This is a genomic window from Glycomyces algeriensis (assembly GCF_027622855.1).
GTDB lineage: Bacteria > Actinomycetota > Actinomycetes > Mycobacteriales > Micromonosporaceae > Glycomyces > Glycomyces algeriensis.
The window spans coordinates 103,092-157,733 of sequence record NZ_JAPZVR010000003.1 but is presented as its reverse complement, the minus strand read 5'-3'; the positions used below and the strand labels follow the sequence as shown (position 1 = coordinate 157,733).

Annotated in this window: 52 protein-coding genes and 1 pseudogene (1 of these 53 cut by a window edge); 27 read left to right on the top strand and 26 right to left on the bottom strand. The window is 72.0% G+C overall.

Annotation, left to right across the window (positions count from 1 at the left end):
• Positions 1–109, bottom strand: partial view of a nuclear transport factor 2 family protein gene (locus O2L52_RS06980; protein WP_270114633.1) — the beginning only. The gene continues 290 nt to the left of window position 1, outside the view; 109 of the gene's 399 nt are visible here — the first part of the coding sequence; it begins with the start codon at positions 107–109; the stop codon falls past the left edge of the window.
• A 122-nt stretch (positions 110–231) separates the two neighbouring features.
• On the opposite strand from O2L52_RS06980, the gene O2L52_RS06975 reads away from it, so the two are divergent.
• The gene (locus O2L52_RS06975) at positions 232–597 is read left to right on the top strand and encodes a winged helix-turn-helix transcriptional regulator (RefSeq protein WP_270114632.1); all 366 of its coding nucleotides are present in this window, start codon (positions 232–234) and stop codon (positions 595–597) included.
• On the opposite strand, the gene O2L52_RS06970 is transcribed toward O2L52_RS06975, so the two are convergent.
• Together O2L52_RS06970 and O2L52_RS06965 are read right to left on the bottom strand one after the other, a co-directional pair.
• Positions 582–989, bottom strand: coding sequence for a hypothetical protein (locus O2L52_RS06970; RefSeq protein WP_270114631.1), 408 nt, complete (start codon positions 987–989; stop codon positions 582–584). The genes O2L52_RS06975 and O2L52_RS06970 overlap by 16 nt on opposite strands.
• Complete coding sequence (locus O2L52_RS06965; RefSeq protein ID WP_270114630.1) at positions 986–1,402, bottom strand: hypothetical protein; 417 nt, start codon at positions 1,400–1,402, stop codon at positions 986–988. The genes O2L52_RS06970 and O2L52_RS06965 overlap by 4 nt, the downstream gene beginning before the upstream one ends.
• Positions 1,403–1,658: 256 nt before the next feature.
• Between O2L52_RS06965 and O2L52_RS06960 the strand changes: the two genes are divergently transcribed.
• A complete protein-coding gene (locus O2L52_RS06960; protein ID WP_270114629.1) occupies positions 1,659–2,027 on the top strand; it encodes a hypothetical protein in 369 nt (122 codons plus the stop codon).
• A 182-nt stretch (positions 2,028–2,209) separates the two neighbouring features.
• On the top strand, positions 2,210–3,025 hold the full coding sequence (locus O2L52_RS06955) for an NmrA family NAD(P)-binding protein (RefSeq protein ID WP_373897023.1): 816 nt from the start codon (positions 2,210–2,212) through the stop codon (positions 3,023–3,025).
• A 7-nt stretch (positions 3,026–3,032) separates the two neighbouring features.
• Here the strand turns inward: O2L52_RS06955 and O2L52_RS06950 are convergent, their stop codons facing one another.
• Positions 3,033–4,109 carry a GNAT family N-acetyltransferase gene (locus O2L52_RS06950; protein ID WP_270114628.1) on the bottom strand — a complete coding sequence of 359 codons (1,077 nt, stop codon included), beginning with the start codon at positions 4,107–4,109 and terminating at the stop codon, positions 3,033–3,035.
• Positions 4,110–4,140: 31 nt separating this feature from the next.
• Here O2L52_RS06950 and O2L52_RS06945 point away from each other — a divergent pair, with 31 nt between their 5' ends.
• Positions 4,141–4,611 carry a MarR family winged helix-turn-helix transcriptional regulator gene (locus O2L52_RS06945; RefSeq protein ID WP_270114627.1) on the top strand — a complete coding sequence of 157 codons (471 nt, stop codon included), beginning with the start codon at positions 4,141–4,143 and terminating at the stop codon, positions 4,609–4,611.
• Positions 4,612–4,725: 114 nt separating this feature from the next.
• On the opposite strand, the gene O2L52_RS06940 is transcribed toward O2L52_RS06945, so the two are convergent.
• Positions 4,726–5,709: a glycoside hydrolase family 11 protein gene (locus O2L52_RS06940; RefSeq protein WP_270114626.1), complete on the bottom strand. Its 984-nt coding sequence runs from the start codon at positions 5,707–5,709 to the stop codon at positions 4,726–4,728.
• Positions 5,710–5,782: 73 nt separating this feature from the next.
• Between O2L52_RS06940 and O2L52_RS06935 the strand changes: the two genes are divergently transcribed.
• Together O2L52_RS06935 and O2L52_RS06930 are read left to right on the top strand one after the other, a co-directional pair.
• Entirely contained in the window at positions 5,783–6,106 is a 324-nt protein-coding gene (locus tag O2L52_RS06935; RefSeq protein ID WP_270114625.1) for a hypothetical protein, read from the top strand.
• A 62-nt stretch (positions 6,107–6,168) separates the two neighbouring features.
• A complete protein-coding gene (locus O2L52_RS06930; protein WP_270114624.1) occupies positions 6,169–9,099 on the top strand; it encodes a glycoside hydrolase family 2 TIM barrel-domain containing protein in 2,931 nt (976 codons plus the stop codon).
• A 48-nt stretch (positions 9,100–9,147) separates the two neighbouring features.
• Here O2L52_RS06930 and O2L52_RS06925 read toward each other — a convergent pair whose 3' ends face one another.
• Together O2L52_RS06925 and O2L52_RS06920 are read right to left on the bottom strand one after the other, a co-directional pair.
• Positions 9,148–9,609, bottom strand: coding sequence for a hypothetical protein (locus O2L52_RS06925; RefSeq protein ID WP_270114623.1), 462 nt, complete (start codon positions 9,607–9,609; stop codon positions 9,148–9,150).
• 172 nt (positions 9,610–9,781) lie between these two features.
• Positions 9,782–10,339 carry a GNAT family N-acetyltransferase gene (locus tag O2L52_RS06920; protein WP_270114622.1) on the bottom strand — a complete coding sequence of 186 codons (558 nt, stop codon included), beginning with the start codon at positions 10,337–10,339 and terminating at the stop codon, positions 9,782–9,784.
• Between the two features lie 74 nt (positions 10,340–10,413).
• On the opposite strand from O2L52_RS06920, the gene O2L52_RS06915 reads away from it, so the two are divergent.
• The 3 genes from O2L52_RS06915 to O2L52_RS06905 are packed head-to-tail and all read left to right on the top strand — an operon-like array spanning position 10,414 to position 12,904.
• Complete coding sequence (locus tag O2L52_RS06915) at positions 10,414–11,106, top strand: DUF2306 domain-containing protein (RefSeq protein WP_270114621.1); 693 nt, start codon at positions 10,414–10,416, stop codon at positions 11,104–11,106.
• 5 nt (positions 11,107–11,111) lie between these two features.
• Positions 11,112–12,233, top strand: a complete 1,122-nt coding sequence (locus tag O2L52_RS06910; protein ID WP_270114620.1) for a sensor histidine kinase — start codon at positions 11,112–11,114, stop codon at positions 12,231–12,233.
• The gene (locus O2L52_RS06905) at positions 12,230–12,904 is read left to right on the top strand and encodes a response regulator (RefSeq protein WP_270114619.1); all 675 of its coding nucleotides are present in this window, start codon (positions 12,230–12,232) and stop codon (positions 12,902–12,904) included. The genes O2L52_RS06910 and O2L52_RS06905 overlap by 4 nt, the downstream gene beginning before the upstream one ends.
• Here the strand turns inward: O2L52_RS06905 and O2L52_RS06900 are convergent.
• Entirely contained in the window at positions 12,891–13,394 is a 504-nt protein-coding gene (locus tag O2L52_RS06900; RefSeq protein ID WP_270114617.1) for an ArsR/SmtB family transcription factor, read from the bottom strand. The genes O2L52_RS06905 and O2L52_RS06900 overlap by 14 nt on opposite strands.
• An 82-nt stretch (positions 13,395–13,476) precedes the next feature.
• Between O2L52_RS06900 and O2L52_RS06895 the strand changes: the two genes are divergently transcribed.
• Both O2L52_RS06895 and O2L52_RS06890 read left to right on the top strand, forming a co-directional pair.
• Positions 13,477–14,445 carry a S41 family peptidase gene (locus O2L52_RS06895; protein ID WP_270114616.1) on the top strand — a complete coding sequence of 323 codons (969 nt, stop codon included), beginning with the start codon at positions 13,477–13,479 and terminating at the stop codon, positions 14,443–14,445.
• Between the two features lie 42 nt (positions 14,446–14,487).
• Positions 14,488–15,483, top strand: a complete 996-nt coding sequence (locus tag O2L52_RS06890; protein WP_270114615.1) for an amidohydrolase family protein — start codon at positions 14,488–14,490, stop codon at positions 15,481–15,483.
• 3 nt (positions 15,484–15,486) lie between these two features.
• On the opposite strand, the gene O2L52_RS06885 is transcribed toward O2L52_RS06890, so the two are convergent.
• Complete coding sequence (locus tag O2L52_RS06885; protein ID WP_270114614.1) at positions 15,487–16,245, bottom strand: GNAT family N-acetyltransferase; 759 nt, start codon at positions 16,243–16,245, stop codon at positions 15,487–15,489.
• 99 nt (positions 16,246–16,344) lie between these two features.
• On the opposite strand from O2L52_RS06885, the pseudogene O2L52_RS25440 reads away from it, so the two are divergent.
• Positions 16,345–17,160, top strand: a pseudogene (locus O2L52_RS25440) (alpha/beta fold hydrolase); the annotation flags it as partial.
• Between the two features lie 158 nt (positions 17,161–17,318).
• Here O2L52_RS25440 and O2L52_RS25435 read toward each other — a convergent pair.
• The gene (locus tag O2L52_RS25435) at positions 17,319–18,224 is read right to left on the bottom strand and encodes a hypothetical protein (RefSeq protein WP_344473098.1); all 906 of its coding nucleotides are present in this window, start codon (positions 18,222–18,224) and stop codon (positions 17,319–17,321) included.
• Positions 18,221–19,222 carry an SPFH domain-containing protein gene (locus O2L52_RS06875; protein ID WP_270114612.1) on the bottom strand — a complete coding sequence of 334 codons (1,002 nt, stop codon included), beginning with the start codon at positions 19,220–19,222 and terminating at the stop codon, positions 18,221–18,223. The genes O2L52_RS25435 and O2L52_RS06875 overlap by 4 nt, the downstream gene beginning before the upstream one ends.
• 71 nt (positions 19,223–19,293) lie before the next feature.
• Between O2L52_RS06875 and O2L52_RS06870 the strand changes: the two genes are divergently transcribed.
• Together O2L52_RS06870 and O2L52_RS06865 are read left to right on the top strand one after the other, a co-directional pair.
• On the top strand, positions 19,294–19,974 hold the full coding sequence (locus O2L52_RS06870) for an NUDIX hydrolase (protein ID WP_270114611.1): 681 nt from the start codon (positions 19,294–19,296) through the stop codon (positions 19,972–19,974).
• Between the two features lie 44 nt (positions 19,975–20,018).
• Complete coding sequence (locus tag O2L52_RS06865) at positions 20,019–20,780, top strand: SIR2 family NAD-dependent protein deacylase (RefSeq protein ID WP_270114610.1); 762 nt, start codon at positions 20,019–20,021, stop codon at positions 20,778–20,780.
• Positions 20,781–20,783: 3 nt separating this feature from the next.
• Here O2L52_RS06865 and O2L52_RS06860 read toward each other — a convergent pair whose 3' ends face one another.
• From O2L52_RS06860 to O2L52_RS06835, 6 genes are all read right to left on the bottom strand, one after another.
• The gene (locus O2L52_RS06860) at positions 20,784–21,293 is read right to left on the bottom strand and encodes a mycothiol transferase (RefSeq protein ID WP_270114609.1); all 510 of its coding nucleotides are present in this window, start codon (positions 21,291–21,293) and stop codon (positions 20,784–20,786) included.
• 17 nt (positions 21,294–21,310) lie between these two features.
• Complete coding sequence (locus tag O2L52_RS06855) at positions 21,311–22,288, bottom strand: ADP-ribosylglycohydrolase family protein (protein WP_270114608.1); 978 nt, start codon at positions 22,286–22,288, stop codon at positions 21,311–21,313.
• Between the two features lie 51 nt (positions 22,289–22,339).
• A complete protein-coding gene (locus O2L52_RS06850; RefSeq protein ID WP_270114607.1) occupies positions 22,340–22,885 on the bottom strand; it encodes a hypothetical protein in 546 nt (181 codons plus the stop codon).
• Between the two features lie 4 nt (positions 22,886–22,889).
• Positions 22,890–23,783: an alpha/beta fold hydrolase gene (locus O2L52_RS06845; RefSeq protein ID WP_270114606.1), complete on the bottom strand. Its 894-nt coding sequence runs from the start codon at positions 23,781–23,783 to the stop codon at positions 22,890–22,892.
• Between the two features lie 19 nt (positions 23,784–23,802).
• Positions 23,803–24,372 (bottom strand): TetR/AcrR family transcriptional regulator, encoded by a 570-nt coding sequence (locus O2L52_RS06840; protein WP_270114605.1) that lies wholly within the window; start codon positions 24,370–24,372, stop codon positions 23,803–23,805.
• Between the two features lie 65 nt (positions 24,373–24,437).
• Complete coding sequence (locus tag O2L52_RS06835) at positions 24,438–25,847, bottom strand: aminotransferase-like domain-containing protein (protein WP_270114604.1); 1,410 nt, start codon at positions 25,845–25,847, stop codon at positions 24,438–24,440.
• Between O2L52_RS06835 and O2L52_RS06830 the strand changes: the two genes are divergently transcribed.
• Positions 25,846–26,880 carry a DMT family transporter gene (locus tag O2L52_RS06830; protein ID WP_344472716.1) on the top strand — a complete coding sequence of 345 codons (1,035 nt, stop codon included), beginning with the start codon at positions 25,846–25,848 and terminating at the stop codon, positions 26,878–26,880. The genes O2L52_RS06835 and O2L52_RS06830 overlap by 2 nt on opposite strands.
• A 188-nt stretch (positions 26,881–27,068) precedes the next feature.
• Here O2L52_RS06830 and O2L52_RS06825 read toward each other — a convergent pair whose 3' ends face one another.
• The 8 genes from O2L52_RS06825 to O2L52_RS06790 all read right to left on the bottom strand — a co-directional run bounded on the left by O2L52_RS06825 (position 27,069) and on the right by O2L52_RS06790 (position 39,485).
• Positions 27,069–28,499, bottom strand: a complete 1,431-nt coding sequence (locus tag O2L52_RS06825) for a dihydrolipoyl dehydrogenase family protein (RefSeq protein ID WP_270114602.1) — start codon at positions 28,497–28,499, stop codon at positions 27,069–27,071.
• Between the two features lie 146 nt (positions 28,500–28,645).
• Complete coding sequence (locus O2L52_RS06820; protein WP_270114601.1) at positions 28,646–30,211, bottom strand: ricin-type beta-trefoil lectin domain protein; 1,566 nt, start codon at positions 30,209–30,211, stop codon at positions 28,646–28,648.
• A gap of 104 nt (positions 30,212–30,315) precedes the next feature.
• On the bottom strand, positions 30,316–31,413 hold the full coding sequence (locus O2L52_RS06815; RefSeq protein ID WP_270114600.1) for a Gfo/Idh/MocA family protein: 1,098 nt from the start codon (positions 31,411–31,413) through the stop codon (positions 30,316–30,318).
• The gene (locus tag O2L52_RS06810) at positions 31,392–32,093 is read right to left on the bottom strand and encodes a ThuA domain-containing protein (protein WP_270114599.1); all 702 of its coding nucleotides are present in this window, start codon (positions 32,091–32,093) and stop codon (positions 31,392–31,394) included. Before O2L52_RS06810 ends, O2L52_RS06815 begins: the two co-directional genes overlap by 22 nt.
• 113 nt (positions 32,094–32,206) lie before the next feature.
• On the bottom strand, positions 32,207–33,205 hold the full coding sequence (locus O2L52_RS06805) for a glycosyltransferase family 2 protein (protein WP_270114598.1): 999 nt from the start codon (positions 33,203–33,205) through the stop codon (positions 32,207–32,209).
• A gap of 107 nt (positions 33,206–33,312) precedes the next feature.
• Positions 33,313–35,895 (bottom strand): family 78 glycoside hydrolase catalytic domain, encoded by a 2,583-nt coding sequence (locus O2L52_RS06800; RefSeq protein ID WP_270114597.1) that lies wholly within the window; start codon positions 35,893–35,895, stop codon positions 33,313–33,315.
• A gap of 79 nt (positions 35,896–35,974) precedes the next feature.
• On the bottom strand, positions 35,975–37,006 hold the full coding sequence (locus O2L52_RS06795) for a LacI family DNA-binding transcriptional regulator (RefSeq protein WP_270114596.1): 1,032 nt from the start codon (positions 37,004–37,006) through the stop codon (positions 35,975–35,977).
• Between the two features lie 340 nt (positions 37,007–37,346).
• Positions 37,347–39,485: an alpha-galactosidase gene (locus tag O2L52_RS06790; protein WP_373897067.1), complete on the bottom strand. Its 2,139-nt coding sequence runs from the start codon at positions 39,483–39,485 to the stop codon at positions 37,347–37,349.
• A 258-nt stretch (positions 39,486–39,743) separates the two neighbouring features.
• Here O2L52_RS06790 and O2L52_RS06785 point away from each other — a divergent pair, with 258 nt between their 5' ends.
• From O2L52_RS06785 to O2L52_RS06740, 10 genes are all read left to right on the top strand, one after another.
• A complete protein-coding gene (locus O2L52_RS06785) occupies positions 39,744–41,435 on the top strand; it encodes an ABC transporter substrate-binding protein (protein ID WP_270114594.1) in 1,692 nt (563 codons plus the stop codon).
• Between the two features lie 6 nt (positions 41,436–41,441).
• The gene (locus O2L52_RS06780) at positions 41,442–42,437 is read left to right on the top strand and encodes an ABC transporter permease (RefSeq protein ID WP_270114593.1); all 996 of its coding nucleotides are present in this window, start codon (positions 41,442–41,444) and stop codon (positions 42,435–42,437) included.
• Complete coding sequence (locus O2L52_RS06775) at positions 42,434–43,432, top strand: ABC transporter permease (RefSeq protein WP_270114592.1); 999 nt, start codon at positions 42,434–42,436, stop codon at positions 43,430–43,432. The genes O2L52_RS06780 and O2L52_RS06775 overlap by 4 nt, the downstream gene beginning before the upstream one ends.
• Positions 43,429–44,265, top strand: coding sequence for an ABC transporter ATP-binding protein (locus O2L52_RS06770; protein ID WP_270114591.1), 837 nt, complete (start codon positions 43,429–43,431; stop codon positions 44,263–44,265). The genes O2L52_RS06775 and O2L52_RS06770 overlap by 4 nt, the downstream gene beginning before the upstream one ends.
• Positions 44,262–45,161 carry an ATP-binding cassette domain-containing protein gene (locus tag O2L52_RS06765; protein ID WP_270114590.1) on the top strand — a complete coding sequence of 300 codons (900 nt, stop codon included), beginning with the start codon at positions 44,262–44,264 and terminating at the stop codon, positions 45,159–45,161. The genes O2L52_RS06770 and O2L52_RS06765 overlap by 4 nt, the downstream gene beginning before the upstream one ends.
• Complete coding sequence (locus O2L52_RS06760; protein ID WP_270114589.1) at positions 45,158–46,450, top strand: alpha/beta fold hydrolase; 1,293 nt, start codon at positions 45,158–45,160, stop codon at positions 46,448–46,450. The genes O2L52_RS06765 and O2L52_RS06760 overlap by 4 nt, the downstream gene beginning before the upstream one ends.
• On the top strand, positions 46,447–47,877 hold the full coding sequence (locus O2L52_RS06755) for an aminopeptidase P family protein (protein ID WP_270114588.1): 1,431 nt from the start codon (positions 46,447–46,449) through the stop codon (positions 47,875–47,877). Before O2L52_RS06760 ends, O2L52_RS06755 begins: the two co-directional genes overlap by 4 nt.
• The gene (locus tag O2L52_RS06750; protein WP_270114587.1) at positions 47,874–50,279 is read left to right on the top strand and encodes a glycoside hydrolase family 127 protein; all 2,406 of its coding nucleotides are present in this window, start codon (positions 47,874–47,876) and stop codon (positions 50,277–50,279) included. The genes O2L52_RS06755 and O2L52_RS06750 overlap by 4 nt, the downstream gene beginning before the upstream one ends.
• On the top strand, positions 50,276–50,950 hold the full coding sequence (locus tag O2L52_RS06745) for a GntR family transcriptional regulator (protein ID WP_270114586.1): 675 nt from the start codon (positions 50,276–50,278) through the stop codon (positions 50,948–50,950). Before O2L52_RS06750 ends, O2L52_RS06745 begins: the two co-directional genes overlap by 4 nt.
• A gap of 93 nt (positions 50,951–51,043) precedes the next feature.
• Entirely contained in the window at positions 51,044–51,778 is a 735-nt protein-coding gene (locus tag O2L52_RS06740; protein ID WP_270114585.1) for an SDR family oxidoreductase, read from the top strand.
• A gap of 33 nt (positions 51,779–51,811) precedes the next feature.
• Here the strand turns inward: O2L52_RS06740 and O2L52_RS06735 are convergent, their stop codons facing one another.
• A complete protein-coding gene (locus tag O2L52_RS06735) occupies positions 51,812–52,726 on the bottom strand; it encodes an RNA polymerase sigma-70 factor (protein ID WP_270114584.1) in 915 nt (304 codons plus the stop codon).
• A gap of 145 nt (positions 52,727–52,871) precedes the next feature.
• On the opposite strand from O2L52_RS06735, the gene O2L52_RS06730 reads away from it, so the two are divergent.
• Positions 52,872–53,966 carry a cellulose binding domain-containing protein gene (locus O2L52_RS06730; protein ID WP_270114583.1) on the top strand — a complete coding sequence of 365 codons (1,095 nt, stop codon included), beginning with the start codon at positions 52,872–52,874 and terminating at the stop codon, positions 53,964–53,966.
• A gap of 131 nt (positions 53,967–54,097) precedes the next feature.
• Entirely contained in the window at positions 54,098–54,502 is a 405-nt protein-coding gene (locus O2L52_RS06725; protein WP_270114582.1) for a DUF7144 family membrane protein, read from the top strand.
• Positions 54,503–54,642: the final 140 nt, after the last annotated feature.

Sequence of the window (54,642 nt, the reverse complement as noted above, 5' to 3'; positions counted from 1 at the left end):
GCTGGTGCCAGACGATGTCCTCGGCGAACAGCGCGGGCAGTGCGGTGGGCTCGTCGGAGGCCATGGCGTCGATGTACAGCTGGGCTACGTTCGCGGTGGACTCGGTCATCGTGTGCTCCCTGGATCGTGGTGGGCCGGCTCGTTCATCCTCACCGGCGTTGCCGCTTGACCCAGCTATACTCACTTTTTGTAACCAGTTACTTCAAGGTGACCAATGGGATCGGGTGCCGCATGTCACAGGAACCGGACTGGAATGTGCTCACGGCGACCTGCCCTTCGCGCACGTCCCTCGTCCGCATCGCCAACAAGTGGACGGCGATGATCGTCATCGTGCTCGGCCGGGGCCGCACCCGCTTCCGCGACCTGCGCGCCGCCGTCGAGGGCATCAGCGGCAAGGTCCTCACCGACACCCTGCGGGACCTCGAACGCGACGGACTGGTCTCGCGCCACGTCTACGCGGAGGTCCCGCCCCGCGTCGAGTACGAGCTCACCGACCTGGGCCGCACCCTGCACGGCCCGCTCCTGGCCCTCGGCGACTGGGCCGAGGCGCACATCGGCGAAGTCCTGGAGGCCCGCGACCGCTACGACACGCGCTGAGTCATCTCCCGGCGCTCCTTGCGGAGCAGGGCGCCGGTCTTGTACGCGAGGAAGATGAGGGCCAGGCCGTTGAGGGCGTGGAACAGGAACAGCGACTGGCCCCAGAGCGTCCCGGGCACGTTCACGATGGCCATGCCGTGCTGGAGCAGCACGAGGAATGTCCCCAGTGCGGTCAGCCATACGATCCGGGCTCCGGCCCGGGCCGCGAGGGCGATCAGGACCGCGGCCGCGTAGAGGTACAGCAGGGCGTTGCCGTTGCGGAAGTGCATCTCGAAGCCGTCGTCGATCGCGCCGCTGTAGCCGACGCCGAAACCGGCCAGGGCGAACTGGACGACCAGCAGCGCCAGCAGCAGCGTCATCCAGATCCGCAGGACCGTGGCGAAGGGGCTCATGCCGGGACTCCTTCCGCTTTTAGGGCGCGCTTGGCGTCGACCGCACGCTTGGCGCGGCGGGCGACGACCACTTGCAGAGTGAGGATGGCGAGGCCGTTGAGCGCGTGGAGGGCGATGCCGACGCCGCCGCCCACGCCTTCGGTGCCGAACCCGTACGCGAACGCGCCCTGCAGGAAGATCATGAAGGCCGACAACGCGGTCAGCAGCACGGTCTTCCATCCCGGCCTGGCGATGAGGGCGAAGACGACCGAGAGCATCAGCCAGAGGAACAGCATGCCGCCGTTGCCGGCGTGGGCGATGAACCGCATCACCCGCTCGCCGCCTCCCGAGACGGCGCCCCAGCCGGCGAGGCCGACCTGGAGCACGAGGAGGACGACGACGAACCGCGTCCACCCCAGGAAGAACAGCTTCAACGTGAACGCTCCTAACATCGGACCGCGGCGGGCCGCCGCATGCGGTGGAGTCTGCAGCCCGCCGCCGCACCCGGGCATCGGCCCCGGGTTGTCAATCGGGCTACACCGCGGGAGGTAGTGCCCCGGCTCCGCGTACCCCGTTGGGGCCGAACGCCAAGGGAACGGGGACCTCGTCCCGTGCGGGACTGGGCGACACGAGGTTTCCGATGGCCGCAAGAGGGAACCCCCGGAGGCCGACCCGTGGGAGGATCTGACCATGAAATCGCAGCAGGATTCGCAGAAGTCGAACGCCGAACCGGGAGTCGAGACCGACGCCCTGCGCCTGTCGGACATCGCCGGGCGCGACAGCGTCGAGTTCCCCGAGAACGAGCCCTACGACGACGAAGAGGCGCTGGTGACCGAGTCGGGCAGCCGGACCGGCCGGATCGTCATGATCCTCGCGGTGGCCGGCATCGCCGCGGTCGCCGTGGTCGGCGCCAAGATCGCCTACGACCGGCACAAGTCCGCCACCGGGTACCGCCGGGCCGTCGAGCACATCGAGGACGCCAGGGACGCCATCATGTCCGCGGCGGGCGAGCTTCCCGAGCGCAGCCGCGCCGTCCTCCACAAGGTCACGCACCGCTGAGCGAAGCGGCTCTGAGGCGCCGGGCCGCAACGTCCCGTCCTCTTGCGAGCGCCGCCGGCCGCTTCCGCGGTCCGGCGGCGCCGGCGTGCCCGGAACCCGAGCGCCCCAGCCGGAACCGAGGAGAAGGAGTGACCACGTGAGCATCGGAGTGATGACACCCGAAAGGCCACGTCGGCGCACACGTGCTGCGCCTGCTCGTCCAGGCCGGCGTCCGCCCGCGCGCGCTATTGCGCGACCCGGGCACCCTCGATCCCGGCATCGCCGCGCACGTCGACACCGCACCGCTCGACGCGTGGGACGCGGACTCCGTTGTGGACGCGACGACCGGTCTCGACGCCCTCTACTGGGTCAGCCCGACCGCCACGGACCGCGACCCGGTCGAAGCGCACGTGAACGCGGCTGGGAACCTCCGTGCCGCCGTCCAGGCCAACCGCATCCCGCGCGTGGTGTTCCAGTCCAGCGGCGGCGCGGAGAAGCGCCACGGCGTCGGTGAGATCGACGGCCTCGCCGCCACGGAGCTCGCCCTCGAAGCCAGCGGCGCCTCCGTCACGCACCTGCGCTGCGGCTACTTCTTCACCAACCTCTTCATGGACCTCGAGTCGATCAAGGACGGCACGCTGGCGACCGCGATGGACCTCGACCGGCCGCTGCCGTGGGTCGCGCCCGAGGACGTCGCCGCGGTCGCCGCGGTCCGCCTGCTCTCCCGGTCGTGGGCCGGGCGCAGCGTCCAAGGCGTGCACGGACCCGAGGACCTCACCTTCAGGCAGGTCGCCGGGATCCTGACCGAGGCCCTCGGCCATGCGGTGGAGCCCCGGCAGATCAGCGACGCCGAGCTCCGTTCGACGCTGGCCTCCTTCGGGATGCCGGCGGCGCAGGTCGACGCGATCGTGATGATGACCGTGGGGATCAGGGACGACTACACCCCCGAGAACCCCCGCACGATCGCGACCACCACGCCGACCGCCCTGCAGGGCTGGGCCGCAACGCATCTCCACTGATGGCGCCTCAACCGGCGAGGTCCGCCCGCTCCTTGGCGAGCGCGACCGTGCCGTCAGGGGCCTCGTCCGAGGACCGCGCATACCCTTCGCGCTCATAGAAGTCGATGTTCCGCCGGCTCTTCGCGCCGGTGAACAGCACGAAGCGGCGGCACTCCGGTCCGGCCGCGGCCTCGGCGGTCCGCAGCAGCCACCTGCCCAGGCCCCGCCCGCGCTGGTCGGGGGCGACGGCGAGCCGCCCGATGTCCCAGGCGTCACCCACTCGGCGGGTCCGCACGATGCCGAGCAGCCGCCCGTCGAGCCAGAGGCCCGTGGTGCTCCACTCGCCGAGCCAGGCGCGCACCTCCTCCACCGACTCGTGCAGCGCCGGAATGTCGATGGTGTCGTTGACGATCGCCTCCTCCACCCAGCAGCACCGCTGCAGCACGGTGACCTCCGCGGCGTCGTCGGGCGTGAGCGCCCGCGCGTACGACCCCGCCACCGGACCGGGCCGCGCGTCGGACCGGGCGGCTTCGCGCATGGGACGCAAGGCACTGGCGACCCGCGCGAGCTCGTCGAGCAGTCCGACGGCCGCCGCGTCGCGGGCCGGGTCCGGCCGCAGCGCCCCCGCCTCGACCGCCTCGCCGATGCGGAGGGCGACCGTGGCACCCAGCGGCATCATGCGCAGCGTGGTCACCACCTGCTTGGCGTGCTGCACCGCGCGGGTGCCCGCCGAGGTGTGGCCGTAGCTGACGAAGCCGATCGGCTTCCAGGCCCATTCGGCGCTCAGGTAGTCCAACGCGTTCTTCAAAGTCGCCGGCATGCCGTAGTTGTACTCGGGCGTGACCGCGATGAACCCGTCTGCGGCGTCGGCGATCGCACTCCACTTGCGAGTGTGCTCGTGCCGGTAGGCGCCCGAGGACGGGTGCTCCTCCTCGTCGAGGAACGGCAGGTCCAAGTCGCCCAGGGCGGCCGGCACCAGTTCGGCGCCGAGCTCGGCGGCCCGGTCGGCGACCGCGTCGAGGAGCCACCGGTTCACAACGGGGCCGAGCGCGCCGGGGCGGGTGCTGCACATGAGGACGAGGACGCGAAGTTTTTTCGTTGACATGGAAACGAAGTCTACGTGCTAGGTTGATTACATGTCAACGACTTTTTCGGCGGGGGACGTGCGCTGGCTCGAACCTGAGGAAGAGCGGGCCTGGCGGGCCTTCCGGCGGGTCATGGTCGCCGTCCGCCACGGCACCGCCCGCGACCTCGCCGCGATCGGGCTCTCCGAACCCGACTACGAGGTCCTGAGCACCCTGTCCGAGCGTCCCGGCCGCACCAGCACCCTGGGGGAGCAGGCCGACAAGATGGGCTGGTCCCGCAGCCGGCTCTCCCGCCATGCCAGCCGCATGGAGTCGCGCGGGCTCCTGCGCCGCGACCCCGACCCGGCCGACGGCAGGGGCTGCCTGCTCGTGCTCACCCCCGAAGGCCTGCGCGTCCTCGAGGAGGCCGCGCCCGCCCACGTCGAGTCGGTGCGCCGCCACTTCATCGACCGGCTCGAACCGGACGACCTCGCCGCGCTCGAGCGCATCGCCGCGCGCCTGGGAGAGCACCCCCGGGAATGACCGAGCGGCCCAACGCGAAGCGCTGGGCCGCAAGATGATCACACCGTCAGCGTCCTAATGGACAGTCGACGCGGGGTCCCCGGAGGTTGGGGTTCCGAGGACCCCGCCGCCGGCTCAACCGCACGCGACGGTCGGCCAGTTCCAGTTGCCGTTGGCCTGGATGGTCAGCCCGAACGTGTTGCCGCTCCCGTTCGGCGTGGCGACGAGCTGCTGCGCGGTCGGGTAGGACGCGCTGCAGTTCCAGGTCGAGAGGACCTTCGCGGGCGACGGGATGTTCAGCGTCGTCCGCCAGTCGCTCTTGCCCGAGACCGTGACGTTGAGGTTGTAGCGGTCGCTCCAGCGCTGGCCGGCCGAGAGCACCGCGGAGCAGGTGCCGCCGCCCCCGCCACCGCCGCCGCCCGTGCTGCCGACGGTGATGTTGGAGTTGCCGGAGGACTGGTAGCCCTCGGTCGCCATGATCATGTAGTAGCTGAACGCGCCGAGGTTCATCCCGGCCCGGGCCCAGGCGTCGAAGTGCGCGCCGGTGTCGATGGAGCCGGAGGTGCGCTTGGACTGGCGGACGCTCCAGTACTGCTGGAAGGTCTTGGTGCCCTCCACGGACGGGGCGTTGTACCGCGTGGTCTGGAGGATGTTGTAGGTGCCGCCGTTGATGTTGGCCGTGCCGCGGCTGGTGGCGCCGCTGCTGGGGTTGTACGGGCCGTGGGATTCGACGATGTAGTACTCGACCAGCGGGTTCGAGGTCCAGCCGTAGAGCGCGAGGTAGCCGTTGCTGCCGTGGTTGACCGAGCCGTTGTAGTCCACGACGCGGCGTCCGCCGTTGGCCCAGCCCTTGCCGCCGACCCAGTTGTTGGCGCCGTTCCACTGGGAGCTGTAGTTCCCGCCGGCGCCGAGGGTCATGGAGGCCTTGCCCTGCGTGTCGGTCCAGAAGGAGTAGTAGTACCCGTTGTGGGTGCCCTCCTGGTTGGTGGTGATGACCTGCTGGGCGTGGGCAGTGCCGGGCATGATCAGCCCCGAGGCGCCGAGCGCGAGTGCTCCCGTGCCGCCGAGGAGGAGGTTCCGGCGGCTGAAGAGGCTGGGGGGCGGGTTGTCGGATGACATCCTGACTCCTTGGAACGTTGCGTCCGGTCTGCGGGAATCGCCGACCGCATCGAGAGGCATCTATCTATCGATGATGACCATCGTGGACTGCGCATCGGAACGTGTCAATGACTTTCGGAAAAGTATCGGAACTTTTCAAGGCAATTTCCTGGCAACCGATGAGCATCAGTCCTGTTCAAGGGCGAATCCCAACGAGAACCTTCGGAATCCGCCACTTTGCACAGCATCTCGAAGAATCAGTGAATCCGAAAGTTTCGGAAATTATCAGCACGCGTCACCTTGCCGCTACGCAGGCCGACGATCGGTCGCGGCCGCGACCGGCACCTGCGGCGAGGCCCTGAAAACCGACCACAAGTGGGTGAATATCGACCAGTCCTGGGCGCTGGAGGTTTCCTAACCTCGCACAAGGACGCCTGCGCTCGGGACGGGCGGCCGGGGTTTCGAGAGGATGGACTGAGGATGAGTCGAACCGATATGACCTATGTGGAGAGTCTCAGTCCCGGGAGCGGCCGGTGCGCCCCGCGGTCGGCGCCGGCCTCCGACGCCGCCGCACTCAGCCTCGACGGCGAGTGGCGCTTCAACCTGGCCGCCGGCCTCCACGACCTCACCGAGGGCTTCGAAGCCCCCGCGTTCGACGCGGGAGGCTGGGACACCCTCGCCGTCCCCTCGATCTGGCAGATGCACGACCTCGACGGCGAGGCGCCGTACGGCAGGCCGCAGTACGTCAACATCCACTACCCGTTCCCGGTCGACCCGCCGCGGGTTCCCGACGCGAACCCCACGGGCGAGTACCGGCGCACCTTCACCCTGCCCGCCGATTGGCCCGCGACCGGACGCACCCTGCTGCGCTTCGAGGGGGTCGACTCCGCGTTCGCCGTGTGGGTCAACGGCGTCCGCCTCGGCGACGGGAAGGGCTCGCGCCTGCCCACCGAGTTCGACGCGACCGATCACCTCGTCCCCGGCGAGAACACCGTCGCCGTCCGCGTCCACCAGTGGTCGGCGGGCTCCTATCTGGAGGACCAGGACACGTGGCGGGTCTCGGGGATCTTCCGTCCGGTCTCCCTGGTCCACCGTCCCGCAGGCGGCATCGACGACGTCTTCGCGCACGCCGACTACGACCACGCCACCGGCCTCGGCACCCTTCGCGTGGAGGCCTCCGCCGATGCCCGGCTCACGGTGCCCGAACTGGGCATCGACACCGCGACCGGTGCGACGGTGACCGTGCCCGTGGAGCCCTGGACGGCGGAGACGCCGCGGCTCTACGACGCCGTCGTCGCCACCGACTCCGAACGCGTGCCACTGCGGATCGGCTTCCGCACGGTGACCGTGGAAGGCGGCGTCCTCAAGGTCAACGGCACGCCGATCCTGCTCCGCGGCGTCAACCGCCACGAATGGGACCCCGACACCGGACGAACGCTGACCCTGGAGACGATGCGCCGCGACCTCGAGCTCATGAAGCGGCACAACGTGAACGCCGTCCGCACCAGCCACTACCCGCCGGACCGCCGGTTCCTGGACCTCTGCGACGAACTCGGCATGTGGGTCATCGACGAGTGCGACCTCGAGACGCACGGCTTCTACTTCTATGGATGGCGGAACAACCCCGCCGACGACCCGCAGTGGCGCGAGGCCTGCCTCGACCGGATGGCCCGCATGGTCGAGCGCGACAAGAACCACGCCTCGGTTGTCATGTGGTCCCTCGGGAACGAATGCAAGGCCGGCGTGAACCTGGAGGCCATGGCCGCGTGGGCGAAGCGGCGCGACCCCGGCCGCCTCGTCCACTCCGAGAGCGACTACGACTCCGGGTACGTCGACGTCTACAGCATGATGTACGTGCCGCACGACGAGCTCGAGCGCATCGGACGCCGCGAAGAGGAGCCGACCAGCGACCCCGCGCTCGACGAGCACCGCCGCGGCCTGCCGTTCATCCTCTGCGAGTACGCGCACGCCATGGGCAACGGCCCCGGCGGCCTCGCCGACTACCAGCGCCTGTTCGAGCAGCACGAGCGCATCGCGGGCGGGTTCGTCTGGGAGTGGATCGACCAGGGGATCCGGCGCCGCACCGGGGACGGCCGCGAGTGGTTCGCCTACGGCGGCGACTTCGGCGAGACGCTGCACGACGCCAACTTCATCACCGACGGGCTGGTCTTCTCCGACCGCACCCCCTCGCCGGCGCTGGTCGAGTACAAAAAGGTGATCGAGCCGGTCAGGATCGGCATCGACCCGGCGGACCGGACCATCACGGTCGCCAACGGCCACGACTTCGCCGACACCGGGCACTTGCGCTTCACCTGGCGGATGGACGACGACGGTGCGGCGATCGCGCAGGGCGACCTGGAGGCACCCGCGGTGGCGGCCGGGGCGTCGGTCCAGGTCCCGTGGACTGAGGCGCTCGCCAAGGCCTTCGACGCGGCGAACGGTGAGCGCGCGGTGAGCGTGCACGCCGTGCTCGCGCGCGACGCGGCCTGGGCGGAGGCCGGCCATGAGATCGCGTGGGGCCAGGTAGTGCTGCCGTACACCGCGGCACCGGTAGTCGGGCCGGTGGCGAGCCCGGTCGCGGTCGCGGGCGGGTACCGCCTCGGCGGGGCCGAGTTCGACGCCCTCGGGCGCCTGCGCGTGCTCGACGGCGTCGAAGTGGCAGGGCCGCAACTGGACCTGTGGCGGGCGCCGGTCGACAACGACCGGATCGCCTGGGGCGGCACGTCTCTCGCGGAGCGGTGGCGCCACCGGAACGCGGGCCTGGACCGCTTGGAGCACAAGGTCCTCGGCATCACCGCCGACGACCGCGGCCTCACGGTCGCCACCAGGGTCGGCGCCGCCGGTGCCGAGATCGGGATGCTCGCCGAGTACGAGTGGACGTATCGGCCCGAGTCCGGGGTGCTGTGGTTGCACGTGGCCGTGAACCCGTTGGGGGAGTGGGACTTCCCGCTGCCGCGCCTGGGCGTGCGGCTGGCCGTGCCGAGGGAGTACGACGCCGTCGCCTGGTTCGGCGGCGGCCCCGAGGAGGCCTATGCCGACTCCCGCACCGCCGCGCGGCTCGGCCGTTACGAGGCTCCGGTCGCCCGGATGCAGACCCCGTACGCCCTCCCGCAGGAGAACGGCTCGCGCACCGACGTGCGGTGGGCGCGCCTGGCGAACCCGGACGGGGCGGCTTTGCGATTCCTGGGCGCGCCGCACTTCGCGTTCACGGTGCGGCCCTGGACGACCGAGGGCCTTGAGGCGGCGACGCACACCCACGAGCTGGTCGAGCGCGACCGGCTCTACGTGAACCTCGACGCGGCCCTGCACGGCCTGGGCTCGGCGTCCTGCGGGCCCGGCGTCCTGCCCCAGTACCAGCTGCGGGCCGAGCCCACCGCCTTCAGCATCGGGTTCGGCACCGAGCGCGGCTGATCGGACCGCGGCTCACCGGCCCCAGGTGAGCCGCGGTTTCTCCGCCGACTACCGGCGCCTGGAAGCGGTGAGCCACGCCCACAACCGCAGGGTCGCCCGGTCGCGCGCCCCGGTGGCCTCCAAGGCGATCGACAGGGCGATGGCCCCTGCCCCGGGGAGCGCCCACACGCCCACCAGCGTGATCATCCAGACGATCGGCACCGCGATGATGAGAACCGGGATCAGCCGCAGGTACCACCGCTGCTGCAGGGCGCAGAGCGCCAGCGGCAGCCCCACGGTCACCGAATACGCGATCGCGGAGGCGACCCCGACGAGGAGCCAGCCGATCGGGCTGCCGACGCCGGCGTCGAGGACGATGACGGCCGCGAGGAACGTGGCGGTGATGACGGCCGCGAAGACCGTGGGCCAGAACAGGAAGCATGCGGCGAGCAGGAACCAGGTGCTGGCACCCCGCGCGAGGTTCCGGGGCGGAGCCGCCGTGCGGCCGGGCGTTTCGAAGCCGGTGTACATGAGGGGCCGTCCTTCAAATTGAACGTGTTCAGGTTAAATTGGAGGCTACTAGAGCAAAGTGAACGGTCGGCGCGTCCGGCGTTGTGGCGTGCGCCGCTTTCCGCCATGCCCCACCGGGCTCCCCACAGCGGAGATCATGTGGCATGCCGCAGGATTCGCCTGTGCGGCATGCCTACTCGGGCCGGATCGCCGCGTACAGGAGCATGTCCCGGCGGACGCCGCCGATCTCCTGGTGGCTGCGCAGCAGCCCTTCTCGGGCATATCCCGCACGCTCGGCGGTCCGCACCGAACCCGCATTCCACGGCTCGATGTACAGCGCGACCCGGAACAGGCCCGGCACCGTCCAGGCGAAGGCGGTGAGCGCCGCCAGTGCGTCGGCGGCGAACCCGCGACCGCGGGCGGACGGCGCGATCGAGTACCCGGCCGTGGCCCGTCCCTCGCCGAGCTCGCTGAGCCAGAGGCCGCACTGCCCCACCGCTGCATCGGTTCGCGCATCGGCGACCGCGAAGGAGAAGCCGGTGCCCTCGTCATAGCGCGCGTGCTGGCGGCGGATCCACGCCAGCGCCTGCGCGCCGTCCGCATGCGGCGGCAGCGTGCCGATCGTCGGAATGTAGGCGTCGGTCGCGAGCTCACGCGCCATGGCGACGTCGTCCTCGCGAGGTCGGCGGAGCACGACGCCGCCGTGCGCGGGCGGGGTGCTCGGCCAGGGCGGCAGCGGCGTCGCGGTCATGGCGCCATTATGCGGGACGGCATTCGGCCACATGGCTGAAGCGGCGGGTGCCCTGCCGCGCACAGGATTGGGGCATGGACACACCTCGCCTCCACTTGCAGCCCCGCCTCGAACCCCGCCCCCGCCGCGAATGGCCGATCGCGGCCGGACTCCTGCTCCTCGCGCTCGTGCCCTCGATCGCCGGAGCGTTCCGCATCGGCGAGATCGCCTCGGGCGCACCCGAGACCGCCGCCAACGCCCGCTTCCTGCAGATGCCGCTGCCGGTGCTCCTGCACATCGCCGGCGCGCTCGTCTACGCCATGGTGGGCGCGTTCCAGTTCCTGCCGCGCCTGCGCCGCAGTCGCAACGGCTGGCACCGGTTCGCCGGCCGGTACCTCCTGCTGCCCGCCGGGTTCATCGTCGCCCTCACCGGCCTGTGGATGACCGCGTTCTACGACACGCCCGCGATCGACGACCGGGCGGTCGCCGTCTCCCGGTACCTCGTGGGCGGCTTCATGCTCGCCTGCCTCGTGCTCGGCATCGCCGCTGTCAGGCGGCACGACTACGCCGCCCACGGGGCGTGGATGATCCGGGCCTACGCGCTGGCGCTCGGCGCGGGCACGCAGGTCCTCACCGCCGGGCCGCCGCTGCTTCTGTTCGGTGAGCCGAGCGAGCTCGCGCGGCTCCTGCAGATGGACGCCGGCTGGCTCATCAACCTTCTGGTGGCCGAGTGGATCATCGCCCGCAGGCGAGCGGCCTCGCGCCGGCCTGCGACGATGACCGCGTGATGGACATGAGCACCGCTCAGCGGGCGATGAGCAGCGCGTGGTCGCGACCCCGCGCCGCCGGCGCGGAGGGGCCCCGGCCCCGGGACGCAGCGCTCGCCGCCGTGTTCGCGGCCGTCAGCGTCGTCGAAGGCGCGCTGCTGCGCGCCGACCTCGAATGGCGGGCCGCGACGGTGATCGTCACGATCGCGATCCTGCCCGTGCTGCTGTGGCGGCGGACCCGGCCGCTGGCGAGCGCGGTGCTCCTCACCGGTCCGACCGCAGCGTTCGCGCTCGCCCACGCCGTCGCCGGGATCGAGCCGAACGCGCTGGTCGCCACGTTCGTGTTCCTCACCGTGCCCTATGCGCTGTTCCGTTGGGGCTCAGGGCGGGACCGGTTCGTCGGCGGCGCCGTGATCGCGGCCGGGCTGGTGTGCTCGAGCGTCCTGGGGAGCGATCCGATCGCCGACATCGCCGCCGGGGTCGCGTTCATGGGCGGGGCCTGCCTGATCGGCGCGCTGCGCCGCGAACGCCGGGAGTCGCGGGCGCGGCTGCTCGACTCGGTGCGGGCGCGCGAGCGGGAGGCGCTGGCCCGCGACCTGCACGACACGGTCGCGCACCATGTGTCGGCGATCGTCATCCGCGCGCAAGTGGCGGGCGCGGATCCGGCGCGGGTGGCGGAGTCGCTCGGTGTCATCGAGCGCGAGGCGCAGGCGGCGCTGGGGGAGATGCGGTCGCTGGTGCGGACGCTCCGCGCGCCCGCCGATTTCGCGCCGACCGCGGGCCTGCCCGAGATCGCCCGCCTCGCCGATCCCGGGCCGCCGACGGTGACCGTGAGCATCACGGCCGGGGAGGACCTGCCGGTCGTCGTCGCCTCGACGCTGTTCCGGATCGCGCAGGAGGGCGTCACGAACGCCCGGCGCCACGCCCGCGAAGCGTCCACTGTCGACATCACCGTGACCGTGGAGGCGACCGCCGCGAGCATCGTCGTCCACGATGACGGCGCACCCGTCCGCTCGGCGTCCGGCGGCGGCCACGGCCTGCAGGGCATGGCGGAGCGGGTGGCGCTGCTCGGCGGCGACGTGTCCGCCGGACCGGACCCGGCCGGGGGCTGGACCCTCCGGTCCTCAATGCCGTTGGGGGAGCGATGATCCGGGTGATCGTGGCCGACGACCAGGAGCCGGTGCGCACCGGCCTGCGCCTGCTGCTCGGCTCGCAGCCGGGCATCGAGGTCGTGGGCGAGGCCGCCGACGGCGTGGAGGCGGTCAGGCTCGCCCAGCGGGTGAGGCCCGATGTGGCCTTGGTGGACATCCGGATGCCGGGCCTCAACGGGATCGAGGTGACCGCGCTGCTCGCGGGCGACCGGGTCGCCGATCCGATCGCGGTCGTCGTGATCACGACGTTCGACCTGGACGAGTACGTGCACGGCGCGCTGCGGGCCGGCGCGAGGGGATTCCTGCTGAAGGAGGCGGGCCCGCACCTGATCGGCGAGGCGGTCCGCGCGGCGGCGAACGGCGACGCGCTCATCGCGCCGCAGGTCACGCTGCGGCTCCTGGACGAGTTCTCGCGCCCGACGAGGGCGGTGCGGCAGCCGTCGTCGCCGCTGACCGCCCGCGAGGAGGACGTACTCGCACTGCTGGCCCTGGGCTTGACGAACACCGAGATCGGCGAGCGGCTGTTCCTCTCGCTGGGCACGGTCAAGACCCATATCGCCGGGGTGCTCGCGAAGCTCGGCCTCCGCAACCGGGTCGAGGCCGCGATGTGGGCGTACGAGTCGGGGCGCGTCGACCGCTCGGACGGGGACGGCGTCAGCCCTCGCTGACCGGGCCGGCCTGCGGCCGGTAGAGGGCGACGAGCGCGCCGTACCGCTCCTCACCGTCCTCATCGGAGAGTTCCTTGGCCAGCTCCTCCAAGGTCTCGCGCAGGCGCCGGGCCTTCGCTTCGCTCAGGCGGACGCTGCGGAGGATGAAGAGCGGGTCGTCGTCGGTCTGCATCTGGTCGGCGACGGCCGCGAGGGCCGCCTTCGTGGCCTCCTCGCCGTCGAAGCGCAGCCGCGCGGCGGTGCGCTTGAACCGCTGCTCGGTGCCGCCCCTGACCTGCCGGGTGCTGTCGAGCCGGACCAGGCCGGCCTCGCGCAGGACCTTCAGGTGGTGGGCGACGCTGCCCTTGCTGACGCCGAGGTCGGCCGCGAGCCCGCTGAGCGTCGCGGACTCCTGGCCGAGGGCGAAGAGCAGTCGGTGCCGCACCGGGTGCCCGAGGGCCCGGTACTGCTGCGGGGTCGAGAGGGTCAGCTCGTCGTCGGGTGCGTCCATGAATTAAGTGTCCAAAAAACTGGACGCTTTGTCAAATCGGTGGTTCACTTCTAAACATCACCCGCCCCTTCTGGAGGTTCCGATGCCCGCTGCCACCGTCGTTTCGCAGATCGCGAAGCTGCTGCTCGAGCGCTACGTCTTCCCCGAGGTCGCCGCCGAAGTCGCCGCGATCCTGACCGCCGCGGCCGCCGAAGGCCGCTACGAGGGCGCCGACCAGGCCCGCCTCGCCGAGCTCGTCACCGCCGACCTGCAGTCGGTCAACGGCGACCTCCACCTGCGGGTCATCCACAGCCCCACCGAACTGAGCGACACCCACGACGACGAGGCCACCCAGCTGCGCCAGATGGCCGAATGGAGCGACCTGACCTGCGGCGGCATCGCGAACGCCCAGCGGCTCCCCGGCAACGTCGGCCTGCTGGCCATCGCCCCGCTGCTCTTCCCGCCCGCCGTCGCCGCCGAACGCGTCACCGCCGCGATGAACCTGCTCGCCGCCACCGACGCCCTCATCCTCGACCTGCGCGCATGCCTCGGCGGCGACCCGAACATGGTCGCCTGGGTCTACAGCTTCCTCACCGACGCCGAGCCCGTGCAGCTCTCGGGCATGGCCCACCGCGACCCCGCCGACCTCAAGCAGCTGTGGACCTCGCACGTCCCCGGCACCAAGTTCGGCGGCACCAAACCCGTCTGGGTCCTGACCAGCGCGAAGACCTTCTCCGGCGGCGAGGCCCTGAGCTTCGACCTCCAAGAGCACCAGCGCGCCACCGTGGTCGGCGAGCGCACGCGCGGCGGCGCGCACCCCCGCGACGGCATCAAAGTGGACACACACCTCGAACTCGCACTCCCCGTCGCCCGCGCCGTCAGCCCGATCTCCGGCGGCAACTGGGAGGGCACCGGCGTCGCCCCGGACGTGCCGACCGCCGCCGCCGAAGCCCTCACCGAAGCCCACCGCCGCGCCCTCGAAACCGTCCTCACCCTCGGCGACGACGGCTTCCGCCGGGGCGTCGCAGACGAGGCCGCCCGCGCCCTCGAAAACCTGGCGGAGACCGCCTGACCTCGGCGTCCACCGGCTGGCCGGCCCCGGTAGGGTCGGACGATGAACGCCTCGGAAGCCCTTGCACGCGTACCGAAAGCCGACCTCCACGTCCACCAGGAGGCGACCCGCTACCTCGACCTGGTCCTGGCCGAACGCGAAGGCCGCGAGCCCTACGACTGGGCGGCCTGGCGCCGGGAACTGGCCGCCGCGGTCCCGCCCGGCAAGGAACGCCTGCAGCGGATCGGGTCGATGCAGCCGGTCCCGCTCGACCACGACGCGGACGAGGAGCTGTTCGTCGCGAGGTTCGCGGCGCTGATGCGCGACCATGCCGCCGCCGGGGCCCATTACGTCGAGATCCGCTGCGGCGGCGAGATCGTCACCCGCGACGGCTTCATGACCCTGTTCCGGCGGGCCGAGGCGCAGGTGCGCACCGAGTTCCCGCTCCTGCACGCCGAAGCGCTGGCGATCGTCATCCAGGCCGGGCAGGACCCCGCACGCGCGGACGGGTTCGCCGACGACTGCGTCCGCGCGGCCGCCGAAGGCCTCGCGGGCATCGACTTCCTCTACGCGCCCTACGACACCGAGGCCGACTGGACCCACATGTACCGGCTGGCGGAGCGGTTCGCGGACGCCGGCCTCGGGATCACCGCGCACGCGGGGGAGCTGTCCACAGCCAACATCGCGGCCGCCGCGCGCATGCCGGGCCTGACCCGGATCGGGCACGGCGTGCACGCCGCGACCGACCCGGACCTGATGCGCCTGCTCGTCGACCGGGGCGTGACCCTCGAATGCGCGCTGACGTGCAACGACTTCTTCGGCGTCCTGCCCGAGCTCGACGAGCACCCGCTGCTGCGGCTGGTCGAGGCGGGCGTCGCGGTCACGCTCGCCACCGACAACCCCGTCCAGCTCGGCACGACGATCGAACGGGAGTACGCCTTCGCGGCGTCGCTCGGCCTGAGCATCGACCAACTGACCGGCGTCACCCGCAACGCGGTCCGGGCCGCGTTCACCTCGCCCGAACGCAAAGCCGCGATCCTCGCCGGCCTCGACGCATGAGGATCAGGCCCGGTTCGAGGACCACCAGGTCGACGGGGCCGCCACGGCGAAGCCGAGCTTCTCGTACAGGGGCACGCCGAGTTTCGAGGCGGTGAGCGTGACCGGGACCTGCGCGAGGGGCCCGAGCGAGCCGAGCATGACGGCGCGGCCGATGCCGCGCGAGCGGGCGGCCTCGGTGGTGCCGACCCAGTAGTGGCTGCCGAACCCGTTGGCGGCCACGGTGACGCACGCACCGGCGACCTCGCCGTCAACCCAGGCGACGAAGAGCGCGACCCCCGGCTCCTCGAGCAGCGCCGCCGGGAACATCTCGCCGGGCCGGTAGGGCTCGAAGCGGTCCAGGCCGAAGCTCTCGATGACGGCCCGCTCCGCACCGCGCAGATCCGCCTCGGTGCGCACCCGCTGCACCGGCACGGCCGGGGCCTCGACGTCACCGGGCGGGCGCAGCATGACCGGCATCTGCCACGAGCCCATGCCCAAGTGCCCGAGCGGCGTGGCGCTGAACGGGTCCTCCATGTCGACTGGGCCCGCGGCCCCGCGTGCGAGGTCGGCCAGCTCCGCCAACTCCTCTGACGTGAGGTCCGGTTCCTGGATGAGCACGCGCAGGCCGGCGCGCTGGTCGCCCGCGACGGCGAGGAAGCCGCGGCGCCGGATCACCTCGTGCCCGCGCGAGCGGCCGGTCGCGGCCCAGAACGCGGCGGAGTTGCGGGCCTGGAGCCGGGGCGCGTCGGCCGGCAGGACAGGAATGTCGGTCGGGTTCGTCATGCCCGCAACGATTCCCCATGCGCCGCCTGTCCGCCACCCCGGCACCCGCGACAGGTCCGTGCAAGGCCGGCGCAAGACCCGCCGCCCATAGTTGCCGACATGAACGAGCACCGCACCTCCGCAGCCCAGTCCGCCACCGCGCCGCTCGGCGGCTACCAGGAGATCGACGGCCGCCGCCTCTTCGTGCACCGCGCCGGCAGCGGCGGCCCCGCCGTCGTGTTCCTGCCCGGCGCCAGCGCGATCGGGCTCGACTACTACGGCCTCCAGCAGGCGGCCGCCGAGTTCACCACCGCCGTCGTCTACGACCGCGGCGGCTCGGGCTTCAGCGACCCGATGCCGCTGCCCCGCACCGCCGAAGCGGTCGCCGTCGAACTCCGGGAACTCCTGCGCGCCCAGGGGATCCCCGGCCCGTACGTCCTCGTGCCGCACTCCCTGGGCGGCGCGTACGCCTACCGGTTCGCGCAGCTCTTCCCCGACGAGGTGGCCGGGCTGGTCTGGCTCGACGCGTTCCACCGCAACTGGGACGAGTTCATGCCCGCCGGTTCCGACCTCGCCGCCGGCGAGGCGATCGCGCCGACGCGCGAGCAGCTCGAGGGCGCGCTGCCCTTCATGCGGGACATGGTGTCCGCGATGTTCGCCGACTTCCCCGCGGACGTCCGGGAGGCGGTCGTCGACTACCACGTGAGCGACACGTGGATCGACGTCGGCATGGCCGAGCGCGGCGCCCTGGTGCCCCTCGCCGAGGAGCTGCTGGCCGGGCCGGGCCTGCCGGACGTGCCGGTGATCGCGCTGACCCCGCTCGGCGTCGACCCGGGCCAGCAGGCGCTCATGTCCGAGGAGGCGCTGCAGGAGATCCACGACGGCAAGACCCGCCTCGACGCGCACCTCGCCGCCTCGGTCTCGAACGGCGAGCAGCGACTCCTCACCGACACCGACCACTCCCGCCTGATCGCCGAACGCGCCGACGCCGTGGTCCAGCGATCCGCGACGTCTGCGACCGCGCCGCCGCATAGCGAAGGGACGCAACGGGAACGCCGCGCCGCCGAATCGTTCGGCGGCACGGCGTTCCGCTGCTATCCGGGGACCACCAGGTGGAGGTGGCGGTCCGCCAGGCCGATCGTGATCTGCTGGCCCCACGTGACCGTGAGGTGGTCGGACTCGACGCCGTCAGCGAAGACCACGAGCCGCTCGCTCTCGCACACCAGCCGCAGCTCCTCGCCCACGTTCAAGCGGCCCGCGGTCAGGGTCGCGCCGGTCGCGGGCGACGGCCAGGCCTCCCTGACGAACCACGACAGCGACCGCGCCTCAGGCTCGGGGAGCGCCCCGCTGAGGCCCCGGTCGGCCGCGATCGACGCGGACCAGCCGGTCGCCCCGGTGCCCGTGCCGATGAGCACGCCCGACGAGGACTGGCGCTCGCCGCGCCCGTCCGCCCCGATCAGCCGGTACCGCGCCGACTGGTGCGTGCCGTGGCCCGCGTACACCTCGTTGAGCCCGGCCAGCTCCTGGCCGTCGTCGAGCCGCGCGGCGACCATCGTGAGCCGCCGGATCGGCGCCGCCTCGGCGGCCACGGCCTTGAGTGCCGCACCGATCGCCTTGGCGTGGAACCGGATCAGTACCCCCGGGTTCCTCCCCGGCTCCGGGTCGACGCCCACCACCGGCTGGCCCGCCAGGTACTTCGCGAGGTTCGCGACGAGCCCGTCCTGCCCGACGGCCACCACGATGTCCTCGGGTCCGAACAGGAACCGCGGCAGGTCCTCCCGGTCCACCCGGCCCCGGCGCCAGTCGGCCGGGACCGCCGCGTCGACGGCCGTGAGCGCCGCCTCCAGCGCCTCGTGCCTTGCCGCGACCTCGTCCAGGTCTCGGCCGCGCTGGCGCAGGAAGTGCTCGGCCGCGGCTCGCGTGCCGTGCCGGACGAGCAGTTCGTCCAGCTCGCTGCGGCGGCTCACGACCACCACCCGGGGTGCGAGGGTCGCGCTCATCGCGAACCGTCGGCGAGCCGCGAAATGGCGCCGGTCAGCAGATCCGGAGTGATCGTGATCTGGCCGATCTCCGGCAGCTGACCCGCGAGTTCGCGCAGTGCGAGCCCTTGCATGACCGAGGGCGGCAGGTCGCGGTACGCGGCCAGGCGGGCCGTCTCGGCTTCGGCCTCGGCCGCGCCCACGACCCGGATCTTGTCGGCGTGGGCCGCCGCGAGGGTGCGTTCGCGCTCCGCCTCGCCCTGGGCCGCGGCGAGGGCGGCCGACGCGGCCAGCTCGGCCTGGCGCTGGTTGTTGGCGCCCTTCTGCTCGACCAGTTGTTGTTCGCGCCGGGCGAGCTCGATCTTGTTCTGCAGCTCGTTCTCGGCGATGGCCCGCTCGCGCTCGACGGCCTGGGCCCGCCGCGAGTACGTGGCCTTGTCCGCGTCCTGTTGCACCGCTTCGCGAGTGGGGGTCTGCAGCGAGCGCTCCAGTTCCGGCTCGGGCCGGACCGAGACGACACGGGCGCTGACGACGGCCACACCGATGTCCGCGAGCCGCGCCTCCTCGGCGAGCGCCGCAGCGACGTCCTCGCGCAGCTGCGGGACCGCGCTGGTGAGGGCCTCGGCCAGCGGCAAGCGGGCGAGCAGGTCGATCGCGGGCTGCTGGGCGAGCTCGGTGAGGAGGGTCGCGACCTGGTCGAGCGGCCGGGCGCGGGCCTTGCCGCGGTACGGGTCGATCGAGAAGTCGAGGCGCGTGGCCGCGAGGGCGGGGTCGTCGATCCGGTAGGTGACCGTGGCCTGCACGGTGACGTCGGCGAAGTCGGCGGTGCGGGCGTGGAACATCAGGGGCAGCTCGCGGTCGTCGACCGGCACTTCCGAGAGCACGGCGACCAGCGGGCGGTACCAGAAGGACTGGCTGGTGCCCTGGCCGACAGTGCGGCCGCGCTTCTGGAACCGGGTCCAGACGGTGGGGGTGCCGCGCAGGTGGCGCAGGAACAGGAGTTTGCTGACATCGGCCATCGGGAGGGCCTCCTTTTTTCTCGTCACCATGACGATAATCGATGTGCTAGGTTATCGTCAAGGTGGTGATAATGAGTTATCCGGTGTTCGCCGTCACTGTCGACCTCGTGGTCCTCACAGTCCGCGAAGGCGAGTTGCACGCGCTCCTCGTACAGCGGGGCCTCGAGCCCCACCTCGGCCGCTGGGCCCTGCCCGGCGGCTTCGTCCTCGCCGACGAGGACCTGACCGCCGCGGCCCGCCGCGAACTGGGGGAGGAGACCGGCCTCGACGGCCCGGGCGGCCACCTCGAGCAGCTCGGCAGCTACGGGGCGCCCGACCGCGACCCGCGCGGCCGCGTCGTCACGGTCGCCTACCTCGCGCTCCTGCCCGACCTGCCCACGCCCACAGCGGGAACCGACGCGGCCGAGGCCGCCTGGCTCCCGGTCGGCCGCCACGGCCTCGCGTTCGACCACGACCGCATCCTCGCCGACGGCGTTGAACGCGCCCGTTCCAAACTGGAGTACACCCCCCTCGCCACGGCCTTCTGCCCGCCCGAGTTCACCATCGCCGCCCTCCGCCAGGTCTACGAAGCGGTCTGGGGCGAGCAGCTCGACCCCCGCAACTTCCACCGCAAAGCCACCACCACGCCCGGCTTCGTCGAACCCACCGGCCGCTCGACAGAGGGAGAACCGGGCCGCCCCGCCCGCCTCTACCGCCGCGGCGACGCCACCCTCCTCAACCCCCCGATCCTCCGCCGGAATTCAAGCAGCTGAGACCGTCACGTCAGGCTCCCGAGGCCTGCGGTACGTTCCGTTGGATGAGTACGACTTCCGCCACCGAGGTGGCCCGCTGGTTCGGTGAGGCCTCCTCGATCACGGTCCTCACCGGCGCCGGCGTCTCGACCGACTCCGGGATCCCGGACTTCCGGGGCCCGCAAGGGGTGTGGACCAAGAACCCCGCCGCCGAGAAGATGTTCACCATCGACAACTACCTCGCCGACCCCGAAGTGCGGCGCCAGGCATGGGCCGCCCGGCGGGTCAGTCCGCTGTGGACCGCGCAGCCGAACACCGCGCACCGGGCCCTGGCCGAGTTCGAGCGGACCGGCCGGTTGCGGGCCGTCATCACCCAGAACACCGACGGCCTCCACCAGGCCGCCGGCTCCGACCCCGCCAGTGTCATCGAGATCCACGGGACCGCCCGCGACGCCGCCTGCCTCGCTTGCGGCGACCGGATGCCCATGACCGACGTCCTGCCCCGACTCGAAGCGGGCGAGACCGATCCGCCCTGCCCCGCCTGCGGCGGCATCCTCAAATCTGCCACCGTCTCGTTCGGCCAGCAGCTCGACGGCGACGTCCTCGAAGCCGCCGCCGACGCCACGCGCGAAGCCGACCTGTTCGCCGCCGTCGGCACCTCGCTCGGGGTCTACCCGGCCGCCGGGCTCTGCGACTACGCGCTGGCCCACGGCGCCCGGCTCGTCATCCTCAACGCCGAACCGACCCCGTACGACGAGGTCGCCGACGCGGTCCTGCGGGAGCCCATCGGCGAGGCCCTGCCCCTGCTGCTCGGCGTGTCCGCCTGAGGCTCAGCGCGGTTCGAGCAGACCGCGCACGTACGCGGCCTGGCCCGTGTGCTGCTGGTTGTCGTTGACGACGCTCACCAGCCGCACCCCGAGCGTCACCTCCGGGTCCCAGCGCTTGTCCACGACCCGGTCGAGATCGGCGGCCGAGAGCGTCTCGACGTACCCGAGGGTCGCCTCGTGCACCGCGTCGTAGTACGCCCGCAGCTCGGTCGCCTTGACGCCGGTGACCCGCTCCGCCTGTTCGCGCGAGTGCCCGTACCCGACGTCGCGCGGCTCGAGCTCCAGCCCGAACCGGGCGTGCCAGCCGTCGGCGATCCAGGTCTGCTCGCGCCCGGCCGCGTCAGCGACGTGGTCGTCCTGGATCCGCGCGATGTGCCACACGAGCCACCCGATCGAGTTCGCACCGGGACGCGGCCGCGCGTCCAGATCCTCCTGCGAGAGGTCGTGCAGGACCGCATGCACCTCCTCCTGCACCCGAGAGAACGCGTCAGCGAAGACTCCGTTGACTTCCATGAGCACTCCTGTCTTCATCAGTAGCCGTTGGTCTCCGATCCATACTCGCACCGGCGCTGCGCCGCGTCGCCCGAACGCGTCAGGCCGTCGGCGGCGGCGCGCACCCGCGCCGCCTGCTCGAGCGCGGCCGACCACGGCTGGGGGACGGCGGCCTCACCGCAGTGCGCCCCGCAGATCGCGGCGGCCATCGCGGCGATGGTGTCGGTGTCGCCGCCGAGCCCGATCGCCTCCTTGACGAGCGCCACCGGGTCGTCCGGGTGGCGCAGGAACACCGCGATCGCGGGCGGGACTGCACCCAGCGCGGTCGCATCGCACCGGTAGCGGTCGCTGATGGCCGCAGCCGGTCCGGCGAGGAGCGCCGGGACCGCCCGCAGCTCGGCGGCGAACACTGCCCCGGTTCGCGCGGCGATCGCCTCGATCACCTCGTTCACTTGGAGGCCTTGGTCTTTGGGAGTGCGGGCGGCGATGGCGACCGCGAGGGCCTGCGCTACCGCGCCGTCAATGCCTTCCGGGTGGACGTGCGAGACGCCGGCCGATGCGGTCGCCGCAACGGCCACCTCGTCGAGGCTGCAGCCCGGGACGAGGCCGACCGGCGCAGCGCGCATGGCCGCGCCGTTGCCGAGGGAACCGGAGCCGCCGAAGGCCGACTGCGCGGCCTCCCGCCACGGCGTGCCGTCGTTGATCTGCGCGAGCATCTGCACTGCACCGTGTCCGTAGCCGCGCCAGGGCTCGGCCGACCACGCATCGGCGAAGCCGGCGGCGAGCGCGTCGGATTCGATCCGGCCGCCGTGGGCGGCGAGGTGCTCGGCGAGGACGAGCGTCTGCGCGGTGTCGTCCGTCCAGCACAGCGAGGAGGCGACATGGTCGACCGCCTCGGCGACGCGCTCGGGGTCGAGGCCGCGCTGGCCCTCGAAGACGGATCCGAGCGCGTCAGCGCAGGCGGCGAGGAGCAGGGATCCGCGTGCGCGGGTCTGCCATGAGTTCGGTGCCGCCATGTCGATCTCCGTCCGCCGCGATGCGCCCGACTGTATCGCGGCGGCGCCCGGTCAGCCGCGCTTGAGAACGGCCGCGCCCGTGGCCCAGAGGGCTACGGCGGAACCGAATCCGGCGACCGCGCCGCCGACGACGGCGTCGGCGAGGCCCGCACCGATGCCCGCGAGTCCGGCGACGATCATGGCGTACCCGGTCCAGCGGTACTTCGGTTCGTCGAAGGCGGGCGCGAGCGGCAGGAAGTGCGCGCCGACGATCACTGCGATGGTGCCCGGCAGGAAGTCGGTGAGGTCGAGGGCATTGAACACCGCGATCGCCGCGACGATGAGCACGACCTCGAAGGCGATCCAGATGCCGTAGCGGCGGCCCCAGTCCTTCGGCAGTTCGCGCGGGCGTCCGCGCTCCGTGGCGATGCGGGGGACCGCGACGACGAGGCCGACGCTGATGGCGACGGCCAGGGCGAGGCCGATCCAGTAGGGGGCGCCGGCGCCGAGGACGCCGGCGCCGCCGATGAACCAGCCGAGACCGAAGAACGCGCAGATCGTGACGCCGTTGCGGCGCATGTCGGCGCTCATCTTGTCGGGGGCGGTGAAGGTTTCCATGGTTCTATTGTGACCGAACGTGATTTCTGGTCGCATTGAGTAGTGCCCGGAGCGCGCCGGCGAACTGCGTCGGCCGCTCGACCGACCCGAGGTGCCCGCTGGGCAGTTCGGCGAGCGGGAGGCCGAGGTGCGAGGCCAGGGCCGCCGTGGTCTGGAACGGCAAGTCAGCGCGGGAGTCGACGCCCACGGCGAGGACAAGCCGCTCGGACTGAGCCGCCAGCGCGGTCAGGTCGGGCTCGTAGCCGGTGAACTGGACCAGCATGTGCTCCAGGAACAGCGGCTGCAGGTCGCCGAGGCGGCCGAAGAGCTCGAGCAGTTCCGGCGTCGGCGGCTCCGGCGCGGTGCCGGCGTACCCCTCGGGCCAGGAACCGAAGCGCCGCAAGGCAGGAGCCGCGAACCTGACGTCCGTGTCGATCATCATCGCGGTCATGGCCGCCCCTGCGGCGGCGAAGTCCCCGGCGCGGGCCGACTCCCGAACCGAGGCCATTTCGGCGCGCAGCCGCGCCGCCTCGGGCAGCTGGCCCACGAGCGGCGGTTCGTGGACGACGGCGAGGCGCACCCGCTCGGGGTGGTGCGCGAGCAGTTCGAGCGTGGTGACGGCGCCGGAGCTGAAGCCGACCACGATCGGCGCTTCGTCGAAGAGCGCGTCGATCACGGCGGCGGCGTCCTCGGCGTGGACCTTCGGGTGCTGGTCGCCGAGGACGGTGCCCGGCCGCTGCCGCGAGGCGACGCGGCTGTTCATGACGGCGACCGCGTAGTGCTCGGCGAGCCCTTCCGCGAGCCGTTCGAGGACGCCGCCGTGGCCCGACCCGCCGGGGACGAGCAGCAGCGGCGGTCCTTCGCCGCGGCGGGTGTACTCCACTGCGGTGCCGTTGATGTCGATGGTGCCTTGCTGCATGGGGTTGCTCCTGTCTGGTTCAGACCCGCGACCACTCGGTCAGGGTGTGGTGCAGGGCGTCGACCGCACGCCGCCACGAGGCGTCCAGGGACCGGTCGGCGGTGAAGCCGCCCGTGGCCTCCAGGTCGCTGAAGCCGTGGAAGGTGCTGCGCAGCAGCCGGACCGCGTCGGTGGCGTCCGGTTCGGGCAGGTCGTAGCCGCGCAGGAGTGCGTAGCAGGCCTCGATGATGCGCGCGACCCCGGTGGAGGCAGCGAGCCGCTCGGGCGCGATCGGGTGGCGGGTGGCGGCGTACCGGCCCGGGTGCCCGGTCGCGAACGTGCGGTACGCGTCAGCGAACGCGGTCAGGGCCTCGTGCCCGGAGCGCCCGGCCACCGCCTCGCCCAGGACCTCGGCCCACTCGTCGTGGGCGAGCAGGGCGACGCCCTCCATGAGGTCGGCGAGCCCGCGCACATGGGTGTACAGGCTCGCGTCGCGCACGCCGAACCGCTTGGCCAGCACCGCGAGTGTGAGGTGCTCGAATCCGATCTCGTCGGCGACGTCCGCGGCGGCGCCGATCAGGGCGTCCCGGGTGAGTCCTACTCGCGGCATGGTTTCCTAACCTTCCTAGGTTAAATCCTAATATACCTAGGATAAGTGGCGCCGCCAACCCGGTTTCAGTCCTGCTCCTCCAAGGCCGCCTGCAGCAGCCGCGCCGCCTCGGGGAACCGGTCCGGGGCGGGGCCGGCGAAGTTCACCCGCACGTACGGGCCCGCCGGCTCGGCCGGGAACCACTCCGTGCCGGGCGCGATGAGCAGCCCGCGCGACTCGCAGTCGCGAACCAGCCGTTCGACATCGGTCCCCTCGGGCAGCCGCAGCCAGAGGTTGAGCCCGCCCGCCGGAACGCGTTCGAGCGCCGCTCCCGGCGCGTGCTCGCGCAACGCGTCGACCAGGAGATCCCGCCGCAGCCGCACCTGGTTCCTGAAGGCGCGCAGATGGTTCCGCCAGCCCGGTTGCGTCACCACGTCGAGCGCCGCCGCCTGCAGCACCCCGCTCACGTACATCGCCTCCGAGCCCTGGTCGGCCGCGATCCGGTCCCGCACCGGGCCGCGCGCCACCACGGCCGCCACGCGCAGCGCCGGGGACGCGCTCTTCGTCAACGAGCGCAGGTAGATCACGTGCCCGCTGTCGTCAAGGGCCGCAAGGGGTGCCGGGTCCGCGTCGATCGCCAGGTCGTGCGCCCAGTCGTCCTCGATGAGGAACGCCCCGTGCCCGCGCACGACCTCCAGGAGCTCGCGCCCGCGGCTCGGCGTCCACTGCACCCCGGTCGGGTTCGCGAACGTCGGCTGCGCGTAGAACGCCCGCGCCCCCGTCTGGCGGAACGCCCGGTCCAACTCCTCCGGGTCCGGGCCCTCGGGCCCGCTCGGCACGGGCACCAGCTCCAGCCCGGCCTGCTCCGCGCCGAGGATCGCGCCCCAGTACGTGGGGGACTCGATGAGCAGCGGCCGCCCCCGGCCCACCACCGCGCGGAACACCGAACCGAGCCCGCTCTGGCTGCCCGACACGATCATCACGTCACGAGCCGTCGGCGCCGCGGCCCCCGCCGGAGCGGTCTCTCCCAGCTCCGCCGCGAACCACGCCTGCAGCTCCGGCGTCCCGCGCACCGGCGAGCGCGTCAGCGCCGCCTCGGACTTCGCCGCCCGCGCCAGCGCCGCCCGCACCATCCGCCCCGGCAGCAGGTCCCGGTCCGGGTAACCGGAATGGAGGCTGATTGCGTCCGGCGCCGCCGACCGCTGCGTCGACGACACCGCCGGCAGCCGCGCCTGCGGCGAGCCCAAAGCGGCCGTCTGCCAACCGAAGTCCACTGCCCGGGGCGCGCGCACCGCCCGCACGAACGTGCCCACGCCGGGCCGGGTCTCCACCAGCCCAAGGGCATTGAGCGCGTGCATCGCCTTCTGCACGGTCACCGGGCTCGCCCCGTACTGCGCCATGAGCTCCCGGCTCGAGGGGACCTTCGCACCGGGCGGCGCGGTCGCGATCCACGCGCGCAGGCCTTCGACGATCCGCTGAGTGCTACCATTCGACATGAAACGAGAGAGTAGCACTATCGTAAACTTGCGGCCCGTGCTATCGCAGCGCGCGGGCCTGTGGTGGGGCCTCCTCGGCGTCCTCGCGTTCTCCTTCACCCTCCCGTTCACCCGCATCGCGGTCGAGGGCCTCTCGCCGCTGTTCATCGGGTCCGGCCGCGCCGTCATCGCCGCGGCGCTGGCCGCGGTCGCGCTGGCCGCGACCGGCCAGCGCCTTCCCACTGCGGCTCAATGGGGTCGGCTCGCGCTCGTCGCGGGCGGTGTGGTGGTCGGCTTCCCGCTGCTCACCTCCTACGCGCTCACCACATCGTCGGCCGGGCACGGTGCGGTCGTGATCGCGCTGCTGCCCGCGGCGACGGCGATCATGGCCGTGCTGCGGGTAAAGGAGCGGCCGGCGGTCTCGTTCTGGGCGTTCGCGGGCCTCGGCGCGGTCGCCGCGGTGTGCTTCGCGGCCTTGCAGGGCGGCGGGTTCGGGTCGCTGGACGCGGCGGACCTGCTCTTTTTCGGTGCGGTGCTGGCCGCGGCGGTCGGGTACGCCGAGGGCGGCCTGCTCGCGCGCGAGCTCGGCTCGTGGCAGACCGTGTCGTGGGCGCTCGTGCTCGCCGCCCCGGTGATGATCGCGGCGGCGGGCGTCGCGGTGGCGCAGGAGCCGCCGACGGCGACGCCGGTGCAGTGGCTCGCGTTCGTTTACCTTGCGGCCGTGAGCATGTACCTCGGGTTCTTCGCCTGGTACCGCGGCCTCGCGATCGGGCCGATGGCGCAGGTGAGCCAGGTGCAGCTCACGCAGCCGGTGATGACCATCGGGTGGGCCGCGCTGCTCCTCGGTGAGCCGGTCGGCTGGTCCACGATCAGCGGCGGGCTCGCCGTGGTCGCCTGCGCGGGCCTCGCGGTGCGCGCCCGCCTCAGGGCCTCAGCTCGCGGCCCGGCCCGCTCGCCCGCGCGACCCGTTGCCCGCCTTTCCGATACGGTTTCGGTGCCGGGAACGTCGGAACCGGCGCCGCGAGTGCGCAGGTGGACTCGCTCAACGTCGTAGTGGACAGGCGAGCGGTTCGAGCAGTTCTGTCGAGCCGTTCCGCCGAGGCCCCGGGAAGATCGAAGCCAGCGCCGCGAGTGCACCGGCGGACCCGCTCCACGATGTAGCGGACAGGCGCTAGGAGAGGTTCGAGCAGTTGCTTCGAGCCGGTTCGCCGGGCGCCGCGAGTGGGCGACGGGCCGGTGCACCTAGGCCGAGGCCGGCCTGCCGTACGCCTCGAGCAGCCGCAGCCAGATCTCGCTGACCGTGGGGTAGGACGGCACGGCGTGCCAGAGCCGGTCGACGGGCACCTCGCCGACGACCGCCGTGGTCGCCGCGTGCACGAGCTCGGCCACGTCGGGGCCCACGAAGGTCGCCCCGATCATGACCCCGCGATCCTCGTCGACGATCATCCGCGCGGCGCCCTGGTACCCGTCGCGGGAGAGGCTCGCCCCGGCGACCCCGCCGAGGTCGTAGTCCACGACCCGGATCGACTTGCCTTGGGCGCGAGCCTCTTCGGCGGTCGGGCCGACGGCGGCGATCTCGGGTTCGGTGAACACGACCTGCGGGACCGCGTGATGGTCGGCGGTCGCCGCGTGCGCGCCCCAAGGCGCGTCGTCGACCGGGCGGCCCTTCGCGCGGGCCGCGATCACGTCGCCTGCCGCGCGCGCCTGGTACTTGCCCTGGTGGGTCAGGAGGACCCGGCCGTTCACGTCGCCCACCGCGTACAGCCAGTCGAAGCCGTCGACGCGCAGCGTGTCGTCGGTGTCGAGCGGCTTGCCGGGGTCGAGGCCGATCCGCTCGAGCCCGAGGTCCGCCGTGGCGGGCCTGCGCCCGGTCGCGACGAGCAGTTCGGCGGCCGTGACGGTGCCGCCGCTCGTCTCGATCCGCACACCGTCAGCGGTGCGTTCGACGCGCAGAGTCTCGGTGTCCGTGAGGATCTCGACGCCCTGCGACCGCAGCGCGTCGGTCACCCGCTCGCCCGCGAAGGCCTCGACGCTGCCGAGCACGCCGCCTCTGACGATGACCTTGACGTCGGCGCCGAGCGCCGCGTACGCGGTCGCCATCTCCATCGCGACCACCCCGCCGCCGATGATCGCGAGGCTCTCGGGCACGGACTTCGCGCTCGTGGCCTCGCGGCTCGACCACGGGTTCGCTTCGCGCAGACCGGGAATCTCCGGCAGGCTCGGGACCGAGCCGGTCGCCACGGCGACCGCGTGGCGGGCCCGGAGCACGGTGGTGGTGCCGTCCTCGGCGGTCACGGTGACCTCGCGTTCGCCGCTGAGTCGGCCGCGCCCGCGCAGCAGGTCGATGCCCGCGCTCTCGAGCCATTCGACCTGGCCGTCGTCCGACCAGTCGCTGGTGAAGGAGTCGCGCCGGCGGAGCACCGCGGCGACGTCGAGGCCGCCGGTCACGGCCTCGGCCGCGCCGGGAAGCGCGCGGGCTGCGCTGAGCACCTGCACCGGGCGCAGCAGCGCCTTGGACGGCATGCACGCCCAGTAGGAGCATTCGCCGCCCACGAGTTCGCTTTCGACGATCACGGTCTCCAGGCCGCCCTTGACCGCCCGGTCGGCGACGTTCTCGCCCACCGGTCCGGCCCCGATCACGACCAGGTCGACTTCGCGTTCCGCAGATGCCATTGCAGCTCCCGTCCTTCCTCATGCGTCCCAAGGACAGAGCCTACGCGCCCGCGCGGAGGGGCGAAGGCGTTCCCGATCACCGATGCGCACTCGCGCGAGTGGGCACCGCCGGGCGCACTGCCCGGCGGTGCCCGAACCAGTTTCCGCTAGTAGACGCTCGAGCCGATCCAGTCGTCGTGGCCGTACCCGGCCGGATCGGTGTAGTCGCGGTCGGCGAACGCGAGTGCGCTTGCGCCGCATTGGATGAGCACCAGCGCCGCCCCGGTGCCGGTCCCGTTGAAGCCCAGGCACAGGTCCGAGTGGCCGACCGGGTGGAGGCCGGTGCCCGTGACGGTGAACTCCTGGTTGAGGCCGCCGTGGCAGTCCCACAGGACGAGCGGGGTCCCGGCCCGCATGCGGCCGCCCTCGACGTCCACGCAGCGGTCGTGGCTCAGCTCGACATGGAGCGATCCGCGCGCCTCGTCGAACCAGAAGCCCTGGTTGCGGGCGCCGTTGCAGTTCCAGGCGATCAGGTCGGTGCCGTTGCGGGAGTCGTAGCCCTTCGCGTCGGCGCACAGGCCGCCCGCCTTGAGGTCCTGGAACTCGAGCAGCCCTTCGTAGAGGACGGCGCTGTCGGTGCTCGCCGGGTCGACGCAGGTGGCGGTGGCCCATTCGGGATGCGCGTGGAAATCGGTGATGCACTGCGCGAACGCCCCGTGGCCGAGGTAGTTGGGGTGCAGGGACTGCCGGAACGCGTGCTCGGAGGGCAGCTCGCCCACCTCGACGTAGACGCCGCGCGCCCAGGGCTCCTCCTCGCACACGCCGTGCCCGTCGAAAAGCCGCTGCGCGTCGAGGTAGCGGGCGCCCTTGCCAAGAGCCGCTTCGCGAATGCCCCGCTCGAACAGGGGCACGGCCTTGTTGCGGGCGAAGGCCGCGTCGGCGAGGTAGAGGAGGCAGCCGCCGGCGTACCAGCCGGGGAAGTCCGGGTTGTCCTCCACATCGGGCCCGCCGGGGCTGGGGTAGGACATGACGACGAGGTCGTAGTCGGTCGCGAGGTACCCGGCGTCGCCCATGGTCCGGCGGACGCCGTCGATCGCGTCCTCGACGCCGTCCTGGCTCACCTCGACGCGGGCCGCCCAGTCGTCGGTGTGGCTGTCCCAGCAGGGTCCGAGGAACAGGATGCGGTTGGTCGCGCACTCGGTGGCGACGGGGCCGAACTCGATGCCGCCGGTGTCGTTGGCGCCCACCACGATCCACACGAGTTCGACCTTCGTGTTGCGGGCCTTGATCGCGAGCTGGTCGCCCTGGTTGAGCTCGTTCCACTGCTGCTGGCCGGTGCTCTGGACGAGGTGCGGGGAGGCCGCGCCGGAGCAGGCGAGGTTGTACTGCTCGTCGCTCTCGATGCCGGTGCGGAACAGGGCCTGGTCGAGCGAGCGGTCGCACCAGTTCCCGTCGGTGTGGGTGCCGGGCTCGTAGTTGCCGACCCCTTCGCCGGAGATCTCGCTGTCGCCCATGGAGACCAGGGAGGTGCGGCGTTCTTCGAGGGGGCGGATGCCGGGGCTGCCGTACAGTTCGGTCGCTTCGGCGGCGCGGAGGGCTTCGAGGTGGTCGGGGAGGGGCACGGGATCGGGCCGCGCCGCCGCCTGGGCCGATGAGGCCATTGTGGAGAGTGAGAGGGCAGTGATCACCGCTGCGGCCAGCGCAGCGGTGATCCTGTTCCGGGGAGTGGACATGGCAGTCTCCTGTTCGGAAACATCGCTGTCGACGGATCGTAGTAGGGAGACTACCGTTACTCCGCGGTAATGTGAAGATTGTCGGATTGATCAATTTGAATATCTTATGCGACGGTCCAGTCCGCGTGAGCCGTGAACGGCACCAGCGCCGGGCGCTCGACCGTGGTCTGCATGTCAAGGCGCGCACCGGTCTCCGCCGAGCGCAGCAGCCCGGTCATCACCTCGAGCACGTGGAGCGCCATCGCCCCGTCGGCCCGCGGGGCCCGGTCCGCCTGCGCGCGGGCCATGTCGATGAGGCCGACGCCCCGGCCCGACTCGGCGAATCCGGCGCTGGGCGCGATGACGCCGCGCTCGCGGTCGTGGCGGTCCAGCGTCACGTCGCCCGAGAAGTGGTTCGGGTCGGGCACGGTGACAGTGCCCTCCGTGCCGTGGACCTCGATGTTCGGAGCCGAGGTGGCGTACCCGTCGAAGCTCATCACGAGGGTGCTCAGCGCGCCGCCGGCGTGGTGCAGGATGCCGGTGACGTGGGTGTCGATCGAGACCGGGACCTGTTCGCCCGCACGGGCACCGGAGCCGATCACGCGCTGGTCGCGCGAGCGGCTGGAGGCGCCGGTGACCGAGACGACCGGGCCGAGCAGGTGCACGAGCGAGGTCACGTAGTACGGCCCCATGTCGAGCAGCGGCCCGCCGCCCTCGGTGTAGTAGAAGTCCGGGTTCGGGTGCCAGACCTCGTGGCCGCGCGCGATCATCGTGGCGGTCGCGAACGTCGGGACCCCGATCTCGCCCTTGTCGATCGCGTCCCGCGCGGTCTGGACGCCGGTGCCGAGCACCGTGTCCGGCGCGCAGCCGACCCGCACGCCCGCGGCCTCGCCGGCCGCGACCACGCGCTGGGCGTCCGCGAACGCGGCGGCGAGCGGCTTCTCGCCGTACACGTGCTTCCCGGCGGCGATGGCCTTGAGGGCGATGTCCGCGTGGGCGGCGGGGATCGTGAGGTTGAGGACGGTGTCCACTTCGGGGTGCGCGACGAGCTCGTCGACGCTGAGCGCGGCGGCCCCGGTCGCCTCGGCGACCTCGGCGGCGCGCGCGGCGTTGAGGTCCGCGACGGCCGCGATGCGGATGCCCGGGCAGGCCGCGAAGGTGTTGAGGTACTGGCCGGAGATGGCTCCGAGGCCGATGATGCCTACGCCGTGCGGGTCGCCCACAGCATGCCCCTTTCGATGATGGTGCGGACGTTGGCGTCCTTGAGGATGTCGACGCTGTGGCCGGGGGTGGCGACCATGATGCGGCCCTCGCCCCACTGGCGGGTCCACACGGCCGGGGAGGTGATCGGCCGGTGCCACGGGTGCCACGGCCGCACGGGGTGCGTGGTCGTGGCGAGGACGTCGATGAGGTCGTCGTGGAGCACCCAGTACTGCTCGGTGTCGAGCTCGAAGTCCGCGAGGCCCGCCGTGATCGGGTGCTCGCGGCCGAGGTCGGTGAGCTCGACCGTGTGGGGCAGGTAGTTGTCCTCCTGGCTCCCCTTGCACGCGCCCGGCTCCTTGGAGGGGTGGGTCGCGAACTGGCCGCCGATGAGCTGCAGGTAGTCCGAGGAGTTGCGGTAGGAGTCGGCGATGCCGCCGTGCCAGCCCGCCATGCCGGTGCCCGCCGCGACGGCGGCGCGGAGGCCCTTCAGCTGGTCGTGGCTGATCTCGGACATCGTCACGCTCTGGACGATGAGGTCGGTCGCGGCGAGGGCGTCGGCGTCCGCGTACACCTCGGGGGACTCCTCGACGCGGACCTCGAACCCGTTCTCCCGCAGGAAAGGCAGAAACAGTTCAGTCGCCTCGACCGGTGCGTGCCCCTCCCATCCGCCTCGGACGACCAGGGCTTTTCGCTCGCTCATGTGGTTCCTTCACCGGTGCTCTGACACCGCTTGTCGAATCGTTTGCATACCTCGCCGATCGACCGTAGCCGATGCCGGGACTGACCGCAACGGTCTTCCCGACCGCTGTCGGTTTACCGGGACATATAAAAAGTTTCCAGCCGCTGACGCAGCATCGGATCGACCTCGGCCCGCTTGAGCAGCGCGTCCGCCTCGATCAAGGTCATCGCGTTCGCCCAGTACCCCCGGAACAGGTGCGCCTCGATCGACCGGTGCCGCCCGCAGAAATGCGCGAGGTTCCGCGTCAACTGCGCCTTCATGATCCGCCCGGCGGCCACCGGATCGGGATCGGCCAGCGGGTGCACCTGGTGGTAGTTCACCGCCGCCGCGTCCACCGAGAACCGCAGGCCCGCCCGGGCCAGCCGGTAGCTCAGATCCGTGTCCTCCATGCCCCACCCCGTGAACGCCTCGTCGAAGCCGCCGGCCTCATCCAAAGCCTCGCGCGGCACCGAGAGGTTCGCGGTCGTGGCCAGGCCCCAGCCGAACCGGAAGCCCTCCAGGCCCGGCCCGAACGCGTCCACGACCTGCCGGTAGTTGTCCCGCTCCTCGCCCAGGTCGACGCGGGCCAGCGCGCCCTCCGCGTCCGCGGTCAGCTCGCCCGGCTCCAGCAGCCGCAGCGGCTCACGCAGCCGCGCGGTGCCGCCCAGCCGGAACGCCAGCCGCACCAGGTCCGCTTCGCCGATCGGCAACATCCCCGGCCGCCACCACGTGAGCGCCCGGCGCTTCCAGCCGATCACCCCGCCGCCGTCCGCGGCGTCCGCGTGCGCGGCCACGAAACCGGGCGCGGCCAACCGGTCGTCGTCGATGAAGACCACCAGGTCGCCTCGCACCCGTTCGAGCGCCGCGTTCCGCGCCGCCGCCCGGCCCCGGTTCTCCTGCACCACCAGCTGCAGCTCGAGCCGGTCCTTGAAGGGCGCCACCACGTCCGCGACACCGCCCCGCGTCCCGTCGTCGCACAGCACCACCTCGAACCGCGACTCGGTCTGCGCGAGCAGCGATTCAAGCGTCAGCGCGAGGTACTCGCGCTTGTCGCAGGTCGCCATGACGAGGCTGACCGAGGGCCGATTCGCCATCGAGGGCTCCAGGGGAGAGGAGGGGAACGCGCGGCGCGCTCACCTTAACACCGCGAGGCCCGAACGACGGGGTCTCGAACCGAGTGCGCGGCCCGAGGCCCCGAGCCCTACACGGCCCCCGCACGCGGGTCCGCGATCGTCCAGGCGTGCTCGCCCGAACCGACCTCCTCCGGCGCCCGATCCGGCAGCACCACCCGCGCACTCGTGTTGGGCGGCACCGTGGCCCGCACGACCAGGCCGCCGTCGGCCGCCTCCCACCGCACCGCCGCCCGGCCGTACGGCGTCTCATGCGCCGCCGCCGCCCAGTCCAGCCCCGCGAGCGGCACCGGCGCGACCAGCAGCCGCCGGTACCCGGGCTCCAGCGGTGCCAGCCCCGCCGCCGTCCGGTGCAGCCAGTCCGCGATCGCCCCGAACGCGTAGTGGTTGAACGAGGTCATCTCGCCCGGATTGATCGTGCCGTCCTCCAGCATGGAGTCCCAGCGCTCCCACACGGTCGTCGCGCCCATCGTCACCGGGTACAGCCACGACGGCACCCCCGTCTGCATGAGCAGCGCCTCCGCCGTGTCCGCGTGACCCGTGCGCACCAGCGCGTCCTGGATGAGCGGCGTCCCCACGAACCCGGTCCCGATCCGGTGGCCCGCCCGCTCCACCAGCGCCGCCAACCGCGCCCCGAACCGCCCGATCAGCTCAGGGTCCGCGGACAGCCCGAACATGATCGCCAGCGCGTACGCCGTCTGCGTGTCCGAGACGATCCGGCCCGCCGGCGTCACGTACTCCCGCAGCCACGCCGCCCGCACCTCCCGCGCGTACGCCTCGTACCGCGCGGCGTCCCCGTCCAGGCCGAGCAGCCGCGCCGCCTCGGCGACCAGGCGGGAGGAGCGGAACAGGTAGGCGCTGGCGACGAGGTCGTGTTCGGTCCGGGCCTGGAACGGGTCGTGCGGCGGGGCGTTCGGGTCGAGCCAGTCGCCGAACTGGAAGTCGCCCTCCCAGAGCCGCCGCTCGCCCGCGAGCGCCGCTACCTGGTCCACCCAGCCCCGCATGCTCGGGTACTGCCGCTGCAGCACGGCCCGGTCGCCGTACCGCTCGAAGAGGACGGTGGGCACGACCGTGGCGGCGTCGGCCCAGGCCGCGGCCGGGGTCTTCGCCCACTCGAGCACGTTCGGCACGATGAACGTGACCCCGCCGTTCGCCTCCTGCTCGAGCGCGAGGTCCTCCAGCCACGAGGCGAGGAACCCGTCCGCGTCGAACAGGTAGGACGCGGTGGGCGCGAAGACCTGGATGTCGCCGGTCCAGCCGAGGCGCTCGTCGCGCTGCGGGCAGTCGGTGGGGATCGACAGGAAGTTGCCGCGCATGCCCCAGACCACGTTCTCGTGCAGCCGGTTCAGCTGCTCGTGCGAGGACTCGAACCAGCCGGTGCGGTCCATGTCGGAGTGCACGACGACTGCCGTGACGTCGGCCGGGTCGAACGTCCCGGGCCAGTTGTCGACCTCGGCGTACCGGAACCCGTGGAAGGTGAACACGGGCTCCCAGGTCTCGATCGCGTTGCCCGCCAACGTGTACCGGTCGGTGGCGGCGGCGTGGCGCAGCGGGCGCACGCCGAGCTCGCCGTGCTCGAGGACCTCGGCGTGGCGGAGCACGACGGTGTCGCCCGCGCGGCCGGAGACGCGCAGGCGCAGGTGCCCCACGAGGTTCTGCCCGAAGTCGAGCACGGTCCGTCCACTGGGGGTGGTGATGACCTCGGCGACCGGGAGCTCCTGGGTGGCCCGCACGGGCGGCGCGGTGCGCGGCACGGGCACGATCGCCGCTGCGGTGTCCGTCTCGGCGTCCAACCAGGTCCCGTCGTCGAAGCCGGGGGAGGACCAGCCGGGCATCGCTCGCCGCGCGTCGTACGACTCGCCCGCGTAGATCCCGCTCGCGGTCAGCGGCCCTTCAGTGGTCGCCCGCCATCCGTCGTCGCCGGTGGCGACCAGTTCCGTTGCGCCGTCCTCGTATTCGAGCACGAGCTGCGCCGCGAAGGCGGGGTGCGTGCCGTAGAACGGCTCGGCGTCGCCGTGGAAGCCGAACCGCTCGGTGTACCAGCCGCCCGCGAGCACCGCCCCGATCGCGTTCGGGCCCGGTGCGAGCAGCGCGGTGACGTCGTCGGTCTCGTGCACGAGCCGCTGCCGGTACGCCGTCCACCCGGGCTTGAACCGCTCGTCGTCGACCGCGGTGCCGCCGATCTCGACCTGGAACAGTCCGCGCGCGGTGCTGTACAAGGTGGCCGCCCGGAGTTCTTCGCGCACTGCGAACTCGCGGCGCAGCAGCACGGGCTGAGCGGGTCCGGCTCCGGGCGCCGAGACGAACCGGGCCCGCCATTCGCCTTCGGCGAGGAACCCGGCGCGGATCTCCAGCGGCGCGCTCCAGTCCGAGGCGGCGCCGTCGGCGCCGCGGACCCGCACGCGCAGGGCCCCGCGTTCGCGGGCGCGCAGCGGCGCGAACGGCCAGGCGACGAACACCGACTCGGCGTCCTCAACGCGGGCCGTCTCGGTGGTGTCGCCTCGCCGCCATTCGATCTCGGCGCTCGCCTGCGTCCAATTCGTGGCGGTCGTCGCGGTCTTCCAGGACAGGCGCGGTCGGCTCGTGCCGACGAACGGGGCGTCGGTGCGGTACTCGGCGCGGAGGCCGTGGACTGATGGGTGGGGAGGGTTCATGCGGTGCTTCCTGTTGGGTACCAGAGGGTTTGAACGATTCAATGAGGAGGGTCGGAGCGCGGCGGGACCCGCGCGGTGGTCAGCGGCCGCGCGGCGGCCGGGTGCTGGAGCGGACGACGAGTTCGGGCGCGACCACTTCGCGCCGCGGTTCGGTGCGCCCGGCGATGCGTTCGAGGAGCAGTTCCACGGCGAGCCGGCCCATCCGCTCGCCGTCCTGGGCCACCGTGGTGAGCGCGATGCCCGGGTGCCCGGCGATCGCGATGCCGTCGTAGCCGGCGACCGAGACGTCGTCGGCGGTGAGCCCCGCATCGGCGACGGCCCGCAGCACGCCGAGTGCCGGTTCGTCGTGGCAGGCGAAGATCGCCGTCGGCCGCTCAGCGCCGCGGAGCAACTGGAGCGCGGCCCGATGCGCGTTGGCGGTCACGGCAGGGGTGCTCGCGATGCTGACCCGGTCGCCGAACCCGGCCTCCCGCATCGCAGATCGATAGGCCCGCAACCGGATCGCCTGCGGAATCCCGGAGCCGGGATCGGGGTCGGCCGACTCCCCGGTGAGGTGGGCGATGTCGCGGTGCCCCAGCTCGAGGAGGTGCCGCATCACCAGGAGGGCGCCGGCCTCGTCGTCGCTCACCACGGTGTCGTACCCCTCCGCGCGGTCATGGCGGCCGAGCATCACCACCGGCACGGTGGCCGAGAGCTCGCCCAGCCAGGCCGGGTCCACCAGCGGCGAGACCGCGATGACCCCGTCGACCTGCCGGTCCACGAGCGCCTGGATCGCCCGGTAGCCCTCGTGGTGGGCGGGGTCGGCCGGGGCGATGACGAGCTGGTAGGGCGAGCCGGAGAGCGCCGCGGTCGCCCCGGCGAGCAGCAGCGGGAAGAACGGGTTCGACAGCTCGGGGATCTCGATGCCGAGCGTGAACGTCTTGCCGCGCATGCCCCTCGCCGAAACGCGGGGGCGGTAGCCGAGCTGCTCGATCGCGGCCGTCACCCGTTCGCGCATCGCCGGGCTCACCCCGTAGGCGTCGCGGATGACCTTGGAGACCGCGGCGCGCGAGACGCCCGCTGCGCGCGCGACGTCCTCGATGGTGGCCGAGCCGGCCCGCGCTGGCGCCATGGCGACCTCCCCGTTGCACGATGACGAGGAATCTACACGTCGTGTAGACCGATCTACAACCCGTGGGTCGAACGGTTCCCGAACGCCGAGCGGGGCCGCCCGCCGAGACGGGCGACCCCGCATGGGTCGTGTTGCGCCGCTAGGGGGTGTTGACGAACCCCCGGCGAGGCGATGTCCGAGTCCATTGGTTTGCTCGCTCCACCGATTGACGGCTCGCAAGCGTCGCCGAAACTGCGGAAGGCCCTCCGAATACCGGTGTTGTATTCGGAGGGCCGACAACGCAGCGAGCGGGCCAATGGGCCGGACAGCGACCGTCAGGGGTTCGTCAACACCCCCTAGGTCACTCGGCGGTCAGGTGCACCATGATCGCCTGCACCGGCCACAGGCCCGGCAGCTGGAGGCCGATCTCGGTGAGCACGCGGCCGGAGACGGTGACCGGGTCCTTGCCGAGCCACGGCGGGGTCGTCCAGCCGTGCTGCGACGCGCCGATCTCGTCCCGCACGCGCAGCGTGTAGCGGCGCTCGGGGTCGAGGCCGTCGAGCCGGATCCGCTCGGGCAGCGCGTCCTCGATCGCGGCGACCGTGGCGACGGTGAAGACCGCCTCGGAGCGGTCGGCCGCGACGACGCCGCGCACTCGCAGCGCCGGGTCCACGACGTCCGGGTGCACCACGGAGCCGGTGTGCAGCAGCCCGCGCAGTTCCTTGTAGAGCGACCCGAACGCCGTGATCTGCTCGGTCTCCGCCTCGGTGCAGGTCAGGATGTCCCATTCGAAGCCGGCCGAGCCCTGCAGCGAGGTCGCGATCCGGTAGGCGAGGGCGGTGGCCCGCCCGGAGGAGTGGGCGGGGGAGGGGCCCACGTGCGCGCCGATCATCTCGGGCGGCAGCACGAGCTCGGTCCAGCGCTGGATGTCCTGGCGCTCGACCGGGTCGTTCGAGTCGGAGGCCCACACCCGCTCGGTGCGGGCGAGGATGCCCAGGTCGGTGCGGGCGCCGCCGGAGGAGCAGGACTCGATCTCCAGGCCGGGGTGGTCGGCCTTGAGCCGGTCGATGAGCCGGTAGGCCGCGAGGGTCTGCACGTGCGTGCCCGGAAGCCCCTCGTGGACCGCCTCGACGAGGTCGCGGTTGTGGTCCCACTTGATGAAGGCGATGCCGAGGCGCTCGACGAGGGTCGACATCTGCGAGCGGAGGTGCTCGAACGCTTCAGGGTTCGCGAGGTCGAGCACGTACTGGGTGCGGAACGATATCCCTTCCGGCGCGGGCACCGACGCCGGGTTGGCGAGCAGCCAGTCCGGGTGGGCGCGCGCGAGGTTGGAATCGAGGTTGACCATCTCGGGCTCGAACCACAGCCCGAACTGCATGCCGAGCGACCGCACGAGCTCGGCGAGCGGTTCGAGGCCCTCGGGCCAGACCGCGGGGTCGACCTCCCAGTCGCCGAGACCGGCCCGGTCGTGGCGGCGGGCGAGGAACCAGCCGTCGTCGAGCACGAACCGCTCGACGCCGACGGAGGCGGCCTTGCGCGCCAGCGCTTTCAGGCGAACGGGGTCGTGGTCGAAGTACACGGCTTCCCAGACGTTGAGCACGAGCGGCCGCGCGGTCTGCGGGTGCTGCGGGCGGGCGCGCATCCAAGTGTGGAAGCGGTCCGCGATACCGTCGAGACCGGTGCCGGACCACGAGAAGTACGCGGTCGGCGCGCGGTACGACTGGCCTTTCTCGAGGCGGATCTCGCTGGGGCGCAGCAGTTCTCCGGCGCCGATGAGCGTCACGTGGTCGGTGGGGCGGTCGGTGCGGTGGCGCACGTCGGCGCTCCAGCCGAGGTGCACGGCCCAGACCTCGCCGGTGCGGTTGCGCGGGGTCCCGTTGGAGGCCAAGGTGACCCACGGGGAGTCGTGCCCGCCGCGCCCGCGCCGCGACTCGCGCACGGTGGAGCCGCGCGGGATCGCACTGGTCGCCGGGACCTTCTCGCGCGCCCAGCGGCCGGTGAAGGAGGTGAGGTGGTCGGCGGTCTTGGGGACGGGCAGCGTCGCCTCCAGCCAGGCCACGTCCACCGTCCCGTCACCGTCGTTCTGCAGCTCGTGGTCGACCAGGACGAGCCCGCCCGCGCCGATCTCCAGGCGGGTCCGCAGCGTCAGCCCGGCCGCGGCGTCAACGGCCGTGACCTCCACTGCGGCTTCGCCCTGCTGCTCCAGCGTGGCCTCCCAGCGCGGGAAGAGCGGCAGGCCGTCGCGCGTGGCGAGCAGTGCCGGGCGGCCCGGCCAGCCCTCGGACTCCTGCGGCGCCAGCGAGAGCCGCCAGGCGGCGTCGAGGGTCGCGGGCGCGGTCTGGCGGCCGGTCGTGCGGTCGAGCCCGTCGAGGTCCGCGGCTTCGAGGGGGCCGAGGTCGGCGCCCCAGTGGAGCACGGCGGGCAGGCCAGACTCGGGCGCGGCGAGGATGAGGGCCACGCCGTCGCGGCGCAGGAGGGTCCAGGTTCCGTTGTTCACGATGTTCCTTCGAGTGTGCGGATAGGGCTTGCGGCGCTCGGATCTGTGGCGCCGCGGCTCGTTTCGGCATGTCGAAGGGCACGGTACAGGGCTTAACCGGGTTTAGGAAATCGGAATCCCACTCCATTCCAATGGTATGTGATATGTGATATGTTACTGCGAATCCGAGGCCCCGAGGCCTTCGGTCAGAGGGTTCCAACGACGCGCACCCCCACCCGCTGATGCGGCCCACGGACGCGAACTAGCGATAGGAAATCCCCCATGATCAGAAAAGCGACCCGCGCGGCGGCGGCGCTCGCAGCCGCGGCGCTGCTGCTCACCGCCTGTTCCGGAGGCGGCCAGGAAGCCGCCGGAGGCGACGGCTCGGGCGGCACGCCCCAGACCGGCGGCACCGTCCACATGCTCCAGAACGCCGACTTCTCCTACCTCGACCCGGCGCGGGGCTGGGACGGCGGCGTCAACGCCTTCTACCGCCTCATCTACCGCGGCCTCACCATGCAGGCCGCCGGCGACGCCGAAGACCCGAACGCCGTCGTCCCCGACATGGCCGAAGGCCTCGGCACGCCCTCGCCAGACGGACTCACCTGGACCTACACCCTCAAAGAGGGCCTGAAGTTCGACAACGGCGACCCCATCACCTCCACCGAGCTCGAGTTCGGCATCTCCCGCGCCTGGGACCCCGAGATCGGCATCGGCTCGCCCTGGCTCAAGAACACGGTCGAGGCCCCCGCGGACTACAAGGGGCCCTACCAGACCGGCGACCACCCGGGCATCGAGACGCCCGACGCGCAGACCATCGTCTTCCACCTCAAGGCCCCGTTCCCCGAGTTCGACAACGTCGTCTCCCAGGTGAACGCCGTGCCCTTCCCCGTCGGCACCGGCGCGGGCGACGAGTTCATCAAGGACGTCATCGCCTCCGGCCCTTACACGCTCGACTCGTACACCCCCGGCAGCTCCATCAAGCTGGTGCGCAACGAGCACTGGGACGCGGCCACCGACGAGGTGCGCAAGGCCTACCCGGACGCGTGGGAGTTCGAGATCGGCCTCGAAGGCGCCACCATCGACGAGCGCCTCCTCGCCGGCCAGGGCACCGACGTGAACGCCATCGCTGGCAAGATCCAGCCGGCCACCCTGGCGCGCATCCAGTCCCCGGAACTCCAGGAGCGCGCGATCAGCGCCGAGGCCTACTGCGTCACCTACATGGGCATGGACACCACCCAGGCCCCGTTCGACAAGGTCGAGGTGCGCCAGGCGATGAACTACGCCGTCGACCGCACTTCGCTCCAGACGGCCTCAGGCGGCAACCAGCTCGCCCTCCCGGCCACCACGATCATCCCCAACGCGGTGAACGGTCACAAGGACTTCGACCTCTACCCGAGCGAAGGCGACAGCGGCGACCCGGCGAAGGCCCAGGAGCTGCTCGAGTCGGTCGGCCTCGGCGACGGCTTCTCGTTCACCCTCGACATCCGCTCCAACCCGATCATGCAGGCGCAGGCCGAGTCCATCCAGCAGGCCCTCGCGAAGATCAATGTGGACGTGCAGCTCAACGTCATCGACACCTCCACCTTCTACGAGACCATCGGCACGCCCTCGCAGATGCACGACGCCGCGATCACCGGCTGGTGCCCCGACTGGGCCTCCAGCTCCAGCACCATGGTCCCGCCGCTGGTCGACGGCCGCGTCATCACCGAGAAGGGCAACACCAACATCGCGCAGATCAACGACCCGGGCATCAACGCCCGCATCGACGAGATCCGCGCGATGACCGACCTCGACGCCGCGAACGTCGAGTGGGGCGAGTTCGACGAGGAGGTCATGGCGCTGGCCCCGCTGGTGCCGCTGCTGCAGGAGCCGAGCGTGTTCCTGCCGGGCGAGAACATCGCCGGGTACATCCCGAACACGAGCATGACCGACCTGACGATCATCGGCCTGAGCGATCCGTCGGCGGGCTGATCACCGATGTCCTTTACTCCGACCGAGCTCGAAGTCGAAGGCGCGGCGGGCGGCGGGACGGTGCCTGGCGCACCGGCCTCGCCGCCCGCCGGGCGGGGCGCGCCGGACCGGCCCGCGACCGAGTGGCGGGGCGTCTCCCGCGCCTTCCTCCGCGACCGCGCGGCCGTTGCCTGCGGCGTCTACATCGTCCTGATCATCCTGATGGCGGTCGCGGCCCCGCTGCTGGTGAAGATCAGCGGCTACGGCCCCCTGGAGTTCGACCAGGACGCGGTCGACCCGAACCTGGGCGGCATCCCGCTCGGGGCGGCGGGCGGCATGGGCGCCGACCACTGGTTCGGGGTCGAGCCGGGCAACGGGCGCGACATCTTCGCCCGGATCGTCTACGGCGCCAGGGTCTCGATGCTCATCGCGATCTCGGCGACCCTGCTCACGACGTTCCTCGGCGTGGTCTTCGGGCTCGTCGCCGGGTACTTCGGCGGGCGGGTCGACATGGTCGTCTCCCGCGTCATGGAGTTCCTCATGGCGTTCCCGGCGCTCATCTTCATGATCGCCGTCCTCTCGGCGCTGCCCGCCGAGAACCGCCAGTTCCTGCTGGTGCTGGTGATCTCGTTCTTCGGCTGGCCGTACCTCGCGCGCATCGTGCGCGGGCAGACCATGTCGCTCAAGGAGCGGGAGTTCGTGGAGGCCGCGAAGGCCTCGGGCGCCACGAGCGCGCAGATCATCTTCAAGGAGATCCTGCCGAACCTCGCCTCCACGATCATCGTCATGACCACCCTCGCCGTGCCCGGCTACGTGGGCACCGAGGCGGGGCTGTCGTTCCTCGGCGTCGGGGTCGTCCCGCCGACGCCCTCGTGGGGCCAGATGATCGCGAGCTCGGTGCCCTGGTACGCCGTCGATCCCGCCTACTTCCTCATCCCGGGGGCCTTCCTGTTCCTCCTCGTGCTCTCGTTCACCGTGCTCGGCGACCGCATCCGCAGACTCCTAGGGGAGGGGGCCGCATGATCCGCTTCGTCGCCAACCGGCTCCTCGGCATGCTCGTCGTGCTGTTCCTGGTGTGCCTGTTCACCTTCGTGATCTTCTTCGTCCTCTCGCCCGACCCGGCGGTGCAGATCTGCGGCAAGAACTGCACGCCCGAGGCGATCGACCAGATCCGCGCCAACCTCGGCATCGACCAGCCGTTCTGGACCCAGTTCTGGACGTTCCTCACCGGCCTCTTCGCCGGCCGCACCTACGGCACGGGTCCGAACGCGATCGACTGCGCCGCACCGTGCCTCGGCTACTCGTTCCAGTCGAGCCAGGCCGTGACGGACATGATCGTGCAGCGGCTCCCCGTCTCCGCCACCGTCGCCGTCGGGGCCGCCGTGCTCTGGCTGCTCGCCGGTGTCGCCGGAGGCCTGCTCAGCGCCGTGCGCGAAGGGAGGTTCGCGGACCGCTTCATCGCCGGGCTGACCCTCACGGGCATGTCCATCCCGAACTACGTGCTGGCGCTCTCGCTCCAGTTCCTGCTCGTGGTCACCCTCGGGTGGCTGCCGTTCCCGCAGGCGGTGGCGTTCTCGGACGACCCGGTGCGGTGGTTCCAGAACTTCCTCATGCCCTGGATCGTGCTCGCCGTGGGCATGGCGGCCGTCTACACCAGACTCACCCGCGCGAACGTGATCGAGACCCTGCAGGAGAACTACGTGCGCACCGCCCGTGCCAAAGGGCTCAGCCCCGGCCTGGTGTGGCGGCGGCACGCGCTGCGGCCGGCGCTCACGCCGATCGTCACGATCTTCGGCATGGACTTCGCCGGGCTCCTCGGCGGGGCCCTCATCACCGAGACCGTGTTCGGGCTCAACGGCATCGGCAAGATGGCCGCCGACTCGATCACGAAGAACGACCAGCCGGTCATCATGGGCGTCACCCTGCTCGCGGCCTTCCTGGTCGTCGTCGGCAACATGGTGGTCGACCTCCTGTACACGGCCATCGACCCGCGAGTGCGAGTGGGGAGCTCGGCATGACGGACACGCTGCTGCAGGTACGGGGGCTCACCGTCGGCTTCCCGAATGCCAACGGCCCCAACACGGTCGTGAACTCGCTCGACTTCGACCTGGCGCGCGGCGGCGCGCTCGGCATCGTCGGCGAGTCCGGCTCCGGCAAGTCCATGACGAGCCTCGCGATCATGGGCCTGCTGCCCAAGGGCGCCGAACGCACCGGCTCCATCGCGTTCGACGGCACCGAGCTGACCGCCCTGCCCGAGCGCGCGATGCGTTCCTACCGGGGCGACCGGATCGCGATGATCTTCCAGGACCCGCTCTCGTCCCTCAACCCGTACTACACGGTGGGCACCCAGATCATGGAGGCGTACCGGTCGCACCGCACCGGCGTGACCCGCCGCCAGGCCCGCGCCGTCGCCATCGAGGCGATGGAACGCGTCCACATCGGCGACGCCGCCAGGCGGGTCGACCACTACCCGCACCAGTTCTCCGGCGGCATGCGCCAGCGCGTCATGATCGCCATGACCCTCAGCATGGAGCCCGAGCTCATCATCGCCGACGAGCCCACCACGGCCCTCGACGTGACGGTGCAGGCCCAGATCCTCGACCTCCTGGCCGAGATCCGGGCCGACACCGGGGCCGGGCTCGTCCTCATCACCCACGACCTCGCGGTCGTCAGCGAGGTCACCGACCACATCGTCGTCATGCGCGACGGCGACCTCGTCGAGCAGGGCCCGGCCGAGCGGATCTTCACCGACCCGCAGGCGCCCTACACGCGCATGCTCCTCGACGCGGTGCCCCGCATCGACGACGAGATCGGGCTGCTACGCACCATGCACACCGAGGAGGGCCGATGACCGCCGGCGACAGCATTCCGCGCCAGCCCGGGCCGCCCGAACCCGCGCCCCTGCTGCGCGCCGAGAACCTCGTCAAGGAGTTCACCGTCTCCGGCGGCGGCCTCCTCGGCCGCGCGGGCCGGTTCCGCGCCGTGGACGACGTCTCGCTCGAAGTGCGCAAGGGCGAGACCCTCGCGCTCGTGGGCGAGTCGGGCTCCGGCAAGTCCACCACCGCCCGCCTGATCGCGCGGCTCATCGACGCCACGAGCGGCACGATCGAGTTCGACGGCCGGGAGGTCCACGCGCTCACCGGAAAGGCTTTGCACGCGTTCCGCAGCGAAGTGCAGATGGTGTTCCAGGACCCGTACTCGTCGCTGAACCCGAAGCACACCGTCGAGCGGATCGTCACCGCCCCGCTCGCCTACCAGCGCCGCCCGATCCCCGGCGGCGCCCGGGCCTTCGCCGCCGCGCTCCTGGAGCGCGTCGGCCTCAACCCCGACCACGCCGCGCGCTACCCCGCCCAGTTCTCGGGCGGGCAGGCGCAGCGCATCGGGATCGCCCGCGCGCTCGCCGTCTCGCCCAAGCTCATCATCGCGGACGAAGCGGTCTCGGCCCTCGACGTGTCCGTGCAGGCGCAGGTCATCAACCTGCTGCGCCGCCTCCAGGACGAAGAGGGGTTCAGCTACCTGTTCATCGCCCACGACCTCGCCGTGGTCCGCCAGATCGCCACCCGCGTGGCCGTGATGAACGGCGGGCGCATCGTCGAGACCGGCGACCGCGACACCGTGTTCGGCTCGCCGCAGGACCCGTACACGCGCAAACTCCTCGCCGCCGTCCCGCGCATCAGACCGGAATGGGACGCTGCCCGGAGGCGGAACGAGCAGGCCCGCCGCGAACGAGAGGAAGCCGAACTGTGAAGGACCCCAAGGCGGAGTACGCGCTGCCCGGCATCTGGACGCGCGAGCGGCACGTCCCAGTCCCGCTCGACTGGCGGCATCCCGAAGCCGGTGCGATCGAGGTCTTCGTGCGCGAACTCGCCGACCCCGACAAGCGCGGCGACGACCTCCCGCTCCTCACCTACCTCCAGGGCGGACCCGGCGGCGCGAACCCGCGCCCGCTCGAGCCCGGCGGCTGGATCAAGGAGGCGCTCAAGCACTACCGGATCGTCCTGGTCGACCAGCGCGGCACCGGCCGCAGCACCCCGCTCGACGCCGAGATCCTCGCCGCAATGGACGCCGAGGCGGGCGCCGACCACCTCGCGCACTTCCGCGCCGACTCGATAGTGCGCGACCTCGAGCACGTCCGCACCACCGTCTACAACGGACGGAAGTGGGCGACGCTCGCGCAGAGCTACGGCGGCTGGCTCACCCTCGCCTACCTCTCCCACGCCCCCGAGGCGCTGGCCGCCGCGTACGTGTGCGGCGGCATCCCCGGCAATCCGATGAGCGCCGAGGAGGTCTACCGCCGCACCTTCGACCGCGTCGCGTCCAAGACCGCCGAGTACTACCGCCGCTACCCGCAGGACGTCCAAGCGGTCGCCGCGATCGCCGACCGCCTCGCGGCCGAACCGGTCCTGCTCCCCGACGGGGACGTGCTCACGGTGCGCCGCTTCCAGTCCCTCGGCATCGACTTCGGCATGAAACCCGGCTTCGAACGCATGCACTGGCTCGTCGAGGACGCCTTCATCAGGGGCGACCGCCTCTCCGAGGGCTTCCTCGCCGGCGCCCTCGCCCGCACCTCCTCCGCCGCCAACCCGCTCTTCTGGACCCTCCAGGAGTCCATCTACGGCGACGGCCCCAACGGCCCCACCGCCTGGGCCGCCCAGCGCGAGCGCGACCGCCGCCCGGAGTTCGGCGAGGCGGTCCGCCCGCTCCCGTTCACCGGCGAGATGGCCTTCCCCTGGATGTTCGAAGAGGTCAGACTCCTGCGCGGCTTCGCCCCGGCCGTCCACGCCCTCGCCGCCCGCGAGGAATGGAGCCCGATCCTCGACCCCGAACGCCTGGCCGCCAACGAGGTCCCGCTCGCCGCCGCCGTCTACTTCGACGACATGTTCGTCGACTCCGGACTGCAACTCGACACCCTGCGCGGGCTCGGCGGCGCCCAGGCGTGGGTCACCAACGAATACGAGCACGACGGCATCGGCGCCGAGCGGGTCTTCGCCCGCCTCCGCGAACTGGTGCGCGACCGAGGAGGAGAACGGCGATGACCGACGCCAGGCCGCCCTACGCGGGCACCCGCTACCCCAGGATCAAGGACATCAAGGGGTTCACCGACTTCATCGCCACCGGCTGGAGCGGCGAACCCGTCCCCGCGAACCCGGTCCCAGGCGCCGCGCAGGCCGCCGCCGACCACCGCCGCCGCCTCAGCGAGCGGCTGCCCGGCGCCACCGTCGTCGTCGCCTCCGGCTCCGCGCCCACCCGCAACGACGACAACACGTACCTCTTCCGGCCCGACAGCGACTTCGTGTGGCTCACCGGCTGCCAGGCCGAGGACGCCGTCCTCGTCATGACCCCCCGCCCCGGCGGCCACGACGCCCGCCTCCACCTCCCGCCGCCGTTCCGCCCCGGCGAGACCGGCTTCTTCGGCGACGCGAACCACGGCGAACTCTGGGTCGGCGCCTCACCGGGCCTCCCCGAATGGGCCGACGCCCTCCAGATCGACGTCGCGCCTCTCGACCGCCTCGGCGACCAGGCCCTCAAGGGCGCCCTCACGATCCAGTCCGCGGACCCGGCCCTCGCCGCCGCGCACGACCTCGTGCCCTCCGCGCTCCTCGACCGCCACCTCTCGGTCCTCCGCATGGTCAAGGACGCCTGGGAGATCGAGCAGATGCGCCTCGCCGTCGACGCCACCACTGAGGGCTTCGCCGCCGTCGCCCGCGAGATCCCGCGCGCCATCGGCGAAGGCCTCGGCGAGCGCTGGCTCCAAGGGACCTTCGACCGCCACGCCCGCACCCACGGCAACGGCACCGGCTACACCACCATCGTCGGCTCCGGCCCCCACGCGCCCGTCCTCCACTGGGTCCGCTGCGACGGCCCCGTCCTCCCCGACGCCGCACTCCTGCTCGACATGGGCGTCGAGGCCAAGAGCCTCTACACCGCCGACGTCACCCGCACCCTCCCCGCGAGCGGCACCTTCAGCCCGCAGCAGCGCACGGTCCACGACCTCGTCGAACGGGCCCACCGCGCCGGCATGGCCCAAGTCCGGCCCGGCACGAAATACCTCGACTTCCACTTCGCCGCCATGGAGGTCGTCGCCCAAGGCCTCCACGACTGGGGCCTCCTCCCCGTCTCCGTCGACGAGGCCCTCTCCCCGCGCGGCCAGCAGCACCGCCGCTACCTCGCCTGCGGCATCGGCCACCACCTCGGCCTCGACACCCACGACTGCGGCCACGCCGAGTACGAGGAGTACATGGGCGCCGACCTCGAACCCGGCGTCGTCATGACCGTCGAACCCGGCCTCTACTTCCACGCCAACGACCTCACGGTCCCGCCCGAACTGCGCGGCATCGGCGTCCGCCTCGAAGACGACCTCCTCGTCACCGAGGACGGCGCCGAAGTCCTCTCCGACGCCCTGCCGATCGACACGGCCGGCGTCGAAGCCTGGACCCAGGCCCGCCTCAAGGAGGCCGCATGACCCCGCGCCTGCGGCCCTTCCCGCTCGGCGCGGTCCGCATCGACGACGCGAGCCCCTTCGCCCGCGCCCGCGACGCCATGCTCCACCTCGCCCGCGCCTACCCCGTGGACCGCCTGCTCGCCGTCTTCCGCCGCAACGCCGGCCTCGACACGCGCGGCGCCACCCCGCCGGGCAACTGGGAGGACTTCGGTCACCCCGCAGAGCAGCCCTGGAGCGAACACGACTACCCCGGCCGCGAGCACGCCCCCACCGCCAACCTCCTGCGCGGCCACTACGCCGGGCACTTCCTCTCCATGCTCGCCCACGCCGCGGCGGGGGAGCGCGACCCCGCCCTCCAGGCCAAAGTGGACGAGTTCGTGGCGGGCCTCGGCGAGGTCCAGGCCGCGCTGGCGGCCACGGGCCGCTACTCGCACCCGGGATTCCTTGCGGCCTACGGCGAATGGCAGTTCTCCCGCCTCGAGGACTTCGCCCCGTACGGCGAGATCTGGGCGCCCTACTACACCTGCCACAAGCTCATGGCCGGCCTGCTCGACGCCCACGAGCTGACCGGCAGCACCGAGGCGCTCCCGATCGCCACCGCGATGGGCCACTGGGTCCACCAGCGCCTCTCCCGGCTGGACCCCGAACACCGCCAGCGCATGTGGTCGCTGTACATCGCGGGGGAGTTCGGCGGCATGAACGAGACCCTGGCCCGACTCAGCAAAGCGGCGGGCGACCCGCTGCTTTTGGAGACGGCCGCGTTCTTCGGCCAGGAGACCGTGCTCGAGGCGGGTGCGAGCGGCACCGACGTCCTCACGGACATGCACGCCAACCAGCACCTGCCGCAGCTCATCGGCTACGTCGATCAGTTCGAGCTCACCGGCGAGGCCCGCTACCTCGCAGCGGCGCAGGGCATCTGGGCCCAGGTCGTGCCCGGTCGCATGTACGCCCACGGCGGCACCGGCGAGAGCGAGCTGTGGGGCCCGCCGGGCACCGTGGCCGGGGACGTGGGCCACCGCAACGCCGAGACCTGCGCCGCCTACAACCTGCTGAAACTCGCGCGAAGGCTGTTCGCGCACACCCTCGATCCGGCCTATATGGACTACTACGAGCGCACGGTCCTCAACCACGTCCTCGGCTCGCGCCGCGCCGTCCGATCGGACACCAGCCCCGAGGTCACGTACATGTTCCCGGTGCACCCGGGCGCGTACCGGGAGTACGGCAACACGGGCACCTGCTGCGGCGGCACCGGCCTGGAGAACCACGTCAAGTACCAGGACACCGTCTTCCTCCGGGGCGACTACGGCCTCTATGTGAACCTGCCGATCGACGCCGAACTGGACTGGGAGGAGGCCGGGCTCCACGTCAGGCTCCGCTCGGGCTTCCCGCTGGGCGAAGGGATCACGCTCGCCTTCGACGGATCGTCGACGCGGGAGCGCACGATCCACCTGCGCGTTCCATCATGGGCAACAGGCGATCTCGAGCTGCGCCTCAACGGCGGACCCACGGGCGTTAACCCGGTGCCGGGCCAGTACGCGTCCCTCACCCGGGCCTGGAAATCGGGCGACGAACTGCACCTCACCACCCCGGTCAGGCTCCGCGCCGAACCCGCGATCGACGACGAGCGCCAGTGCGCGATCTTCCTCGGCCCGACCCTGCTCCTCGCCCGCTCCGAACTGACGACCTCGCTCCCGTTCCCGCTCGCGGGCCGCTCGGACGCCGGAGCGCTCATCACGGACGCGACCGGGACCGAACTCCTCGCCGAGCTCGCGGCGAACGGGACGGTGGTGCTCGACGGCGTCGAGTTCGAGCCCTGCTGGTCGGGTCTGGACACGAGGTACCACATGTACGTGCGCAGCCGCGACGCCGAGATCGCCTTCGGCGGCGCGGTGGCCGGCATGCCCGCCGTGGCCGTCGAGATCCTCGAGGAACCGGCCCCTTCAGGCTGGTACACGACCGCGCCCACGATCCGCCTCCACGCCCTCGCCGCCGACACGACCGACCCGGACGACCTGCGCCTCGAATGGCGGCTCAACGACGGCGACTGGCGGCCGTACACCGATCCCGTGAAGATCGAAACCGAAGGCGTGCAGCGCATCGAAGCCCGCGCCACCGACGCCCGCGGACTTGAGGCGACCACCGGCCGGGAACTCAGTGTCGACACGGCCCCGCCGCGCTCGCGGGCCGTCGTCAAAGAGCTCGGTTCGAGCTGGGAGATCACCCTCCACGCCGAGGACGGGGTCTCCGGCGTCGAGCGCATCCAGTGGGAGGGGCCCGGCACGTTCTGGGGGACCTTCCAAGAGGCGTTCGTGCGCGCGATCGGGCCCGAACCGCAGGTCATCGAGTACGCCGCGACCGACCGCGCGGGCAACGAGGAGCCGCGCCGCCGCCTGGTGATCCCCGGGAAGGGCGACCCGCGGTGAGCGACCGGCGCCTGGAGCCCGGTGAGAGCCTGCGCGTGCGCGTGGGCCGGATGCTCTCGCTCGCGATCATCTCCGGCGAGCTCGCCCCCGGCACGCTGCTCACCGTCCCGCGCGTGGCCGGGCAGTTCGCGGTCTCGGCCACCCCGGTCCGCGAGGCGATGCTCGACCTCGAGAAGCGCGGCTTCGTGGAGACCGTGCGCAACAAGGGGTTCCGGGTCACCGCCGTGAGCGACGAGCTCCTCCAGGACCTCGTGGAGATCCGGCTGCTCCTCGAACCGCCCGCGATGGCCCGGGTCGCCGGGGCCTTCCCGGCCGAGCGCCTGGCGGACTTCCGGGCCCAGGCCGACGCGATCGTCGCCGGGGCCGGCGCGGGCGACCTCCCCGCGTACCTCCTCGCCGACCAGCGCTTGCACCTCGAACTCACCGCGCTGCTCGGCAACCACGTGCTCGTGGAGACCATCGCGGACCTGCGCGAGCGCACCCGCCTGGTCGGGCTCGTCTCGATGGTCGAGTCGAGCCGCCTGCGTACCTCGGCCGACGAGCACCACCGGCTCCTCGACCACCTCGCCGCGGGCGACGCGGACGCCGCCGAAGCCCTGATGCGCCAGCACATCCGCCACGCGATCGGCTGGTGGGCGGGCAGGGCCGAGGAGCCGCGCCCCCGCTCCTGAAGATCTCGGCGACTTCCTGTCACAAAACCGGGTGCTGTGCTGTCCTAGCTCGTACCGGGGCGGCGGACCGCCCCGCCGAACAGGAGGAAAGCCATGAAGATCGCTGTCATCGGCGGCACCGGACGCATCGGATCGCAGGTCGTCGACATCTTGAACGGCCGCGGGCACGAGGCGGTGCCGCACTCGCCGTCCACCGGGCTCGACGTGCTGAGCGGCCAGGGCATGCCGGAGGCGATGGAGGGCGCTGACGTCGTGGTCAACCTGACGAACTCGCCGACCTTCGACGAGGCGTCGTTCGCGTTCTTCCAGCAGAGCATGGACACCATGCTCCAGGCGGCGGACGCCGCCGGGGTCGGCCACGCGGTGATCCTCTCGATCGTGGGCGTGGACCTGGTGCCGGAGCTCGACTACTACCGCGCCAAGACGCTCCAGGAGGACCTGCTCAAGGCCGGGCCGGTGCCTTACACGATCGTGCGGTCCACGCAGTTCTTCGAGTTCGTGGATGCGGTGATGTCCTGGACCTCGGACGACAGCACGGTGCGCCTGCCCGCGACGCCCGTCCAGCCGATCGCGGCGGCGGACATCGCGGCGGCGGTCGCGGACGCCGCCGCGGGCGCGCCGCTGCAGGGCACGCGCGACGTGGCCGGACCGGAGGTGTTCGCGCTCGACGAGCTCGGCCGGATCACCCTCGAGGCCCGCGGCGACGCGCGCACCGTCGTCACCGACCCGACCGCCGGGATGTTCGCCGCGGTTCAGGGCGACGCCCTGGTTCCCAAGGGGGACGCCGTGATCGCGAAGACCTCGTACCGGGAGTGGCTGGCGCGCTAGCGGATCCGGGCCCGCGCCCGGCGCGGGCCCGCTTCAGCCCCGCTGCGGCAGGGCCGTCAGCTTCTCGGGGTTCACCATCCACAGGACCTGGTCGATGCCCTCGTCCGAGGCGCTGACGGTGATCACGCCGTACAGCTCCCCGTCGCGGCGCAGCACCGCGCCGGTCTGGCCGTTCAGGTCGACCAGTTCGATGTCGACGCCCGCCCAGAACCAGGCCGCGATGGCCTGGAGGAAGTTCGCGACCCGCGCCGCGCCCACGACCGGGCGCCGCGAGACCTGGTGCGCGCCATTGCCGTCGGAGAGGCTCGTGACGTCGGCGGCGAACAACTGCTCGAGCCCGGCCATGTCGCCCGACTCGGCGGCCGCGAGGAACGCGGCGAGCAGGGTGCGCTGCGCCTCGGGCCGCACCCGCTTGCGCCGGCCCTCGGCCATGCGCTTGCGGGCCCGGCTCACCAGTTGCCGCACGGCGGCCTCGCTCGCCTGCAGGATCTCGGCGATCTGCGCGTACGGGTAGTCGAAGGCCTCGCGCAGCACGTACGCGGCGCGCTCGCTGGGGGAGAGGCGCTCCATGAGCAGCAGCGCCGCGATCTCCAGGGCCTCGCCGCGCTCGGCGCCCAGGTAGGGGTCGGCCGCGGTGTCGACGGGTTCGGGCAGCCACGGCCCGATGTAGGTCTCGCGCCGCGCCCGGGCGGACTTGAGCGCGTTGACGGCGAGCCGCGTGGTCGTGGTCGCGAGGAACGCCGCGGGGTGCTCGACCCGGGTGCGGTCGTACGCCTGCCAGCGCAGCCAGACCTCCTGCACCAGGTCCTCGGCTTCGGCGGCGCTGCCGAGCATGCGGTAGGCGATGCCGAACAGGCGCGGCCGCACGCTGGTGAAGACCGCGGCGGCCTCGTCCAGGCCGGTCCCGTCCAGTGCGTCTCCCGAGACGCGTTCCGCACCGGTCGCCACGCGAAGCTCCTTCCGCTCGTCCGTTCCGGAGCGTACTCCGCGGCCCCGAAAGCGGGCTCCGCGAGAGCGGCACATTCATATACTTGACTACCTAAATTAAAGGCCGCTACGATCTCCGGGAGCGCTCCCGAAAGGACGTTGCGATATGCGAAGCAAACGAAGCAGGCGGCTGGCCCTCACCACCGCCGCGGTCGCGGCCCTCAGCGCGGGGGCGCTGTCGATCGCCACCGCGAACCAAGCCCAGGCCGAAGACGGCTGCGAGGTGGAGTACAAGGTCGTGAGCAGCTGGGGCGGCGGGTTCCAGGCGAACGTCTCGATCACCGCCGCCGAGCCCATCAACGGCTGGGACCTCACCTGGGACTTCCCGGCAGGCACCCAGGTCTCCAGCGCGTGGAACGTCGACTGGGACCAGAACGGCACGGCGTTCACCGGCGCCGACGTCGGCTGGAACGCCGCCATCGGCTCCGGCCAGACCCGCGAGGTCTTCGGTTTCATCGGGTCCGGCAGCACCGCCGCCCCGCAGTCGATCTCGGTCAACGGCGACCTGTGCGACGGCCAGGTCGACCCGACCGGCGGTCCCACCGACCCGACCGGGACGCCCACCGAGGAGCCGCCGGGCGGGGCCGTGAAGATCATGCCCCTCGGCGACTCGATCACCGGCAGCCCCGGCTGCTGGCGCGGCAACCTGTGGGACCTCCTCGACGAGGCCGGGCACGAGGTCGACTTCGTCGGCTCCCTCTCCCAGGCCTGCAACCCGGCCGGCTCCGACCCCGACCACGAGGGGCACGGCGGCTTCCAGGTCACTCAGTCCGTCGCGAACGGCAGCGTCCGCGGCTGGCTCGAGCAGAACACCCCCGATGTGCTGATGATGCACTTCGCGACCAACGACGTCTGGTCGAACCTCCCGCCCTCCCAGATCCTCGCCGCCTACACCCAGATCGTCGCGGACCTGCGCGAACTCAATCCTGACGCGGTCATCCTGGTCGCCCAGATCATCCCGCTCCAACCGGACGCGTCCTTCGGCTGCACCGACTGCCCGCAGCGCGCGATCAACTTCAACGCCGCGATCCCGGCCTGGGCCGCCGGGCTGACCACAGCCGAGTCCCCGATCGTCGTGGTCGACCAGTGGACCGGCTTCTACCCCGCCGTCGACACCTACGACGGCGTCCACCCCGACGAGGACGGCTACGTCAAACTCGCCGCCAACTGGTTCGAGGCCCTCGACCCGATCCTGTCCTGAGCAGTGGCCGCCGGGCGCCTGACACAGGCGCCCGGCGGCCCGGGTTCGGGCCAATATTCGGCATTCGACCTGGATAGGGGCTGTTTCGGGCTTACCGTGAGGGTATTTCCTTTACCTGAGGGGGGTCCGAGATGGACGGGGAATCCAAGGCTGCCTGGGCCGCCGGGGGCATGGTCTTCGCCGCGGTCAGCATGATCATGATGGGCGTCTGGCAGGCGATCGAGGGGATCTTCGGCATCGCCACCGACAACTTCTACGCCGAGGTCCAGGACTACGTGGTCAGCATCGACACGACCGCCTGGGGCTGGATCCACCTCATCCTCGGCGTGGTCACCGCGCTCGTGGGCTGCGCGCTCTTCGGCGGGGCCACCTGGGCCCGCGTCCTGGGCGTCGTGCTGGCGTGCCTGGTGCTCATCAACAACTTCCTGTACCTGCCGTACTACCCGTTCTGGTCGCTGCTGATCATCGCGCTCGCGATCTTCAGCATCTGGGCCATGACGGTGGCCCCGAAGCCCACGGGGCCCGACTACCGGTAAGGCGGTTCGCTGCGACGGGACGGCCGTTTCGGCCGTCCCGTTCGGCGTTCCTCGGAGGCGAGGGGGCGGCCCCGCCGGGGGGGGGGGGGGGCCGGGGGGCGGGCGGGGGGGGGGGGGGGCGGGGCGCCCCGGCGCGGGGC

Excerpts from the sequence above, each read along its gene's own strand:
- O2L52_RS06975 (WP_270114632.1), top strand. The coding sequence starts at position 232 with ATGTCACAGGAACCGGACTGGAATGTGCTCACGGCGACCTGCCCTTCG.
- O2L52_RS06970 (WP_270114631.1), bottom strand. The coding sequence starts at position 989 with ATGAGCCCCTTCGCCACGGTCCTGCGGATCTGGATGACGCTGCTGCTG.
- O2L52_RS06960 (WP_270114629.1), top strand. The coding sequence starts at position 1,659 with ATGAAATCGCAGCAGGATTCGCAGAAGTCGAACGCCGAACCGGGAGTC.
- O2L52_RS06950 (WP_270114628.1), bottom strand. The coding sequence starts at position 4,109 with ATGTCAACGAAAAAACTTCGCGTCCTCGTCCTCATGTGCAGCACCCGC.
- O2L52_RS06945 (WP_270114627.1), top strand. The coding sequence starts at position 4,141 with ATGTCAACGACTTTTTCGGCGGGGGACGTGCGCTGGCTCGAACCTGAG.
- O2L52_RS06940 (WP_270114626.1), bottom strand. The coding sequence starts at position 5,709 with ATGTCATCCGACAACCCGCCCCCCAGCCTCTTCAGCCGCCGGAACCTC.
- O2L52_RS06935 (WP_270114625.1), top strand. The coding sequence starts at position 5,783 with ATGACCATCGTGGACTGCGCATCGGAACGTGTCAATGACTTTCGGAAA.
- O2L52_RS06930 (WP_270114624.1), top strand. The coding sequence starts at position 6,169 with ATGAGTCGAACCGATATGACCTATGTGGAGAGTCTCAGTCCCGGGAGC.
- O2L52_RS06925 (WP_270114623.1), bottom strand. The coding sequence starts at position 9,609 with ATGTACACCGGCTTCGAAACGCCCGGCCGCACGGCGGCTCCGCCCCGG.
- O2L52_RS06920 (WP_270114622.1), bottom strand. The coding sequence starts at position 10,339 with ATGACCGCGACGCCGCTGCCGCCCTGGCCGAGCACCCCGCCCGCGCAC.
- O2L52_RS06915 (WP_270114621.1), top strand. The coding sequence starts at position 10,414 with ATGGACACACCTCGCCTCCACTTGCAGCCCCGCCTCGAACCCCGCCCC.
- O2L52_RS06910 (WP_270114620.1), top strand. The coding sequence starts at position 11,112 with ATGAGCACCGCTCAGCGGGCGATGAGCAGCGCGTGGTCGCGACCCCGC.
- O2L52_RS06905 (WP_270114619.1), top strand. The coding sequence starts at position 12,230 with ATGATCCGGGTGATCGTGGCCGACGACCAGGAGCCGGTGCGCACCGGC.
- O2L52_RS06900 (WP_270114617.1), bottom strand. The coding sequence starts at position 13,394 with ATGGACGCACCCGACGACGAGCTGACCCTCTCGACCCCGCAGCAGTAC.
- O2L52_RS06895 (WP_270114616.1), top strand. The coding sequence starts at position 13,477 with ATGCCCGCTGCCACCGTCGTTTCGCAGATCGCGAAGCTGCTGCTCGAG.
- O2L52_RS06890 (WP_270114615.1), top strand. The coding sequence starts at position 14,488 with ATGAACGCCTCGGAAGCCCTTGCACGCGTACCGAAAGCCGACCTCCAC.
- O2L52_RS06885 (WP_270114614.1), bottom strand. The coding sequence starts at position 16,245 with ATGACGAACCCGACCGACATTCCTGTCCTGCCGGCCGACGCGCCCCGG.
- O2L52_RS25435 (WP_344473098.1), bottom strand. The coding sequence starts at position 18,224 with ATGAGCGCGACCCTCGCACCCCGGGTGGTGGTCGTGAGCCGCCGCAGC.
- O2L52_RS06875 (WP_270114612.1), bottom strand. The coding sequence starts at position 19,222 with ATGGCCGATGTCAGCAAACTCCTGTTCCTGCGCCACCTGCGCGGCACC.
- O2L52_RS06870 (WP_270114611.1), top strand. The coding sequence starts at position 19,294 with ATGAGTTATCCGGTGTTCGCCGTCACTGTCGACCTCGTGGTCCTCACA.
- O2L52_RS06865 (WP_270114610.1), top strand. The coding sequence starts at position 20,019 with ATGAGTACGACTTCCGCCACCGAGGTGGCCCGCTGGTTCGGTGAGGCC.
- O2L52_RS06860 (WP_270114609.1), bottom strand. The coding sequence starts at position 21,293 with ATGGAAGTCAACGGAGTCTTCGCTGACGCGTTCTCTCGGGTGCAGGAG.
- O2L52_RS06855 (WP_270114608.1), bottom strand. The coding sequence starts at position 22,288 with ATGGCGGCACCGAACTCATGGCAGACCCGCGCACGCGGATCCCTGCTC.
- O2L52_RS06850 (WP_270114607.1), bottom strand. The coding sequence starts at position 22,885 with ATGGAAACCTTCACCGCCCCCGACAAGATGAGCGCCGACATGCGCCGC.
- O2L52_RS06845 (WP_270114606.1), bottom strand. The coding sequence starts at position 23,783 with ATGCAGCAAGGCACCATCGACATCAACGGCACCGCAGTGGAGTACACC.
- O2L52_RS06840 (WP_270114605.1), bottom strand. The coding sequence starts at position 24,372 with ATGCCGCGAGTAGGACTCACCCGGGACGCCCTGATCGGCGCCGCCGCG.
- O2L52_RS06830 (WP_344472716.1), top strand. The coding sequence starts at position 25,846 with ATGAAACGAGAGAGTAGCACTATCGTAAACTTGCGGCCCGTGCTATCG.
- O2L52_RS06835 (WP_270114604.1), bottom strand. The coding sequence starts at position 25,847 with ATGTCGAATGGTAGCACTCAGCGGATCGTCGAAGGCCTGCGCGCGTGG.
- O2L52_RS06825 (WP_270114602.1), bottom strand. The coding sequence starts at position 28,499 with ATGGCATCTGCGGAACGCGAAGTCGACCTGGTCGTGATCGGGGCCGGA.
- O2L52_RS06820 (WP_270114601.1), bottom strand. The coding sequence starts at position 30,211 with ATGTCCACTCCCCGGAACAGGATCACCGCTGCGCTGGCCGCAGCGGTG.
- O2L52_RS06810 (WP_270114599.1), bottom strand. The coding sequence starts at position 32,093 with ATGAGCGAGCGAAAAGCCCTGGTCGTCCGAGGCGGATGGGAGGGGCAC.
- O2L52_RS06805 (WP_270114598.1), bottom strand. The coding sequence starts at position 33,205 with ATGGCGAATCGGCCCTCGGTCAGCCTCGTCATGGCGACCTGCGACAAG.
- O2L52_RS06800 (WP_270114597.1), bottom strand. The coding sequence starts at position 35,895 with ATGAACCCTCCCCACCCATCAGTCCACGGCCTCCGCGCCGAGTACCGC.
- O2L52_RS06795 (WP_270114596.1), bottom strand. The coding sequence starts at position 37,006 with ATGGCGCCAGCGCGGGCCGGCTCGGCCACCATCGAGGACGTCGCGCGC.
- O2L52_RS06785 (WP_270114594.1), top strand. The coding sequence starts at position 39,744 with ATGATCAGAAAAGCGACCCGCGCGGCGGCGGCGCTCGCAGCCGCGGCG.
- O2L52_RS06780 (WP_270114593.1), top strand. The coding sequence starts at position 41,442 with ATGTCCTTTACTCCGACCGAGCTCGAAGTCGAAGGCGCGGCGGGCGGC.
- O2L52_RS06775 (WP_270114592.1), top strand. The coding sequence starts at position 42,434 with ATGATCCGCTTCGTCGCCAACCGGCTCCTCGGCATGCTCGTCGTGCTG.
- O2L52_RS06770 (WP_270114591.1), top strand. The coding sequence starts at position 43,429 with ATGACGGACACGCTGCTGCAGGTACGGGGGCTCACCGTCGGCTTCCCG.
- O2L52_RS06765 (WP_270114590.1), top strand. The coding sequence starts at position 44,262 with ATGACCGCCGGCGACAGCATTCCGCGCCAGCCCGGGCCGCCCGAACCC.
- O2L52_RS06755 (WP_270114588.1), top strand. The coding sequence starts at position 46,447 with ATGACCGACGCCAGGCCGCCCTACGCGGGCACCCGCTACCCCAGGATC.
- O2L52_RS06750 (WP_270114587.1), top strand. The coding sequence starts at position 47,874 with ATGACCCCGCGCCTGCGGCCCTTCCCGCTCGGCGCGGTCCGCATCGAC.
- O2L52_RS06740 (WP_270114585.1), top strand. The coding sequence starts at position 51,044 with ATGAAGATCGCTGTCATCGGCGGCACCGGACGCATCGGATCGCAGGTC.
- O2L52_RS06730 (WP_270114583.1), top strand. The coding sequence starts at position 52,872 with ATGCGAAGCAAACGAAGCAGGCGGCTGGCCCTCACCACCGCCGCGGTC.
- O2L52_RS06725 (WP_270114582.1), top strand. The coding sequence starts at position 54,098 with ATGGACGGGGAATCCAAGGCTGCCTGGGCCGCCGGGGGCATGGTCTTC.